We start from the raw sequence: 57671 nt of genomic DNA, 5'->3' as shown, positions 1-57671 counted from the left end.
GGACGACCCCCAAACAAGCTAGCCAGAGAATATTATTCACCAAAGGAATATACATTTGCCCTTTTGTCTGGGAAGGATATTGGATTTTCAAATGCGGCAGCAAATTCAGGCTGATTGCTTCCGAGACGAGCGTATACGAGCCGGTAATGAGCGCTTGCGAAGCGATGATAGCAGCCATCGTACTCAAGAGAACCGCGAAAAGACGCAACCAGCTCGGCATCATTTCAAAAAATGGGTTGAAGTCCTCTATGTGGAGAAGTGCGGCATTTGAATTTGCATGCATCAGCCATGCACCTTGGCCTAAATAGTTCAGCAAGAGTGTTATTTTTACAAAGGGCCAGCTGCCGTAAATGTTCTTCCTGCCGACATGCCCCATGTCCGAGTACAATGCTTCTGCCCCTGTTGTAGCCAGGAAGACGCTTCCCAAGATCATAAAGCCGGCATTATTCTGTTCGCTGAACAGCAAATTTATGCCCCGCATGGGGTTAAATGCCAATAACACAATCGGATTACTGAACACTTGCCACAATCCCAGTAAGCCGATAAAACTAAACCATAGCGCCATGATGGGTCCAAAAGCTTTTCCTATTGCTTTGGTTCCGAGACGTTGGATAATGAACAAGGCTGAAATAATCGTCAGCGTTATCGCCAATATTGCCCCTTGGCCTTCACCTAAAAGCCCGTCGAAAACCGGGATGCTCCGCAGCCCTTCGACAGCCGACGTAACCGTAACTGCAGGCGTTAAGATGCCATCGGCCAACAAGGCAGCCCCCCCTATCATAGCTGGAATAATCAGCCATTTTGCGCGTCTATGGACAAGAGCATAGAGTGAAAAGATCCCGCCCTCGCCATGGTTATCGGCCTGCATGGCAACCATCACATATTTGATCGTGGTCAGCAGGGTGACCGTCCATATCACTAATGACAACGCTCCGATGATAAAGGAGTCCGACAATGATGCCAGTCCGCCGTTCCCTGCGACGATCGCTTTCATGACGTAGAGTGGCGATGTTCCTATATCCCCGTAAACGACACCCAACGCCACGAAAATCGCAGCCATGCTCAGAGGAATCTGCGGATGTTTTTCCTTTTGCGTTTCCAATTTTTTCTCCTCCAATGTAGGTATGAATTATCTCTTTCATTTGTAAAAACACCTAATTATAATCCATTTTTCAAAACAGTCAATAGCCTGCATAGGCACAAGATTTTATTCCTTACACACTTGCCATAAAGTGTTCATTTGCCCTGAAGTTGTACAGGATTAGTTTTCAAACAGCAAAAAGGATGCCGGCTCTCATTGGAAGCGCTCATTTTCTTCCATAACCGCGGCAATATCCAGCAGCCAATCCTCTTTGCCTTTGGGAGCCGTGAATTGCACGCCGATCGGCAGCCCTGCCGCTGTCAGATACACCGGCAGGCTGATGGCAGGCTGCCCGGTCAAGTTAGCCTGTTGCGTAAAGGGGGTCACTCCTAGGCTCTCTTCAAACATCTTCCAGACGATTTCTTTCCTTTCCTCAGCAGTTGCGCTGTCGGATCTGCGCATCCGCTCTCTCAGTTCCTCGCTTTGGAATGCATGATTAATCCGAGGTGCAGCATCCGCGGTGGTCGGCTGCAGCAATAGATCATAGCTATCATGGAATCTGTCCATTTCAGCTGCCGCCTGGTCCCACAGGCCCAGCGCCAACGAATAATCTCCGCCGGAAACCGTCTTGCCGTATTGGTAGATGGCCCAGGATACCAGTTCCATATCGTCGACCGTCAAATCCCTCCCCTGGCCTTTGGCCATGCCCCTCAACATGGCATCCGTTTCGGCCCCGTTCATCGCATAATAGGCTTCCATCAAGTGGATGCCATCAATATCCGGTGTCTTTTCTTCCACCTGGTAACCAAGCGATTCCAAGCAGGATACCGTCTGCATCACGGCCCGCTTCGCGTCTTCGCTGACGACGGATTTCACCGGTGATTCCAGCGAATAGGCGATCCGGAATTTGCGTCGATTGCCGGTATTCAGATTCCGGAAATAGCTGCCGGAAAACAATGGCGTCTGAAAAGGCGCTGCTGCTTGGACTGTCTGCAAGGCATCCAGCATCAGTGCGGTATCCCGGACCGTCTTCGTCAGGGCGAAACTGATGGATGCTCCTTGCCAACCGCGGTAAGAACCCGGCCCCACCGGTGTCCTCCCGCGTGTCGGCTTCAATCCCACCAATCCGGTGAATGACGCCGGAATCCGGATCGAACCGCCGCCGTCACTCGCTGTCGCAATGGCTACCATATCGGAAGCGACGGCAGCCGCCGCTCCGCCACTGGATCCGCCCGGCGAATGGTCTTTGTCGAACGGATTTCTGGCCGGGCCATGGATTGCGGCATCCGTAATGTTCTTGAATCCGAATTCGGGCGTATTGGTCTGGCCGATGACGATGAATCCGGCTCTTTCGACGGCCTCGATGAAGTGGCTGGTGCGGGGGGCGATATGATTCTTCAGCAGCCGCGAGCCCGAAGTAGCCGGTTCTCCCGCTAAATCTTGCCCCAGATCCTTTATCAGGATCGGCACCCCTCCGAATAAAGTGTCCCGATAGTCTCTCGTTTTGGCTTCCGCCAACGCTTTTTCTCTGCGTGTGTGCACGACGGCATTGTACAGGGGATTTACTTTTTCTATTTTTCGGAAAGCATCAACAATCAATTCCTCTGAGGATGCCTTTTTTTCTTTCAACAGCCCTGCATAGTAAAGCGCATCCTTTTGGCGATCCATAAAAATCCTCCTCTTCTTGTTTGTTACTTCTATTGTAGATTCGACAACAAAAAAAGGCAACGAACAGCTATCTGTTCGTCCCCTTTTGAATTTTTTTATTGCTTATGATTAGTTAAATACGCGGAAACGGGCTTCGTCATCCATGTATCCTTTTTCCCCTGCGGCTCCTTCGATAGAACCGAATGGCATTTGACCGCGCAATTTCCAGCTTTCAGGCAAATGCCATTCCGCTGCTACAGCTGCATCGATCAATGGATTTTGACACTCCCACGGCTAAAGCCGCAAGTCCCACACCTTACGGTGTCAGGATGGGATTCTTGAATACCTTAGCGAACGCAGGCCATTTCTGTTTTGTTCAAGCTTCAAGTTTAGGGTGTGCCATCACCCCTCCCAAGGCAGGTCTCTTAGACCCTTGGGCACCCAAACTGTTATCATCTGGGTTAGATTGTTCTGGCGATGTTCAGGGCGCCGACCCTGTCGCGGTGGGAATGATACCCGCAGCCGCAGTTATAGTTCCGGTCTTTCACTTTGTTGCGCTCCCCGCACGTTGGGCAGGTTTGGGACGTGTATTCGGGATTGATGTAGACTACCTTTATCCCGAGTTCGCGTGCCTTGTATTCGATGAAGGAAGACAGTTCGTGGAAGGTCCAGCTATGCAGGTTCGCTTTGTTTTTTCCTCTTAGCCTTGAGGTCCGACGGATGCCGGAAAGCTTTTCCAGATGGATGGTACCGCAGCCGTTTTCAGCCGCGAACGTGATGATCTGTCTGGAAAGCTTGTGATTGATGTCCCGCATGATTCTGGATTCCTTGTCATTGATATTCCTGATTGCGGTGAGCTTTTTCTTTTTACCCAAGTCGCGACGAAGTTGTTTATATTTCCTCCGCAGGCATTTGTTTTGTCGGCCGTTGCCAAAGAATTGGGTCTTCCCGCTGGAGGCGACTACGCCGACAGCCGGGCAAAGGATGCCCAAATCCACGCCTAGAATCCCTTCGCCGACAAATCCCTCCGATTGACATATTCTTAATTCGAAATAAAGTCATTATATCAGCTTATTTTTAATAAGTAAACAACCCGCTTAAAATTTATTTTTTTGATGACAGCCTGAAAGGAATGTAGTAAAATCCTTCTATTGCCTTTTTTAGCGGTCCTTGCAAGATGAGTGCTATAATGATGGAAAGTGCTGCTCATCATAGCTTGCGCGGATGGGATTGCCATTGGAATAAGGCTGACTATTTCATAACAAGATGGGAAGATGCAATCATGAACGAACGATATAAAGATTTACTAATGGCGGAACAAGGTGCGCGTCTCAGCATGGTGGTGTACATCATCCTCTCGTTTGCAAAGCTGTTTATCGGTAACACCTTCGGCTCTGCCTCCCTTAGCGCAGATGGATTGAATAACTTCACGGATGTGATCTCTTCCGTCGCCATATTGATCGGCCTGCGCATAGCCCGCCGTCCGGCCGACGAAGATCACCCTTATGGACACTGGAAAGCGGAAACGATCGCCAGTCTCTCGACATCTTTCATCATGTTGGTTGTCGGCTTGCAAGTCCTGTTTTCCAGCGCTTCCAAATTGACGGCCGGCGAAACGGCTGCTCCGGATGTGGTGACCGGGGTGACCGCCTTCTTTGCGGGCATCATCATGATGGCTGTTTACGTCTATAATAATCGGCTTGCGAACCGCATCAACAGCAGCGGCCTATCTGCTGGGGCAAAAGATAATCTGAGCGATGCTTTGACCAGTTTTGCCGCAGCCATCGCCATTTTCGGTTCCATCATCGGAGTCTATTGGCTGGATGGCGTCATGGCTGTCATCGTGGGGATCATCATCATCAAAACAGCAATCGACATTTTCCGCGAAAGCGCCTTTTCGCTATCCGATGGTTTTGAAACGCACAACCTGGCGGAATATCGCGAGGCCATTTTATCCATTCCGGATGTGGAACAAGTTGCGACAATCATGGCGCGCAGCTACGGTGCGAACGTTTATGTGGATGTCACTATCTTATTGGATGCTTCCTTGACGGTTTTGCGCAGCCATGAAATTACGGAAGCAGTCGAAGAGAAACTGCGGGCTGATTTCAATATTTTTGAAACGGATGTCCATGTGGAACCTTTGGACCACTGATATTCATAGGATTAAAGGAAATTAGATGTTATAATAGCAGACGGAATTGCAAGGATCATTTTTGATGGGAACGTATAGCTCATCAAAACGTTCTCTTTCTGTCTGTTATATTTTTTTGAAAAATTTTTTTATTAGGAGCACTTACTATGGAAAAAGAAAAACATTACGGCCTATTTACCGCAGTATCCATGATTGTCGGAATCTGCATCGGATCGGGTATATTCTTTAAAGCGGATGATATTTTGGGGGCAACCGGCGGGAATGTTGTTTTGGGTATCCTGGTCTTTTGTATCGGAGCTTTCAGCATCATCTTCGGAAGCATCACCCTGACTGAGTTAGCCAGCCGAACGGAAAAGACCGGCGGGGTTGTCGCCTACTACGAGGAATTCATTTCACCAAAAGCCGCGAGTGCTTTTGGTTGGTTCCAACTGTTTATTTACTTCCCGACGATTGTAGCTATCGTCAGTTGGGTTTCCGGTATTTATACTTGCATGCTTTTTGGGATTCCAAACACCCTGGAAACGCAAGTGCTCATCGGAACGCTCTATCTCTGCTTTTTCTTTTTGCTGAATTACTTTTCATTGAAGTCGGGCGGCTATTTCCAAAATATCGCCACCATCATGAAGCTGATCCCTTTGATCGGGATTGCCATCGTCGGCATTTTTTGGAGAGAGCCCGCTCCGGTTGTACCGGCAGAATTGGCCGTACCCATAACGAATGTCGGTTGGGGTTGGTTGGCTGCCTTGGCTCCGATGGCCTTCTCCTATGACGGTTGGATCATCGCGACGAGCATTACGCATGAGGTGAAAAACCCGAAACGGACGATGCCGCTGGCTTTGACCATTGGGCCGTTATTGGTTTTAGCTATTTACTTGGCCTACTTTACCGGTCTCGTTTCCATCGTCGGTCCCGAGTATATCCTCGCTATGGGCGATGCGACGACTACAACAGTGGGTACCGCTTTGCTGGGGCCACGTGGCGGCAGCATTATCCTGTCCTTCGTCTTGGTCGCCATTTTAGGCGTGGTCAACGGGGTTACCTTAGGAATCCTGCGTTTGCCGCAAGCATTGGCTGAGAAGAACATGTTGCCGAATAGCGATGCAATCAAAAAAATCGATGCTAAGAGCCAACTATCGCCTGCCTCTGCTAAATTTGCCTTTGCCGTGTCCATTTTTTGGATGGCAGCCCATTACTTCACACAGAAGTCGGGCATCCTTGCCGGTGGCGACATCAGCGAGATTGCGATTGTATTCAGTTATTTGTGCTATGTCGTGCTTTACCTGAAAGTCATCCGTATGAAAAACGAAGGAACGATCACCAATCCCTTCCTTGGATGGATCGCTCCGGTCTTCGGAATCATGGGATCGGCAATCATTTTGGTCGGCGGGATTATATCCAACCCGACTTATGTTCCGATTTTCATCGTGATTTGTCTGTTGGTTTGCTTAATCGGCTACAAATACTACGAGAAAAAAATAGCAGCTTAATGAAAATACCCCGGTTTATCAGAATTTCCTTCTGGTAAACCGGGGTATTTTTCCTATCTATGCAAGTCTCTATTCGCCCTGCTGTGCCGTCTCCGAAACAACATTTGGACCCTTAAATACGAAAACAAAAACGAGCCATGCAGCCAACGTCGAACCGGCTGCAAACAAGGTCGGAAGATTCATGTTGATGGTGGTTAAAAAGGCCGCCAAAATGGGAGGAAGCGCCTGCGCCAGACTGACGATGGACTGATTGATGCCGAGAATTTCGCCTTGCGAGGAACGGTCGGACATACTGGATACAATCGCCGTGCTGTTCGGTTGCGTCAATCCCTGGAAAATCGCAATGAAGGGGATGATTACGTAAATCCAGCCGGCTTGATCAGGAAGCAGCAGGAAGGGAAAGGTAGCCGCCAACAGGATACTTGAAACCGACAGGATTTTCATCGGTGAAAATCTTTTTGACAGCGGCCGTAAAAAGGCGCCCTGTGCCACTGCAATCCAAATACCCATGTAGGCGAATAAATCGCCGATTTGAGATTGATTGAACTGGAATTTCCCTACCAGAAAGACTTGGAAAAACTGCGTGAAAAAATTGAAGCCAACAGTCAGCAAAAAGATGACTGCGAATATGGTTCGCATTTTTTTGATTTCAAAAGCTTTGCGGATGTTCTTGATTCCTGCCAGCGGATCAATGCGTCCGGTTTTTTTATTTTTCAATGTCTCAGGGAACCGTTTAAGGACCATCAGGATATTGATTGCGGTCAACACTGCGGCAAACCAAAAGGGTGTTGCAAAATCGAACCAACTCAAAATGGATGGGTCAGATAATTTCCCGCCTAGGTAGGGTCCGATGACAAAGCCCAAGCCAAAAGCCATACCGATCAAGCCAAAGTTTTTGGCTCTGTTGGAGTCATCGCTGATATCGGCAATGGCAGACTGAGCAATCGAAATATTTCCGCCCGTGAAGCCATCGATTGCACGGCCGATGAACAATAGCCAGATGTTTTGCGTCAGAATCCCGATTGCAATCAACAGATAACCCCCTAACGTCCCTAACAAGGAAGCGAGGAGAATTTTTCTGCGCCCCATACGGTCAGCGAAAGCACCCAGCATCGGCGCGCCAAAAAACTGCATGAGCGGATAAGAAGCAATCAAAAAGCCGTAGATGATGGTTCGCAGCGAAAAGTCGTAGTCTATCGGCAGTAAGCCCGCCATAGGGTTGAGAATGACCGCCGGTAAAATCGGGATGATGATGCCCAGACCTAAAAGATCAATAAAAACAGTAAAAAATATGGGCAGTATGGGCTTCACTTTATCATTTTTCATAAAAACAGCTCCTAACACGAATTCGTGTAACATTACACAGTTATGTGTACTTTCTTTTTGTTATTTTTTATTGTAAACTAATAAAGAAATAAAATCAAGTATAACGAAAGGTGATTGTGATGGAAAATCCTGCAAAATCACGGACAATGAAAAGACGCGATAAGACCCACCATGATATCCTCGCCGTTGCGGCTGAACTCATCTGTGCAAAAGGATCGCTTAGTGTCAGTCTGGAGGAAATCTCATCGCAGGCGGATGTTGCACGAAAAACGGTATACAATCATTTTGAGAATAAAGAAGCGCTCATCAATGAATTGTTCACACCCCTCTGTAATCATGCAAGAGCCTACCTTAACCGCTTTGATCAGGAACAAGCACTCACTCTCGATCACATATGGGACTATTGCCTGGAACTGTGGGAACAAGAGGATTATCACGCCATGATACTCTATCAAGTAAGTCCAGAAGACTACCCAAATCTCTCCGTAATCAAGGATAGCTTCATTTTTATGTTCAAAAAATTGATGGAACGCATTCCGGAATGCAGCAGCCGGTCAGATGAGGAACTCACACAAGTGGCAAATTGCATCTACCTAACCTATTTACCGCTCCTTCAAGTTCTTGAAGAACGAAAAAACTACAAAAAAGCGTTCCGACTGGCAATGACAGGATTGGTCCAAGGAGTTTTATTGACCGACTAAAGATTCTCGTAGTAATCATTTCGAGAAACAAAGAGAGTGAGACAAAAAGCGTTCAGAACCGAATCACTCGAGCGTCTGTTTTTGGAATACGGTTACGATTAATTGTCAGGCAATAAAAGAGAGGCTAGGACATTATTGTCCCAGCCTCTCTTTTATTATGATTAGTTTTTGAATGAATGGATCGGTGCCGGACTGCGTCCGCCACGATTGATGAAGTCAGCAGAGCTTTCCTTGTGGACCGGCATTACAGGAGCGCGTCCCAGTAATCCACCAAATTCAACGAAGTCGCCTACTTCACAGCCGATTGCTGGAATCACGCGCACCGCAGTTGTTTTGTGGTTTTGAACCCCGATTGCAGCTTCGTCAGCGATCATGGCAGCGATTGTCGTTGCAGGAGTATCACCAGGGATGGCGATCATGTCCAACCCTACAGAACAGATGGCAGTCATCGCCAATAACATGTCCAGACTGATTTGGTTTGCTGCCGCAGCATCAATCATACGGTGGTCTTCCGATACAGGAATGAACGAACCCGAAAGTCCGCCGACATGGCTACATGCCATTACGCCACCTTTTTTGACTGCATCATTCAAAACGGCCAAAGCAGCGACTGTTCCGTGCGTACCGACCACACCCAAACCGAATTCTTCAAGGATTTCACCTACCGAGTCACCGATTGCAGGTGTCGGAGCCAAAGCCAAGTCGACGATGCCGAATGGCACGCCCAATTTTTGGGAAGCGATGTTCCCGACCAATTGACCCATGCGGGTAATCTGGAAGGCGGCTTTCTTGATTGTATCGGCAACGATATCCATCGGTTCGCCTTTCACTTTTTCCAAAGCACGTTTGACGACACCAGGGCCTGAAATACCGACGTGGATTTCACAATCAGCTTCTTCCACCCCATGATAAGCGCCTGCCATAAATGGATTATCGCCTACTGAGTTTGCGAATACTACTAATTTCGCACAACCGAATCCATGTTGTTCAGCTGTTTTTTCAGCCGTTGCAAGCACGATTTCACCCATCAATTTCACAGCGTCCATATTGATGCCGGCTTTTGTGGAGCCGATATTGACGGAACTGCAGACTTTTTCCGTCACTGCCAAAGCTTCCGGAATGGATTCGATCAGGATTTTATCGCCCTTGTTGTAGCCCTTTTCGACCAATGCAGAGAATCCGCCGATGAAGTCGACGCCGACTTCTTTTGCGGCTGCATCCAATGTCTTGGCATATTCCACGTAGTCTGTATCATCGCTTGCGCCTGCAATCAATGCAATCGGCGTCACGGAAATACGTTTGTTGGTAATCGGAACACCGTAAGTGTCTTCGATTTCCTGCGCAACTTTCACCAAATTTTTCGCTTTGGTCGTGATTTTGTTGTAGATTCGTTCACGCGCCTTCGCACCATCGCTATCGATGCAGTCCAACAAAGAAATACCCATTGTGATGGTACGGATATCCAAATTGTCCTCTTCGAACATTCGAATGGTATCTAAAATATTATCTGTTCTTAACATTCAAATGCCCCCTCCTAGATGCGATGCATTGCATGGAAAGTATCTTCCGCTTGCAGACGAATCACTAATCCTTGTTCTTCTTCCACTTTCTTCATTGCCGTTTTTACTTCTTTGACAGAGTTTTTTTCTTCATTTAACTCAACCATCAGGATCATGGTGAAATATTCATCCATGATTGTTTGGGAGATGTCCAAAATATTTACTCCTAAACGAGCCAGTTCTGCGGATACACTCGCTACAATTCCAGTGTGGTCTTTACCTGTTACGGTCATGATTGCTCTCATCTTTTTCGCCCCTGCTTCTCTAGTATTTTTATCGTGTCAATTATACCATCTTTTTTAAGTATGAAAATCATATTAGAAATTTATGTTTCCTATTCTATCATATAAAAAAAGAATGACTACTACTTTTTGTGAAATTTATAAAATGCAAACGCTGACTTTAAAAAAATGCGGTCTGAATTTCCGTAGAACCGAAAATTCTGCATGTGAAGCATTTAATCTATCGTTTTTTTTGAATAATTGTTACACTGGACATAAGACATTCATAAAAAACAAGGGGGTTTTCTCATGCAATTGATTCACTTTTCAGAAGACGGAAATAGCCGTATCGGCGTTAAAACAGATCGTGGTATCCTGGACTTGGCAAAGACCGCAAAAGCTTTATCACTGCCTTGCCCTGCCTATATAGACGAACTGGTGAAGGACAAAGAGAAGCTGGCACAAGTGTCGGCCATCTTGGAACAAGCCGATGAACGGACGGATGCATCCTTCTACGTTTCGCCGGAAGATATTACTTTCCTGCCTGTCCTATCCCATCCCGGAAAAATTATTTGTGTCGGCAAGAACTACAAAGCCCATGTAGCCGAAACAAAATCGGAAATCCCCAAAGAACCGGTTATTTTCAGTAAATTCAAGAATGCATTGGCTGCGCATAAGGAACCGATCCCTATTCCGCCCAACGCATCCAAGGTGGATTACGAAGCGGAGCTTGTTGTCGTCATCGGCGCCACCGTTTCCCAAGCGGAACCCGCAGACGCTCTAAAGTATGTAGCAGGCTATACGGTCGGAAATGATGTCTCCGCCCGCGATTGGCAACACCTTTCCAGCCAATGGCTACTGGGGAAAACCGCGGACAAATTTGCGCCGATCGGTCCCATCTTCACAACTGCCGATGAAGTGGATCCAAGTAATCTGGACATCTCCTTGAAGTTGAACGGTGAAGTGCGTCAAAACAGCAACACCAAACATTTTATCTTTGATATCCCCACCATCATTTCCTATGTCTCCAAGCACTTCACCCTGGAGGCCGGCGATATCATCTTCACTGGCACACCGGATGGCGTCATCCTGGGCCACCCAAAAGAAGATCAGGTTTGGTTGAAGGCCGGCGATACGACGGAAATAACGATCGAAGGCTTGGGTACATTGATCAACACATTCAAATAATAGCAAATAAAGGGGTTCGGACAAAAATCCGACCCCCTTCATCATTTCCTAACAATTAATCGTAAACGTGTTCCAAAAAGTAGACCCGACGTCACTTCACGAATAATGCTCAATTGGTCCGCGACCATCCTCCGCTTATTCGCTCCAGTGATTCGGGTCTAAACGCTTTCTGTCACGCTCTCTTTTTTATTCCTAAAATCAATCCTTTGCTTTCACTACTCGTATCCGACCGCAAGCAATTGGAAATGCATCATCTCCATCGCCTGCAACAAAGCCTCCGCCGTATCGAGGGAAGTCAAGCAAGGAATGTTATTGTCCGCCGCTTCCCGTCGGATCAAATACCCCTCTGTCTCATTCGTCTTGCCTGCCGTCATCATGTTGATGACCAAATCGATTTTCCCGTCACGGATGGATTCCAGGGTGTTTTTCCGTTCCGCAACTCCGTTTTGAAGGATCGTTACAGGCAAACCTCTATCCTGCAGGTATTCCCCGGTCCCTTTGGTCGCAACCAGATGATAGCCGACAGCGATCAGACGTTTCGCTAAAGGAAGGACTTCCTGCTTGTCCTTATCCGCGATCGTCAATAAAACCGTCCCATATTCCGGGATGCGCATATTGGTCGCACGGAACGCTTTGTAAAGAGCCTTCGGCAGGCTGACATCCTTCCCGATGATTTCACCGGTCGATTTCATTTCAGGTCCCAACACAGTGTCCACGTCCTTCAGCTTATTGAAGCTGAAGACCGGCATCTTCACGTAGACGCCATCTTTCGGTGCTACCAAGCCCGTTTTGTAGCCTGAATCCTTCAATTTGATGCCCAGGATGCCTTGCATCGCCAAGTTTGCCATCGGGATGCCGGTCACTTTGCTCAGGAACGGAATCGTCCGGCTGGCGCGCGGGTTCACCTCGATGATGTACACTACGCCTTCACTGATGACGAATTGGATGTTCACCAAACCGATGGTGTTGAGCCCTTTGGCCACCCGGATGGTGTAATCCTCGATCGTTTTGATCAATTCCGGCGACAGGTTTTGCGGCGGATAGACGGCGATGGAGTCGCCGGAATGGACGCCCGCCCGTTCGATGTGTTCCATGATGCCGGGGATCAGGACCGTTTCGCCGTCACAGATGGCATCCACTTCCAGCTCTTCCCCGATCAGATAATGGTCGACCAGGACGGGACGTTCCGGGCTTGCCACTACTGCTTCGCGCATATATTTTTCAAGGTCTGCTTGGTTGTAGACGATCTGCATCGCCCGGCCGCCCAACACATAGGAAGGACGGACCAAGACCGGATAGCCGATTTCATTGGCGTTCGCCACGGCTTCTTCCACGTTTACGGCTGTTTTGCCGGGCGCCTGCGGAATGCCCAAGTCGCGCAACAATTGTTCGAACAATTTCCGGTCTTCCGCGCGGTCCAGATCTTCCAGGCTGGTACCCAGGATTTTCACGCCGTACTTCACCAATTTATCGGCCAGGTTGATGGCGGTCTGTCCGCCGAATTGCACGACGACACCCAGCGGCTGTTCCAAGTCGATGATGGCCATGACATCCTCTTCGGTCAATGGCTCAAAGTACAGTTTATCGGAAATGGAGAAGTCGGTCGAAACGGTTTCCGGGTTGTTATTGATGATGATGGCTTCGTAGCCGGCTTCCTGGATCGCCCACACGGCATGGACAGTCGCATAGTCGAACTCCACCCCTTGTCCGATACGGATCGGACCGGAACCCAGAACGATCACTTTTTCGCGGTCGCTTGCGAAGGATTCCTGTTCCATTTCGTAGGTGCTGTAGAAGTACGGCGTCGAAGATTCGAATTCGCCCGCACACGTGTCCACCATTTTGTAGACCGGCACGATGCCGTTCGCTTTCCGCAAAGCGTAGATCTCTTCTGAAGCCACGCCCCAATACTCGGCGATGACTTCGTCGCTGAATCCATATTTCTTGGCCTCGCGCAATACTTCCAGGTTTTGGGCGTTTGCTTTCAAAAGCTGCTCCAATTCCAGAATATGTTTAAATTTATATAGGAAGAAATAGTCGATTTCGCTCCACTCGTGGATCGTTTCCGGGGTCACGCCCTGACGCAGCGCTTCGCCAAGATAGAAGAGGCGTTCATCGCAGGCAACGCGGATGTTCTGTTCGATTTCCTCCAGCGTCACCGTTTTGCTTCTTTCTTTCGGCAAAGCCAGATGGTTCACGCCGTATTCCAAAGAACGGATCGCTTTCAACATGGATTCTTCGAAGGTCCGGCCGATTGCCATCACTTCGCCGGTTGCTTTCATCTGTGTTCCTAGGCTGCGGTCGCCTTTTTCGAATTTATCGAACGGGAAACGCGGAATTTTCGTCACGATGTAGTCCAAGGCGGGCTCGAAGGCCGCATAGGAAGTGCCGGTAACCGGGTTCTTCATTTCGTCCAGCGTCAAGCCGACAGCGATTTTTGCCGCCATTTTCGCGATCGGGTACCCGGTCGCTTTACTTGCCAAAGCCGAGGAACGGCTGACGCGCGGGTTGACCTCGATGATGTAGTAGTCGAAGGAATACGGATCCAGCGCCAGCTGCACATTACAGCCGCCTTCGATTTTCAAGGCGCGGATGATCTGCAGGGATACATCACGCAACAGCTGGTATTCTTTGTCGGACAAGGTCTGGGAAGGCGCCACCACGACGGAGTCGCCGGTATGCACGCCGACCGGGTCGATGTTTTCCATGTTACAGACCACGATGGCATTGTCGTTACTGTCGCGCATCACTTCGTATTCGATTTCCTTGAAGCCGGCAATCGATTTTTCCAGCAGACATTGGGTTACAGGCGAGTAACGCAAGCCGTTCGCGACAGTTTCACGCAACTCTTCTTCATCGTGGCAGATGCCGCCGCCGGTGCCGCCCATCGTAAACGCCGGACGAACGATCAGCGGGTAGCCGATTTCTTTTGCGAATTTCAGTGCTTCTGCAACAGTGTGGATGATGTCGCTTTCCGGAACCGGTTGGTTCAGTTCAGCCATCAATTGTCTGAACAGATCCCGGTCTTCCGCTTGTTGGATGGATGTCAGTTTCGTGCCCAGCAATTCGACGTTGTATTCTTCCAGAACACCAGCCTCGTCCAATTCGACCGCCATGTTCAGCCCCGTCTGGCCGCCCAATGTCGGCAACAGGGCATCCGGACGTTCTTTGCGGATGATATTGGTTATGAACTCCACTGTGAGGGGTTCCATGTATACACTATCCGCAATTTCCGTATCCGTCATGATTGTGGCCGGATTGGAATTGACCAAAATGACCCTGTAGCCTTCTTCTCTCAAGGCTAGGCATGCTTGCGTACCCGCATAGTCGAATTCTGCGGCTTGCCCGATGATGATGGGCCCGGAGCCTATCACTAAAATTGTATGAATGTCTGTACGTTTCGGCATGATTTACCTCCCCTTATTATTTTAAAGCGTCCCTAATACTTCATCCAAAACCGCAACGGCTTGGTCTATTTCTGCAGTGGTTACATTCAACGGAGGCAAGAAACGAAGAACGGTGTCATGTGTGCAATTGATGATGACCCCTTTTTCCATGCATTTCGCAACGATATCGCTGCCCTTCATGGTCAACTCCATCCCAAGCAACAAGCCTTTTCCGCGTACTTCCGTGATAAACGAATATTTCTCTTGCATCGCCAATAGCTTGCCTTGGAAATAGGCGCTCATTTCATTGACGTTTGCGAGGATGTTTTCCTCTTCGATGGCTTGGATGGTAGCCACAGCCGCGGCACAGACCAATGGATTTCCGCCAAAAGTGGAACCGTGGTCGCCCGGGTTGAAATGGGAAGCGACAAAATCTTTTGCCATCAAAGCTCCAATCGGTACGCCATTTCCCAAAGCTTTCGCCAACGTCATGACATCCGGTTCTACGCCGTATGCTTCATAGGCGAAGAGCGTACCGGTGCGACCCATCCCTGTCTGAACTTCATCAAACATCAGCAGGATATCCTTCTCGTCGCATAGCGCACGCACCTGTTGCAGATAAGCGGCATCGCCTGGATAAACGCCGCCTTCCCCTTGGATCGGCTCCAGCAAAATGGCGCAGGTCTTCTCTGAAACCTGTTCAACCAACGCCTGGAAATCATTGAAAGGGACATAGTGGAAGCCTTTCAGGAATGGATCGAAATGCTTGTGGAACTGTTTTTGGCCGGTTGCGGTCAAGGTTGCCACCGTCCGCCCATGGAACGAATTGGTTGCGGTGATGATTTCATAGCAGCCTTCCCCATGCACTTCACGGCCGTATTTGCGCGCTAACTTGATGGCCCCTTCGTTTGCTTCCGCTCCGCTGTTGCCGAAAAAGACTTTGTCCAAAGCCGAGCGCGTGACGAGCAGTTCCGCCAATTGCACTTGCGGTTCGATCCAATACATGTTCGAACAGTGGACCAATTTTGCTGCCTGCTCCGCTATCGCCGCCGTTACTTTCGGATGATTGTGTCCCAACGCGTTTACCGCAATACCCGCCAAAAAGTCCAGATATTTTTTGCCGTCCGCATCGGTCAAATAGCTGCCGTTCCCCTCCGTCATGCAGATGGATCCGCGGTTAAAGGTGTTCATCAAGTAGGCTTGCCCTTTTTCTTTTATCGTTTGATTCGTCATTATCTATTCCTCCTTATTCCCCTGCTCGATCATCGTGCCGATTCCTTCATCGAAAAAAACTTCCAATAAAATTGAATGTTTCAACCGCCCATCAATGATGTGCGCATTGGCTACGCCGCCCTTTAAAGCATCCAGGCAACAATCCACTTTCGGGACCATACCGCCGGAGATGATGCCGGCGGCCTTCAATTCTTCGGCTTCCGTCAACGTCATGCGCGATATCAGGGAATCCTTGTCGTGGTAATCGCGGAAAATGCCTTCCACGTCGGTCAACAACATGAATTTGTCCGCATGCATCGCTTTGGCGATAGCACCCGCTACGTAGTCGGCATTGATGTTGTAGCTCATGCCGTCCGCTCCCATACCGATGGAGGAGATGACTGGAATATAGCCGCCGTAGATAAGCGAATCCAGCATTTCCTTATTCACGCTCTCGACTTCTCCGACATACCCGATATCGATTATTTCGCCGTCTTTTTCCAAATATTTTTTGCGTGCTCGGATCAAATTCCCGTCTTTTCCTGACAGACCGATGCCCTTGCCGCCGAGTTGATTCAGCGTTCCGACGATGTCCTTGTTCACTTTCCCTGCCAACACCATCTCTACGATTTCCATGGTTTCCAGATCCGTCACCCGCAACCCCTGTTCAAAGTGGCTCTTCACGTTCAGCTTTTTCAACATGTCATTGATGGCAGGACCGCCGCCATGGACCAATATCGGATGCATCCCCACTGATTTCATCATCAAGATATCCTGCATCACAGCCTCTTTGAGCTCTTCATTGATCATGGCATTGCCGCCGTATTTGATGACGATGATTTTGTCCCGAAAGCGATTGACATAGGGCAGTGCTTCCACCAACAATTGTGCTTTTTCGCTATTGCTCTTCTTCATTGTCATTGGGCTTAGCTCCTATAATCCGCATTTATTTTTACATAGTCGTATGAAAAATCACAGGTCCAAGTGCTGACGGTCTCCGCACCGAGATGCAGATCGACAAGAATCTCGATTTCCGTCGCTTTCAGTATCTTTTTCGCAAGGCCTTCATCAAATACCATGCCCATGCCATCCTGGCAGACTTGGATTTTCCCGTTTTCGCTGGAGAAAGTGATATCCACTACATCCGCATCGAAATATTCCGATTCCGCATAACCTGCCGCAGTGATGACACGCCCCCAGTTTGCATCTTCCCCGAACATCGCCGTTTTCACTAAGCTGGAAGTCGCGATGCTCTTGCCGATGGAAACGGCATCGGCTTTGGTCTTGGCACCTGTGACGATGACCTCCACAAATTTGGTCGCCCCTTCGCCGTCCTGAACAATCAGCTTGGCCAGTTTCGCGCAAATCGAAAGGATCGCCGCTTCCACTTCCGCATAACCTGCATCGGCAGGTCCGGCAATCAGCTCGTTGCCCAATTTCCCGGTTGCCGCAACGAAGACGGTATCGTTCGTGCTTGTGTCGCCATCCACCGTCGAATGGTTGAAGGTGTTTTCGGCAGCCTTCAACAGCATGTCATGCAAAGCCGCTTGGCTGATCGCCACATCGGTCGTGATATAGCCCAACATCGTGCCCAAGTTAGGGTGGATCATCCCGGAGCCTTTGATCATCCCGCCGATTGTCGCGGTTTTTCCGGCAACGTCGAAAGTGAAGCTGACTTCTTTTGCGACCGTATCGGTTGTCATGATCGCTTTGCTGGCGGCGGCACCGCCATTCTCAGAAATTTCAGGGACGATTGCTTCAATCCCCTTCCTCATGGTATCCATGTTCATGAAGACGCCGATGACCCCTGTCGAAGATACCAGTATTTCTTCCGGCTGGACTTTCAAGGCTTCCGCCAATAACTGAACCGTCTCAGCAACATCCGCCTTCCCCTGTTTTCCGGTGCAGGCATTCGCGTTTCCGCTGTTGATCAGTATCGCTTTGAACTGCTCCTGTTGCTGCAATAATTGTTGGTCATATTGAACCGGCGCAGCCTTCACCTTGTTTTTTGTGAACACACCGGCAACGGTTGCCCCCTCAGGAAAAACCAACAGAGCCAAATCTTTCTTATGTTTTTTGAAACCGGCGTGAATCCCTGCTGCCTGTACGCCTGCTGCAGCTGTCACTCCGCTTTTGTGTAATTTTTTCGTCATTTTAATCATTTCCTCCTCGGTTCGTCTGATGTTACGGGAAAAGCCCAATGGTGTTCAATCCTGTTGTCTCATCCAGACCGAACAGGAGATTCATATTTTGTACCGCTTGGCCGGCAGCGCCCTTCATCAAGTTATCGATGACGGATACGATGATCACTTTGCCGGTGCGCGGGTCAACGGTCACGCCGATTTGGCAAACGTTCGTGCCCCTTACCGATTTCGTCATCGGCCACATGCCAGCAGGAAGAACCTGCACAAAGGTTTCAGCGGCATAAGCCTCTTCAAAGATGGCATGGATGGCTTCGGCGGAGTGGCCACCGGTTACGTCCGCGTAAATCGTGCTCAGAATACCGCGGCTCATCGGCACCAAATGCGGTGTGAATTGGATCAGCGTTTCCGTCCCCGACATCTCCGTCAAAAGCTGTTCGATTTCGGGAGTGTGGCGGTGGTGCGCAACTCCGTAAGCCTTGAAGCTGCTCTCCACTTCCGTGAAGAGATTGTCCACTTTTTCGCTGCGGCCGGCTCCGGATGTCCCCGACTTGGAATCGCAGATAACGGAACCCGGAACCACCAGACCCTTTTTCATCAACGGCATCAGCCCCAACAGGATGCTGGTCACAAAACAACCCGGGTTTGCGATGATGTCCGCATCCTTGATCGCCTCGCGGTTCCATTCCGGCAACCCGTAAACAGCTTCCTCGAGCAGTCCCGGTTCCGTATGCGCGACCTTGTACCATTCTTCATAGACGGCTGTGTCCTTCAAACGGAAATCCGCCCCCAGATCGATGACCTTCTTGCCTTTTTCTTTCGCTTTTTTCGCAATCGGCAAGGCGTGCCCGTGCGGCAAGGCCACAAAAATCACGTCACTGTCCGCTGTCACTTGCTCCAAATCCATTTCCTCACATGTATGATCGATGGATCCGTACAGATGCGGAAACACCTCTTGTATTTTTTGACCGGCATAGGTCCGGGACGTCAGATGATCCAAGACCACATCCTTACGCAATCCCAATAATCGGACTAATTCCACCCCCGTGTAACCTGTTGCTCCAATGATACTGACATGAATCATCATTTCCATCCCCCTTTTCTGTGTATAAAAAAAGAGCCTTCGTTCCCATACCAAATCAAAGATTTGATACAGGGACGAAAGCTCGCGGTGCCACCCTTATTTTCCGGTATGCGGACATACCGGACTCAAGTATTGCTACTTTTGCTGTAACGGGGCAACCGGACTAAACTTTATGTGTATCATTCAGCTTATCAACTCAAAGTTCCTTTTCATCCACTGCATTCGACCTTGCTTCCACCGCCCAAGGCTCGCTTTACTATACAAATAGACTACTCTTCTTATCAAAGTCTTTACATATTTATTTTAGGCATAATATTCCCATTAAATTTATCATCTGCTTTTCATTTTGTCAATCATACTTTTGGAATAAATAAATTTCCCAACGTTGCGGCCATGATTGCCTTGATGGAATGCATGCGATTTTCGGCCTGCTCGAACTGACGGCCATGCTTGCTGCGGAAAGCACCATCCGTCACTTCCATTTCGGATAACCCGAAAGTTTCGGCGATTTCTTTCCCGGTTTGCGTTTCGGTATCGTGGAAAGCCGGCAGACAATGCAACAAAATGACATCCTCATTGCCCGTCTTTTTGATCATTTCCATGTTGATTTGGTAAGGGAGCAACTGCTCGATCCGTTCGGCGAATTTATCCTCTTCCCCCATCGATACCCACACATCGGTATACAGGATATCGGCATCTTTTACGCCTTCAGCCACATCGGCCGTGACCGCGATGACGCTGCCGCTCTTTTCGGCGAATTTCCCGGCCATTTCAACCAATTCCTTTGCAGGGAACAAGGCTTCCGGAGCGCAGATGGTGACGTTCACCCCTAGAATCGCTCCGGTAACCAACAGGCTGTTGGCGACGTTGTTGCGTCCGTCCCCGACATAGACCAATTTCAATCCAGCCAATGTGCCGAAGTTTTCCTTGATGGTCAAAAAGTCGGCGATCATCTGAGTCGGATGCCATTCATCAGTCAAGCCGTTCCACACCGGTACGCCTGAGAACTTCGCCAAATTTTCAACCGTTTTTTGGCTGAAGCCGCGGAATTCAATGCCGTCAAACATGCTGCCCAATACTTTGGCGGTGTCTTCAACGGATTCTTTTTTGCCCAGTTGGATATCACTTTTGCCAAGATATTCCGGATGGGCTCCCAAGTCGATGGATGCGACCGTGAAAGCCGCTCTTGTACGCGTGGAAGCTTTTTCGAACAACAGACAGATATTTTTCCCTTCCAAATAGCGATGCGGGATATTCCGTTTCTTCAGATCCTTTAAATGGGCTGAAAAATCGATCAAATATTCCAGTTCTTCCCGAGTAAAATCTTTTTCCGCCAGTAAACTTCTTCCTTGAAATACTTGTGCCAAATGATTTCAGCTCCTTTAGTCGTATTTATCTTTAAATGAAATTCTTTCAGTATCTATTGTGATTGCAATGTTACATTTATTTATTCGAAATCATTTTATACCCAATCCTAATGAATTACAAACTTTATTTTAATCAATTGCTCATACATGATGCGGAAAATCCGTTTTTCAGCCGAGCCGATCGTCTCCTCCCGGCCAACCGACATCGAAAACGATAAGCCAATATCCTTGCAAAGCACTTCCCCATACAGACGGCCCGGCTTAAGGAAACATTGATAACCCTTTGAAATAAAGAGCGATCCAAGGGATGACCCTCCGGGATATTCCGAATCACTTCTGGCAGCAATGCAACAAAGTGATATCCGTTCCGTCTTTATTCATCGAATACTATGCGGAAAAATGTTTGTTGTTGACAATAGCTCGAATTGGGATTATTCTATGTTTAACTTAATTGAATAGTCTTCAGGGACGGGTGAAAATCCCTACCGGTGGTAAAGCCCACGAGCCGTAATGGCAGATTCGGATAATTTCCGAAGCCGACAGTTAGAGTCTGGATGAAAGAAGACAACCAACATTTTATGAAACTGAAAGTATTCTTTTTGGCATACAAAAAGGAACTCTTCCATAGATGAAAATGAGCGTCAATCCCTGGGTGTAATGTATACCCAGGGATTTTTTGCTTTCATTTTAGTGAACTTTTCTTTTCGCGCCCTGAAGACTAAATGCTTCAGGGCTTTTCTTATTTTTTAAAGAAAGAGGGGAAATAAAAGGTGAGCGAACAGGATATAGCCTACATGAAGTTGGCGTTGGAGTTGGCGGAAAAAGGACGCGGTGCGGTTGCACCAAATCCGATGGTCGGTGCTGTCATCGTAAAGGATGGCCGGATCATCGGTTCCGGATACCATGAAAAATTCGGGGAAGGACACGCCGAAGTGAATGCCTTCCGATCCGCAACAGAAGATGTGGCGGGGGCTACCATCTATGTGACATTGGAGCCCTGTTCCCACTACGGCAAAACGCCTCCCTGCGCGGACAAGATCATTGAGAAAAAAATAGCCCGCGTCGTCGTCGCAGCCTTGGATCCCAATCCCTTGGTTTCGGGGCGCGGCGTCAAAAAAATCCGGGATGCCGGCATCGAGGTCGTGACCGGCGTGTTGGCGGATGAAAGCATCCGTTTAAATGAAGTCTTTATGAAATACATCGTCAAAAAAGAGCCGTTTGTCATCATGAAAGTGGCCATGTCCTTGGACGGCAAAATCGCGACCCGAACCGGTGAATCAAAATGGATCACCGGTGAATCCGCCAGAGAACAGGTGCATCGCTTACGGAGCGCCCTTTCCGGCATCATGGTCGGTGTGCAGACCGTCATCGCGGATGACCCCCAGCTGACGGCGCGCATTCCAAACGGAAAAAATCCAGTCCGCATCATCGTCGACAGCACCTTGCGCATCCCATTGGACGCCAATATCCTGAAGAATCAGGACCTGGCCAAAACAATCATCGGGACGACAGCGAAAGCTGACCGCGAAAAAGCTGCCCTTTTGGAACAAGCCGGCATCGAGCTGGTGACCGTTCCCGAAAAAGACGGCACAACGGACCTGAGTGCCCTGATGAAAATTTTGGGCGAACGCGGCATCGACAGCATCCTGTTGGAAGGCGGAGCGACGCTGAACTACGCTGCGCTTGATGCAGGCATCGTCGATAAAGTGCAAATCTATATCGCACCGAAACTGATCGGCGGGAGCACCTCAAAAACACCGGTCGGCGGAAAAGGGATCGACAATCTGAACGAGGCTTTTAAAGTGAAAGGATTGACAGCAACCCTAGTGGGAGAAGATGTCCTGCTTGAAGGGTATATCGCAAAAGATGAATAATTGAGGAAGCAGAGAGGAGGACCCCATGTTTACAGGAATCATTGAAGAAGTCGGCACATTGAAAGGCATCCAGCACGGCCAAAACTCTTCTGTAGTGACCGTGCGAGGGAAAAAAGTCTTGGTGGACACAAAAATCGGTGACAGCATCTCCACAAACGGTGTCTGTCTGACCGTCACAAAATTGCACAAAGATTCCTTTGATGCAGATGTCATGCCGGAAACACTCAACCGTTCCAATCTGGGTGACCTGAAAAGCGGCGGCCGAGTGAATTTGGAACGCGCCCTGCAATTGAGCACACGCTTGGGTGGACACATCGTCAGTGGACACATCGACGGCACCGGCAAAATAAAAGAATACCGAAAAGACGACAACGCCGTCTGGATAACCATTTCCGCCGGCCCTGACTTGCTGCGGTACATCATCGAAAAAGGCTCCATCGCCATCGATGGCGTCAGCTTGACCGTCGCAACCGTCGACAGCCAGTCATTCCAAGTGTCCATCATTCCGCATACCGGCGCCGAAACCATCCTTTTGGAAAAGAAATTGGGCGACACGGTCAATCTGGAATGCGACATCATCGGAAAGTATGTCGAAAAACTGCTCGGCTTGAATACGCAAAAACAAACCAAAGAAAGCAATCTATCCGAAGCCTTTTTAAAGGAAAATGGCTTCTTCTAAACGAAAGAGGAGGGACAAAAAATGTTCAACACACCTGAAGAGATAATCGCAGACATAAAAGCGGGTAAAATAATTGTCCTGCTCGATGATCAAGACCGCGAAAATGAAGGCGACCTGGTCTGTGCGGCGGAATTCGCCACACCAGAAAACATCAACTTCATGGCGATTTACGCCAAAGGCCTGATCTGCATGCCGATGGACCGCACCTTGACCGAAAAGTTGGTATTGACCCCGATGGTCGATCGCAATACGGATAACCACGGAACAGCCTTCACGGTCGCCATTGACCATGTTGATACGACAACCGGCATCTCAGCCTTCGAACGCTCCTTGACCGTTCTGAAGGCAGTGGCAGACGATGCAAAACCTGAGGATTTCCGCAGACCGGGACATATCTTCCCGCTTAAAGCAGTGGATCACGGCGTCCTCGTCCGCAATGGCCATACCGAAGCAACCGTCGATTTGGCCCGCTTGGCTGGCTTGAAACCGGCCGGCCTGTGTTGCGAAATCATGGCGGATGACGGAACCATGATGCGCACGCCGGAATTGATCGCCTTTGCCAAAACGCACGATCTGAAAATCGGCACTATTGCAGATTTGATCAGCTACCGTAAAGAAACAGAAACGCTGTACAAGCGCGATGGGAAAGCCAAACTGCCTACCAAATATGGCGATTTCGACATCTACACCTATGTGAGCACCATCGAAGATGAACATCATGTCGCTTTGGTCATGGGCGACGTGACGACGAGCGAGCCTGTTTTGGTCCGTATCCATTCCGAGTGCCTTACCGGGGATGTCTTCGGGTCGAAACGTTGTGACTGCGGCCAACAATTGGACGCCGCCATGAAACAGATCGCAGCAGAAGGCCGCGGCGTTTTGGTTTATCTTCGCCAAGAAGGCCGCGGCATCGGCTTGGTCAATAAAATCCATGCCTATGAATTGCAGGACCAAGGCTACGACACGGTTGAAGCCAATCTGATGCTGGGCTTCCCGAACGATCTGCGTGAATACTACATGGCGGATGAGATGCTGCAGGATTTGGGTGTAAAGGAGATCCGTCTGTTGACGAATAACCCTTTAAAAATCGAAGGACTGAAAAAGCACGGCATAAAGATCACCGAACGGATCCCAATCCAACTGGAAATTTTTGATGAAACCCAACGCTACATGAAAACAAAGAAACAAAAGATGGGCCATTACTTAGATTTATAAAAAATAAAACAATATCAGGAGGAAAAAAAATGAACATCATCGAAGGACAATTAATTGCACAAGACTTAAAAATCGGTATCGTGGTAGCCAGGTTCAACGAATTCATCGGCTCAAAATTGGTGGGCGGAGCCTTGGACGGCTTGAAACGTCACGGCGTTCCGGAAGAGGATATCGACTTGGCTTGGGTTCCCGGCGCGTACGAAATTCCATTGGTAGCCCAAAAAATGGCGGCTTCCGGAAAATACGATGCCGTCATCACCTTGGGCGCAGTCATCAAAGGAGCCACTTCCCACTACGATTACGTCTGTTCCGAAGTTTCCAAAGGAGTAGCTGCCGCATCCATGAACACCGGCGTTCCTGTCATCTTCGGCGTATTGACGACCGACACCATCGAACAAGCCATCGAACGTGCCGGCACAAAAGCAGGCAACAAAGGCTATGACTGTGCCGTATCCGCAATCGAAATGGCAAACCTGTTGAAGGCGCTCTAAGGTACTGCCCATGACTATCCCAACATTTGAAGGGATCCATACGGTCATCCTGGACTATGATGGCACAATCCATGACAGCACCCGGAACTACATCGCCGCCTTTAAAAAGGCCTATGCCTACCTTGTTGGAGTCGACCAAGCCGCCCCCAGGGAATGGGAAGATGCAGAAATCACCAAGTGGCTGGGCTACAGCAGCAAAGCAATGTGGGAAAATTTCATGCCCGATTTGGCTGGCGAATACCAGTCCACCGCATCAAAGATGATTGGACAAACATTACTTGAAAGGGCCCAGAATGGCCAGGCGGTTCTCTATGAAGGTGCCTTGGAAACACTGCAGGCACTGAAAGAAAAAGGCTATCACTTGGTCTTTCTCAGCAACTGCAGCCATGTCTACATGGAAGCTCATCGGGAAAGCTTCGGGTTGGACCGCTATTTCGATAAGATGTACTGCACGGAAGATTTCGGATTCATACCCAAATATGAAATCTTCGAGGCGATTCAGGCCGATTTTCCCGGCGGCTACCTCGTCGTCGGCGACCGCTTCCAGGATATCGAAGTCGCCGAGCATCATCCCGTCCATACGGTTGGATGCCTCTATGGCTTCGGTTTCCCGGAGGAGTTGGCATCAGCGGATGCGCTGATAGAAGATATCCGCGAACTGAATGATTTACTTTAACAACGAGAAAGCGGGCCCCGACAATCATTTCTGATTATCGGGGCCCGCTTTCCGTGCATGATAAACTGCCGGATGGTATGATATGCATATATAACAACTGATACGGAAGCATTCCTGAAAGACAAAGGAGAGATCACCATGAGAAATCTGGATAAAGAAATCGCCATCATCCGCAAATTCAAGGCGGAACACCCCAACAAAGAATACAAACTGTATATCGAAACAAGCGATGATTTTGACTTCCACGATGAGAACGAAAGCGAAGACTACATCGCCGTCATCATCGCTGAATTGGAAACAGAGACCCCTGCCGAAAACCCCATGATGGAAGATAAACCCGCCTACACTTGGGATGCTGAATATGTCATCTACATCGACAAACCGACTGTAGCCGATCGCGAGCTGATCACCAAACTGTACTATGACGAATTGCTGCAGTATGTTTAGCGGAACTGGCCAAGTACAGCAATTGAGATGCATCTGACATTTTGAAAAATCGAGAAAGTGAGACAAAAAGCGTTTAGACCCGAATCACTGGAGCGAATAAGCGGAGGAAGGTCACGGACCATCTGAGCATTATTCGCGAAGTGACGTCGGGTCTGCTTTTTGGAACACGTTTATAATTTATTAAGATATAAGAGGTTAGGACTTTTGTCCCAGCCTCTTTCCGTCAGTTGCCGGACTTTTCTTTGCCCTTTTCATCCCTTGGATAATCATCCGGAACAGCTTCCGATTCCTTCTCCCGTTCTTCGCTTTTGTCTGTCGACTCCAGCTTTTTTGGGGCTTTTTTGCCGGCGCGGACGACCTTTTCCGCCAACAGCCTGATTAACCTATCCAGTTCCATATGGATTCCCCCTTATTTGGATTGCCCTGTCTCTTTTTTTCATCATAACATAAGGAGCAGCAATCTGAAACGAATCACTCCGCAGCAATTAAGACTTAGTTCCGGTGGAAAAATAGTCCGCGCCCGTTTGCGGCTGGGGGTCCTCTCCGCTAATTCCAAGAGCCCGCGCGTCAGGATTTCCCCGTGAACGAGTAGACAGTGACAAGAAGATAATATATAGTGGGCTTTATGCAAAGCAAAGGATGATGTGGCATATAACGAAGAAATGCTGAGGATATTTTTAGGTATCAAATGGAAATATATTCTTACGCATAAAAGAGGGGTGCAAATGATTAGTTTATTGTTAGTGCGTAAAATTGTACAACTGTTTTTCATCATGATTTTGGGTTATGTAATGGTTAAGCTGAAAGTTGTAAAAACAGAGGAAAGTGTAGTCTTATCCAAACTATCCCTCTATCTTATTATGCCTTCAGTCATACTCAGCGCCTTTCAGGTCAACTTCAAGCAGGAAATACGAGAAGGCTTGTTATTGGCCTTTGTTGCGGCTGTTATCATCCATATACTGCTGCTCATAATTGGGCACGTCTCAGGTAGGTTATTCAACTTTGAGGAAATAGACATTGCGTCGATCATCTATTCCAATGCGGGCAATTTGATCATCCCCATCGTAACAGCCGTTCTGGGGAGCGAATGGGTTATCTATTCCACCGCGTTTGTTTCCGTACAATTGATTTTTCTGTGGACGCATTGCAAATTGATGTTCTCAAAAGAAAAGAAACCCAATGTCCGAAAAATTATTTTGAATATAAACATGATCGCCATTCTTTTGGGGATCACGTCCATGCTGTCAGGGATCAGACTGCCGGCCATGCTCAATGAAACTTTGAGTTCAGTTGGCTCTATGATTGGACCGATGGGGATGCTGATCACAGGCATGATCGTTGCCGGAATGGATATGAAGAAAATATTCACAAGCAAAAAGGTTTATGTAATCACCTTCTTCAGGATGATCCTTTGTCCCGCCATCATTCTGCTGTTGCTGAAACTCAGCCATGCTGGTAGTTTAGTTGATAACGGCATGGAAATATTGCTGATTACCTTCTTAGCGACTGTAACTCCCGCGGCATCTACCGTTACGCAATTCGCACAGGTACATAACAAAGATGCGGAGTATGCTGGCGCAATCAATATCATGACCACACTGGTATGTATCGTAACCATGCCCATATTCGTTATCTTGTATTATTTATGAAACAAAAAAATCCTTAGAAATAGTGAAGAAAATTACTTCATCACTGTTTCTAAGGATTTCTGTTTAAAGAAGTATGGGTTATGGGGGGCTCGAACCCTCGACCCGCTGATTAAGAGTCAGCTGCTCTGCCAACTGAGCTAATAACCCATATCACGTATTGCTAACGTAACAAATGTTATTTTACTCTCCTTTTCAACAAATTGCAAGAACTTCACGAAAAAAAATAGGCCTACTTTTGGATATTTTTTCCAAAAGAGGCCTATTTTTTCTTATTTCCGTATGAATCGTACTTTTAAATGCCGAGACTCATCCCTTGCTGCATTTTATCGCACTATCTTTAGATGGTTGCCCATACGTTTTCCAACACGTTTGTTTGGTTGCGGTCTGGTCCCACTGAGAAAGTGGAGATGCGGACGCCAACCGTTTCTTGAACGCGACGGACATAGTTGCGTGCATTTTCAGGAAGTTCTTCCAATGTACGGCAGCCAGTGATGTCTTCGCTCCAGCCTGGCAACTCTTCATAGACAGGCGTACATTGAGCCAATTCCTTCAAGCTTGCTGGGTAATGGTAGATCAATTCGCCTTCAGCATTTTTGTAGGCAGTACAGATTTTCACTGTTTCCAAGCCGCTAAGAACATCGATTGAGTTCAAGCATAGGTTTGTGATGCCTGAAACGCGTTTTGAATGACGCATAACAACTGCATCAAACCAGCCGATACGACGCGGTCTGCCGGTAGTTGTGCCGTATTCGCGGCCGACTTCACGGATCTGGCTTCCGACTTCATCAAACAATTCAGTCGGGAATGGGCCATCGCCGACACGGGAAGTGTAAGCTTTACATACACCGACAACCTTGTCGATCTTGGTAGGACCCACACCGCTACCGATGGTTACCCCACCAGCAACAGGATTGGAAGAAGTAACGAATGGATAAGTACCTTGGTCGATATCCAACATAACCCCTTGCGCGCCTTCGAATAGGACACGTTTGCCTGCATCCAATACATCGTTCAGGATAACGGATGTATCGCAAACATATTTTTTGAGTTCTTGACCGTATTGGTAGTATTCTTCAAAGATGTCTTCGAATTTGATTTCTACAGAATCGAACATTTTTGTAAACTGACGGTTCTTTTCTTCTAAATTCACTTTCAGACGTTCTTCAAAAATTTCTTTGTCCAATAAATCAGCAATTCTTATCCCTACACGTGCTGCTTTGTCCATGTAAGCTGGTCCGATACCTTTGATGGTCGTCCCGATTTTGTTGTCGCCTTTTGAATCTTCTTGCAGTTGATCCAATTGGATATGGTAAGGCAAAATGACGTGTGCGCGATCTGAAATACGTAGATTGTCTGTATTAATGCCGTGATCTTTCAAATAGGCCAATTCTTTGATCAATGATTTTGGATTCACGACTACGCCATTCCCAATGACGCTGATTTTTTCTGGATAAAAAATACCGGATGGAATTAAGTGCAATTTGTATGTAACGCCGTCAAACTGGATTGTATGGCCTGCGTTGTCTCCGCCTTGATATCTAGCGATTACTTCTGCATTTTCACTCAGGAAATCTGTAATCTTTCCTTTACCTTCGTCTCCCCATTGAGTTCCAACAACTACTACTGAAGTCATTCTTTACTCCACCTCATCTTCTTTAGTCATAACACTATGCTAGTTTACCAATATTATCATTCTCTTTCAATAAAGAATCCGAGAAAAACAAGTCACTTATGAACAATTTGTTGTTCTCCATCAATTAATCTCCGGAATATAGCTCATGGAAGAGAATTTATTGAATTCTTTTTTGAATAAAAGCTTTACCGTCCCGCGGGCACCACTTCTGTTCTTTTCGATGATGACTTCGACGACATTGTTCTCCATTTCATCATTTTCAGATTCCTCGCCGCCTTCCCGTTCGTAATAATCCTCACGGTAAAGGAAAGCAACGATATCCGCATCTTGCTCGATCGATCCAGACTCACGGATATCACTCAAAACCGGGCGTTTATCCTGTCTCTGTTCCACTCCCCGTGATAACTGGGACAAAGCGATGACCGGCACTTTTAATTCTTTTGCCAATTTTTTCAACTGACGGGAAATATCCGAAACTTCTTGTTGGCGGCTTTCCCGGTTGTTCCCCTCGATCAGTTGCAGATAGTCGATGACGATCAAGCCTAACTCTCCCTGCTCCTGCTTCAATCGGCGGCTTTTCGCTCTGATTTCAGCGATACGGATACCCGGCGTATCATCGATGAAGATTTTTGATTGACCCAATGTACCCATCGCCATGATCAAGTTGGACCATTCTTCCTCGGACAGTTGCCCCGTCCGCAAATGGCTGGCATCAATATTTCCCTCCGCGCACAGCATCCGGTTGACAAGCGACTCCGCACCCATTTCCAAACTGAAGATGGCCACTACCTGATCGGCTTTCGTTGCAACATTTTGGGCGATGTTCAAGGCAAACGCTGTCTTCCCGACGGCTGGACGCGCCGCCAGAATGATCAGTTCTTCCTTTTGCAGTCCCGCAGTCATTTTATCCAATGCGATATAGCCTGTCGGCACCCCGGTGACATCGTCGCTCTGTTGAGCCAAAGATTCGATGTTCTGCAACGAGGCGGAAACGACATCGGAGATACGGATAAATCCCGAACGGTTTCTTCGTTCCGATACCTGCAGGATGTGCTGCTCCGCGCTGTCCAGAATAACCGCCAGTTCATCGCCCTCTTCAAAACCCTGTTTAACGATTTCGGTAGCGGAACGGATCAGATTACGCAAAATGGATTTTTCTTCCACTATCTTAGCGTAATATTCCACGTTTGCGGAAGTCGGAACGGCAATCGCCAAATCCGTCAAATATTCCATGCCTCCAGCATTTTCAAGCTGGTTCTTGCGTTCCAATTCATTGGCAACCGTTACGACGTCTATGGCCTCATTACGACTGTTTAATAGTAAAATCGCATCAAAAATAATCTGATGATTCTTTCGATAAAAATCAGATGTTTCCAAATATTCTAAAACATTCACTACCGTATCAGGATCCAAAAAAATGGAACCCAGTACGGATTGTTCAGCTTCCATACTATGAGGCGGTGTGCGATCTTGAAGTGTTTCTTCCATTTCCTTCTTCACCCTTTTTAGGTCTTATTCTTGGAATGAACAGGGCATGATAATCCAAATTCATTCTTTAGCTTCTATATTGTACTCTAAATAAGCTTCTTTTACAATTGCAAACTCCGAACAAACGTTCCCTCTTTTTGATGTTATCACTCTTAAAAATATACATAAAAAAAGAGATGCAGGATGCATCTCTTTTTTGATGTTATCACTCTTAAAAATATACATAAAAAAAGAGATGCAGGATGCATCTCTGAGAATCTTTGCCGATGGATTACGCTTCAGTGACTTGAACCGTTAAGGTAGCTGTCACCTCAGGGTGCAATTTTACCGACATCTTGGTGAAGCCGAGTGTACGGACTGGATTTTCCAATTCGATTTTTCTTTTATCAAGCTTCACATTATGCTGTTTATACAATGCTTCCGCAACCTGTTTGCTTGTGATCGAACCGAACAAGCGACCGTCATCACCTGATTTTGCTGTCAATTTGATAACCGACTCGTCTTTTTCTAAAAATGCTTTCAATTCTTGGGCTGCTGCCAATTCTTCAGCACTTTTCTTGTCTTCTGCCTTCTTTTGTCCTTTTAAAGCTGAAATACTTGCATTGGTAGCTTCTTCAGCCTTACGATTTTTAATCAGGAAAGTTGCGTAGCCATCTGCTATATCCTTTACTTCCCCTTTTTTACCTTTGCCTTTAACATCTTCTAAAAAAATAACTTTCATTCGTTATTCTCCTTCCTTAACCTTATTAGGATTGATTACTTCTTTCAACATACCCACTACTTCTTTCACAGTGGCATTCTCAATTTGCGTTGCCGCATTCGATAAATGTCCCCCGCCGCCCAGTTTCTCCATGACCGTCTGTACATTATACTGCCCTAAGCTCCTGGCGCTGATGCCGATCCTGCCATCTTGACGTTTCGTAACCACAAAGGAAGCATCAACACTTTCCATGGATAACATCGTATCCGCTGTCTGAGCCGCAACGACGGTATTGTACACTTTATCATCTTCACCAGATACGATGGCCAAGTTCCCATTGACGAACTCCATCGATGACAATAAATGGCTCCTTAAAAGATACGTATCCAGATCTTCTTTTAATGACTTCTGAATCAACACCGTGTCTGCCCCATTTGATTGGAGGTAGCTTGCAGCATCAAACGTGCGGGAACCTGTCCGCAAGCTAAAATTGCGGGTATCAACGATGATGCCTGCCAACATCGCCGTTGCTTCAATTTTGTTGATGGCATCAACATCATTTGATTGATATTCAAATAATTCCGTGATGAGTTCCGATGTGGAGGATGCATAGGGTTCCATATAAACCAGCACAGGATTATCCGGGAATTCCTGGCCACGTCTGTGGTGATCCAAAACAACAATTTTTTTAGACAATTTCAATAGTGCAGGAGCTGCCGTCATTGATGGACGATGGACATCAACCATCACAATTAAAGTTTGCGGCGAAACGAGTTCCCGCGCCTGATCTGGCGAAATGATGCGTTTGGCAATCAATGGATCTTTGTCAATCTCTTGCATAATCCGGTTGACATCATTCGAAAATTGCTGCGGATCTAAAACGATCCAAGCTTCTCTATTATTCATTTGCGAAATTTTTCGGATACCCAAACACGAACCGACAACGTCCATATCCGGGAAACTGTGACCCATTATGATGACTTTATCAGAATGGATAATCAATTCTTCGAGAGCCTGACTGATCATCCTTGCCCTGATTCGTGTCCGTTTTTCCATCGGATTCGTTTTCCCGCCATAAAAACGTGCATCTTCATTTTCTGCCCTGACGACCACTTGATCTCCGCCACGCGCCAACGCCAATTCAAGATTCGATTGTGCCAGCTTAGCAACCTGCTTAAAATTGGTCTGTTCAAAGGTTTTCTCATATGAGAATCCCATGCTCAAGGTTAAAGGGAAATTCTGTTTGTAGGTTCGTTCTCGTATTTGATTGATGATGTCAAAATTATTTTCTTCTATTTTCTTTAGCGACCTCTTATTAGTGATCGCAATGAATCGGTCATCATCAACACGTTTAAGAAAAACATTATTCAAGTTCGCCCAGTTCGTTAGCTGGTTAGTCAAATAGTTATTCACATTTGATTTTTTACGATCATTCATGGATTGCACCGCTTCATCGTAATTATCGACGATGATATTACCAAAAACAAATTTTTCATCTTTATACTTTTCTTCGATCTTGGCATATTCTGTGATATCCATTAAATAGACTACGCCGATATCATCTTGAATGATCATTTCAAAATAATGATCGCCCCACTTCACACGCCGCATCTCATTATCTTGAGATTGATGGAAAAGTTGATAGAGTTCTGCATCTATAACTTTTATTTTTCTTCCTAGAATATCTCTTTTACCAAAGTACTTCATTAAATAAGGATTCATCCACTGGACTTCTTCTTCTTTATTATACAGAAGAATACCAATGGGCATTTTAATCATAGCCTCTTGTTCACCTTTTTTTATTCGATAAGATAAGTCAGATATATATTGGTTTGTCTCATCTATCAGGTAGTCCGATGAATAACTGATAAACCAAACAACACCAATACATAATAGCGTTATTCCTATTCCAATTTTCCAATCTGCTATGAATGTTAGGATGACGATCAACAGCAGTAAAACTAAAATAATCAGGGCCGGAACTTTAATCTTGTCAGCTTTTATGAAGTGAGGAAGATTGTTAAACTTTTCCTTGGTTTTCATGATAGCTCCTTTACTGAACCTACATTTTTCACTCATATATTTTAACACACATAAAAAATAATAGCTATAATCCCACGTCCTGTCTGCTTTTCTAATGTTTCCCACAGAAAATGTTCCACGTGAAACATTTTCTGTGGGCTGTTGGCTCTACACGGAAAAAAGTAGGCATGGATGATCCGAAATGACCGTATATCCATTTTTTGACTTCGTAAATACATATTATTATATTCTGAACAGATTTCCTCTGAATAAACTGTGTTTAAAACCATATAATGTTCCACGTGGAACATTATATGGTTTTAAACAACATTCTACCTGCATTTCCGGAAAAATATAAAGAGAAAGAGGGATTTCTTGTGAATTTGGAAATTCAATGCTTAAAAAGATTTTCAATATCAATTATAGGGCACCCTTCTCCTTGTTAAACGAATTCGAAATACAGGGATCTAAAGATACAAGACTCTTATGTATCATTTTCAAATAATTTTAAAATATGTGCATTTTCCTATTTAGTAGACTTACTAATTGCTTTCTCTTCTTATTTTCCTAAATAGATTGCTGATCCTCACACTGGCGTCGGCCTGAATGTTCCACGTGGAACATTCAGGTCCATGTTTACCACACCCTTGTCTATCCCTCTCTTAGGATCAGGATCATAAGAGATGATTTGCTTCTACTATAGGCAGAACTGGATTAGAACGCTCTATCTTTTCTAAAATCCCTTCAAAAATAATTTTCATACACCTTTCTATCTCCGTATTTAATAATCAATCTGGTATCTCTACACCAGGTTGATTATTAAATACGGATTTACATATCGTATGCACATATATGAACGTAATTTTTTTAGAGCCAATTGCTAAGGACCCTCCTCATCTCATTCTTTTGTTGCAATCTATCCTAACCAATTTTATAGATTCGAGATCAATTCAAACAATCACTCCAAAATCGCGTAAATCCAAAACCCATCATTCGCACTTATTTTATCCATTTTTGAGATTACTTACGCTAAGTCTTTCTGTTCTACTTTTTATCTATCTCATACACTTTTATTAATATTTTCGAATAATCTATATACAGAATCACCTATTCTTAATTTCATTGATTTGATCACTTTTAGGCAAGAATTTTCATATTCCCATTAACAGATCCTCTGCTGTTTTTGGATGCTAGTCCGCCTATTTCACTTTTTATTTGTTGTGGATAAGTTTTATATTTATTCTTTATTCTATTTATCCACATTTTCAAATTTGCTTGTTGATAACTTTTCAAATAACCCCAAATTCCTTTGGTGTATCAATCTTTTATCTTAATATTTGTCTGTTGATAACCTACAGCATTTTATCCTTATTTTCTTAACCTTTATCTCCTGATATGTTATGCACACCCTGTGGATAACATCAATAGGTATAAAACCTTAAAAACAAAATCAAACTTTTGTTTATTTATCCTTTCTTAGGAAAAGGTTCGTCTTATTGACTGATTATTGCTACATTTTTTTGAAAAAACGCAGCAAATGCTTTTAAAAACCTCGATTTGGAAAAATATACTTGTTCAACAATGAGCATGTTGCGTTTTTGTGGAAAAGTATCGAAACTTTCTTCCGTTATTGAAAAGATCAGTTAATGCCTAGTCATTTTTAAACTGAAATTCAAACCTTATGCCTTATGATGGATGCTCCAATAAATAATCGGCGTAACTAGTCCCTAGCAGCGATAATCTGGTTATTTACTTCCATTGCTGGTAATCAATAGTTATGCACCTGTTCATAACTATTTAATGCAACTGCGAACTGTATATAATAAAACATACACAGAAGCGATGTTAGCCTTCATTCCATGATGAATAGGATCATTAGCCGAAGGCTTTAGAAACACGTATAGGTCAAAAAATTACATCCTACGCCGGAAAAAGAGCAGAAAATAAGGCAGTTCATCGGTATCTACCCGGCAGTGTTCTCCAACCACTACCTCGCCAGGAACGCTACCAACGGTTCAAGGAAAGCCGTCTCGAAAAGAAAGATCCTTCCTTGTCCGCCTATGATTTCGACAAATACATAAACCACGAGGTTAAAACGCTGGAGGAATATGACTGAATCAACTAACGTGGGTCGAAGGCAGGCGGTTAATTGTCATACCGAAGCGACATACAAAGGCTTCTTTAAGTTTAAGGGTTTCGATAAGTAGCCCAAATTCAAAAAGAAAGCCCATCAAGACGATAAAGCTGTACTTCCCAAAGAAAAACACAGAGGATTGGACTGGGGAACGGCACCGCATCAAGATCAAAACGTTTGGTTGGGTATACGTATCAAGGAAAAAGGCTATATTTCAATTAAGAGCACATCGTCAAAAGTGGGATGGTCAGCCAAAAGGCGGGGTACTTTGCATGAAGCTTTTGCGCTACATTGTCGGAGCCAATCGGCATCGATTCTGGGTGCGGCTGAAAAATATCGCCGTCTGCAACAACCATATTTCGTCAAGGAAAACATCAACAAAATGGTTGCCGAGGTGCGAGGACAAAATCCACATTCCATCCCCCTCGAAGATCTGAACGTATCCAGTACGCTGAATAATCATCATCTGTCAAAGGCAAGGTGTTTACCCACCAGTATTTCTATGATTTCCGCAACAAAACTGACGGGCAAATGCAAAGCTAACGAAATCGAGTTGCGGGTTGTAGTGGGGGTTGTGGAGTGTTGATAATCCGTCCAGCGAGTTATGTCATGCGTGCGGAAAAATAAAGCAAGACTTGAGAAAATTTCCGATCGGATATAATACCACTGCGATTGCGGCAGGTACCACGAAGATAGCGAGGGCAATGCCAGTTTGAACTTATGGCATGTAATCACATAAGAGTCAGCCCATTGATAAAATGGCCCTTGTACATGTACCGATGGATTATAGCCGGGAATTTACGCTTGTGGGAATGCCAGACCAACATTAGTAGCGGGGAACGGGAGTACGGAGAAATAAAAAAGCTTAGTAGGAATTTTTGTGCATTTTGAGTAGTGTAGAATGGAATGCTTCCTATCATTATTGAGTGGATTCCACACACAATAATGGATATTGAAAAAATCAAGATAGGGTGGGATTGTGTTTCTTTCTATTTCCTTGAATCGGCTTTGGCAGCTTGTTTAGCTGGAACAATAACGTTAGTGGAAACAAGATTCGCTTTGGGTAGATAATTAAAAATGTTCCACGTGGAACATTTTTAATTATCGTTTTTTTGGGAAGAATTCTGGCGTAACACGAATAAAATGCACGTTCATAAAGACCCTTTGAGAGCTTTTTATCCGGATTGATATATTTTCATATCAAAGATAAAAAAATCCCTTACATCGGCTCAAATGGGCATATTTTATAATTCAGGAAGGAATCCGGAAGATAAAATAATAGCAAACCTATTTTTCAGGTTGATATCTACGAGCACAGGGATCATTGCATTCTTTTTTTACTGGACTGCAATGATTACACTTGTTCCGCTGATCTGACGGTGCTGAAGAAAGAAGAGGGAAGAGGCAACTGTCTGGCTAAAAGGAAGCCCGATGGGGCATCGTTCCACAATCGTCATTACGAAACCTAAGCGATTCCTGCGGCCATTTCTACAAGAATCCGAACAGCACTCTACGGTTCAAACGCTAAAGAAATTCTGTACAATCTTCTAACCAAGCAAATCAATGAGAATATTGCTATTGTGGTGAACAGGCTAGAATTGCCCAATCTTAGGATGATATTCTTTGCCAAGAGCAGGGGAGTAGATGGAGCAGTTTTGAACGATGTTGATATATAAAACGAACTTTGCATAGCCAAGAAACAAGCCAGATCTGCTCATGCTACGGACACAAGAACAAAGACTTTAAAAATATCCCTGTCAGGTCCGGAAAGGAGCTTTTCCTGAATGATGGTCCAACACCGAAAGGGATATTAACGTAAACCTTAAAACCGAATCCATAAGGCCTTCTAACTGTAAAAACTACAGGGAGAGTCCTAGGAAAGAATAATGCGCCTTTATTCGTAGGAGTTCAAAATCAATGGAATCATCACTAGCAAGACGAAAGCATTGTTGTGTATGTGAGACAACGCATTTCATCAGAATTTACGACTGCGAGGAAGGTTACACCAAACCAAAAGTAGGGACGACAAATGGAGCACGGGAAAAACAGGAAGCAAGCCGAAGTTATAGTTTGTTTGGCAACGGATGCTAACGGGGTGATTACAAGAATAATTGAGGGCGATGACTTAGTGAGGAATTGAAAAACTGAAGGGAAGGGGGAGGGAGTGCGAAGAAAAAAAGGATGACATGCAAAAAAAAAAAGAGCTCCTCCGAAGAGTTGCTCTTTGATTATTATTCTGCTACTGTAAATGGCATTAATGCCATGATACGAGAACGTTTGATAGAGATTGTCAAAGTTCTTTGATGTTTAGCACAAGTACCTGTTACACGACGAGGTAAAATTTTACCTTTTTCAGATACATAGCGTTTCAATAAATCAGTTTCTTTGTAATCTACATGATCGATATGATTTGCACAGAAGTAACAAACTTTTTTACGTTTGCGTCCGCCTCTGCTATTACGTTGGATAGCCATGTTCAAATTCCTCCTTTTCCTAAACTAACCATTCATTCCTGAGAATTAGAATGGTAGATCATCATCTGAAATGTCAATTGATTCACCATTTGATAAAAATGGATCAGCATTTGAATTAAAATCAGAAAAACCGCTTTGTTTCGGAGCAGAGTATTGATTATTAACTTGTCCGCGATTTTGGTTAGATTCGAAAGAATTACTTGATCCAAAGTTTGCACTTGAACCAGATGTATTTGTGTTAGTTTCTCTCGGTCTTTGATCTGTAGCGTTTTTAGATTCCAACAACGTGAAATTATCAGCTACAACTTCAGTAACGTATACACGCTGACCTTGTTGATTTTCATAATTTCTTGTTTGGATTCTTCCTTCGATACCGACCAATGAACCTTTACGAGTGAAATTCGCAAAATTCTCTGCAGCCTTTCTCCAAATAACACAGTTGATAAAATCAGCTTCTCTTTCACCTGCTTGGTTTGTAAACTGTCTGTTTACTGCAAGAGAGAAAGTTCCTACTGCTGTGCCGCTGGATGTATAACGCAAATCGACATCCTTTGTCAGTCTACCCACTAAAACGACATTATTAATCATTCATCTTACTCCTTTCAAAATGTTTCACGTGGAACATTTTACTTTGTTTCTTGTTTAACGACGATATGACGGATGATATCGCTATTGATTTTAGCTAAACGATCGAATTCGTTGATCGCTACAGCGTCTGAAGCAGCAATTTTCACGATATGGTAGATACCTTCACGAAAATCTTTGATTTCATAAGCTAAGCGGCGTTTCGACCAGTCTTTAGATTCAATAACTTCAGCGCCATTATCTGTTAAAATTGCATCGAAACGTGCGATTAATTCTGCTTTTGCATCTTCTTCGATGTTAGGACGGATAATGTAATTGATTTCATAGTTACTCATTTTGACTGTCACCTCCTTGTGGACTTTGGCTCTTACTTTTGCAAGAGCAAGGAGAGTATCTTTTCAGATTACTCACGTCTAAACATTGTACCATTATTATTTTTTCTTTTCAATGACTTTTAAAGAAATAGAGGATTATATTTTTATGAGAAATTAGGAAGACCTCCTGGGTAGGAGCGATAGCCTTCCTCACAGTGGACACTCTTACCTTTGGCCAACAGTCCTTGCTGCCAAATTATCGCATATGCAAAAGGCCCAGGACTATTTGTCCCGGACCTGCATCAGCTATTGTTTTATTCTTCGGATCCGGAATCTTCCTCGTCCACTAATTCATCTGCCAGATTTTGCATTTTTTCAGCGATTTCTGCACTTCCCAGTGAAGTAGGTGATTCTGTATTTAAATCTACTTCAGATGCGATAGCGGCCTCATTTTCGCCGGATAAGGTGCCTTCAGCTTGTTCAGAGACAAAAATTTCTTCCTCATCCTCTTCGCGTTCCACTTTTGCCATGGTTGACACAATAGCCTCGCCGTCCAATTTCATCAAGCGTACGCCCAAAGTGGCACGTCCGGTTTGGGAAACGGCAGCAGCGTGGAAACGGATCATGACCCCTTTGTCCGTGATGATCATGATGTCTTCATCGCCGGTTACGGTCGTCAATCCTACCAAATTACCATTTTTCGGAGTTATGTTGGCAGTCTTGACCCCTTTACCGCCACGGCCCTTGATGGCATATTCATCGGCTGCGGTCCGTTTGCCGTAGCCATTTTCGGTGATGATAAGGACTTCAGAATCGTGTTTTAATACGTCCATACCGACCACGAAGTCGCCCTCACGTAATTTGACACCACGGACGCCGGTAGCGGTTCTACCCATATCGCGGACATCCTTTTCATCAAAACTTACAGAATAGCCGAAATGTGTGCCGATAATGATGTTTTGGTTGCCGTCAGTCATGGCTACTTTGATCAATTCATCCTCGTCCTTCAGGTTGATCGCACGCAAGCCATTTTGACGGATGTTCTGGAATTCCGTAGCAGATGTCCGTTTAACGGTACCCATACGTGTCGTGAAGAATAGGTAGTCCCCATCTTGCGGGCCGCCCTTGACATTGATGATGGCTTGGATCTTTTCGTTTGCATCCAGATTCAACAAATTGATGATCGGCAAACCTTTTGCTTGGCGACCGTATTCAGGGACTTCATAGCCTTTTGTTTTGTATACTTTCCCTTGGTTGGAGAAGTATAGCAACATATCATGCGTCGATGCGGAAATGAGCGTTTCGATGAAGTCGTCATCATGGATACCCATGCCTTGGACGCCTCGTCCACCGCGTTTTTGGGCTCTGAATTCGCTGTTCGGCAAACGTTTGATATAGCCGTTATGCGTCAAAGTGACAACGATATCCTCTTCTTCGATCAAATCTTCATCTTCAAGGGAAAGAACTTCCCCGACCAATAACTCTGTACGGCGTTTGTCCCCATATTTTTCTTGGATTTCCAGCAATTCCGTATAGATGATGTCAAAGACACGTGTTGCGCTGGCTAAAATATCGGCCAAGTCGGCGATAAGCGCCATCAAGTCATTGTATTCGCCCTCGATTTTGTCGCGTTCCAAACCGGTCAGACGGACCAGACGCATATCCAAAATGGCCTGCGCCTGTTTATCGGAAAGACCATAGTTTTCCATGAAAATTTGTTTGGCCGTATCCCCATTTTTGGAGCCGCGCAGAATAGCGACGATTTCATCGATATGGTCCAAAGCGATCTTCAAGCCGGCCAAGATATGCGCACGGGCTTCCGCTTTCTGTTTGTCATAAGCTGTTCTTCTGCGGATGACTTCTTCCTGGTGTTCTAGGTAATATTCCAGCATCGGTTTGAGACCGAGAACTTTCGGGATGCCTTTAACGATCGCCAACATATTGAATCCGAAGGAGGATTGCAATGGCGTCATTTTGTATAGGTTGTTCAAAATGACGCTGGCACTGACATCCTTGCGGACATCGATGACGACACGCATGCCGTCGCGGTCAGACTCATCCGCCAAGTCGGTGATGCCTTCGATCCGTTTATCACGGGCCAGTTCAGCAATCCGTTCGACCAATTTCGCTTTGTTGACCATATATGGCAATTCAGAAATGATGATGCGTTCTTTGCCATTTTTCAGGATTTCGACTTCTACACGTCCGCGGACGATGATGGAACCTTTACCCGTTTCATAGGCTTTTCTGATGCCTGATTTGCCCATGACGATACCGCCTGTAGGGAAATCGGGACCCGGAACAGCTTCCATTAATTCAGCAGTCGTTGCATCCGGATTATTCATCAAGATATGTAAGGCGGAAATGACCTCTGTCAGATTATGTGGCGGGATATTTGTCGCCATCCCAACGGCGATACCGGAAGCCCCATTCACCAAAAGGTTAGGGAAGCGTGCCGGCAATACATCCGGTTCGCTTTCGGAACCGTCATAGTTGTCGTGGTAATCGATGGTATCCTTGTTGATGTCGCGCAGCATTTCTAAAGCGATTTTTGACATCCTCGCTTCGGTGTACCGCATTGCTGCGGCACTGTCTCCGTCGATGGACCCAAAGTTTCCGTGTCCGTCAACCAATGGGTAGCGATAACTGAAATCCTGGGACATCCGGACCATCGATTCATAGATCGCACTGTCACCGTGGGGATGGTATTTACCCATGACGTCCCCGACGATACGTGCGGATTTTTTATGCGCTTTATCGGGCGTAACACCCAATTCGCTCATCCCGTACAGAATACGGCGATGAACCGGCTTAAGTCCGTCACGGACGTCAGGCAAAGCTCTGGCTACGATAACGCTCATGGCATATTCCAAGAAGGAAGTTTGCATCTCGTGGCTCAATTCTATTTGCTCCATGGCTTGATCATTTATTTTTTCAATTTCATCAGACATTTATTCTCCAACCCCCTTTTAGATATCCAAGTTTTTAACGTAAACGGCATTTTCCTCGATGAAGTTTCTTCGTGGCTCAACATGATCCCCCATCAACATGTTCAATGTCGCGTCCGCTTCGATGGCATCAGCGACGGTCACTTGCAGGAAGTGACGGTTTTCAGGGTTCATGGTTGTATCCCATAGCTGCTCCGCATCCATTTCCCCTAGCCCTTTATAACGTTGGATGCTTGGTTTTGGCGATGTAGGGATGGTTGCCAAGTATTCTTCCAACTCTTGGTCCGTATCCAGGTATTTCTCCTTTTTCCCCTGCTTCACTTGGTACAAAGGCGGTTGTGCGATATACACGTAGCCGGCTTCCACCAAAGGGCGCATATGGCGATAGAAAAGGGTCAGCAGCAAGGTACGGATATGCGCTCCGTCGACATCAGCATCGGTCATGATAACCAATTTATGATAACGGGCTTTAGAAACATCAAAGTCGCCGCCGAAACCTGTTCCCATTGCCGTAAACAGCGATCGGATCTCTTCGTTGGCGAGGATTTTATCGATGGAAGCTTTCTCAACGTTCAAAATCTTACCGCGGATCGGAAGGATTGCTTGGAAGAAACGGGAACGGCCTTGTTTTGCGGAACCGCCGGCTGAATCCCCTTCGACGATGAAAATTTCCGATTCTACTGGATTTTTGCTCGAGCAGTCAGCCAATTTACCGGGCAGATTACTGATTTCCAATCCGCTCTTCTTGCGCGTCACTTCACGGGCACGTTTGGCAGCTAAACGGGCACGGGCTGCCAGCATCCCTTTTTCAACAATCTGACGGGCCACCTGCGGGTTTTCCATCAGGAATTTATCGAAGAAGGTTGAGAAAAGGCGATCGGTGATCGTACGCGCTTCTGAATTTCCAAGCTTTGTCTTCGTTTGTCCCTCGAATTGCGGATCAGGATGCTTGATCGACAGGACCAGGGTCAATCCTTCGCGGACATCTTCACCGGTCAGATTCTCTTCGTTTTCCTTAATGATTTTGTTGCGCTTCGCATAGTCATTGATGACCCGCGTCAGGGCAGTCTTCGCACCGGATTCATGCGTTCCGCCTTCATAGGTATGGATATTGTTGGCGAAACTCAATAGGTTTGTATGGTAGCCATCCGTATATTGCATCGCAACTTCGACTTGGATATCATCCTGTTCGCCCTCGATGTAGATAGGCTCTTCGAAAAGCACTTTTTTGTTGCGGTTCAAGAATTCGACATAGCTCTTGATTCCGCCTTCGTAATAATAGTCTTGTTCGACCGGTTCTTCCGGACGGTTGTCTCGGATGGAGATGTTCAAGCCTTTGTTCAAGAAAGCCAATTCCCTTACGCGGACGGCCAGTTTTTCAAACTCAAAGACGGTCGTTTCCTTGAAAATTTCCGGATCGGGCAGGAAGCGAACCTCGGTACCATGTTTATCCGTATCTCCCGTGATGGTCAAATCGGAGGTGATGTCCCCGCGTACGAACGTTTGTGTATAAATTTTATTGTCTTTATAGACGTTTACGGTTAATTCAGAAGATAAGGCATTTACGACGGAAGCACCAACACCATGGAGACCACCTGAAACTTTGTAGCCTCCACCGCCGAATTTACCGCCGGCATGCAGAACGGTGAAGACCGTTTCTACAGCGGGGCGTCCGGTATTCACTTGGATATCGACGGGAATCCCACGGCCATTATCGATTACGGTGATGCTATTGTCTTTTTCAATTATTATTTCAATTTTCGTCGCGAAGCCGGCTAATGCTTCGTCAATCGAGTTGTCTACGATTTCCCACACTAAATGATGCAGACCGGCGCCGCTTGTGGAACCGATGTACATGCCAGGGCGTTTGCGGACAGCTTCCAAGCCTTCCAGTACTTGGATCTGGCTGGCATCATACTCTTTTGCTAGTTCGGCTTTGTTCTTTTCAATTTCTGCCATTCTTTACACACCTTCCATTTCTACTTCACCTTGTTTGATATGGTAGATAGTTGGTTCATCTATCTTGTTTTTCTTGATGCCATCCAGGCTTGTGGTCGTCAAAAAAGTCTGGACCTTTTTTTCGATTGCCTTTAATAAGTGTGTCTGACGTTCGTCATCCAGTTCGGATAACACATCGTCCAATAAGAGGATCGGATATTCCCCTAAAATTTCATTCATGCATTCGATTTCAGCCAGCTTTAAGCTCAGGACGGTCGTCCGTTGTTGTCCTTGCGATCCATAATTCTGGACGTTCTTGCCGTTCACGTGGAACACCAAATCATCGCGGTGCGGACCGAAAAGGGTGACCGCCTGATCTTTTTCGCGTCTTTTCCCTTGCTTGAATTCATTCATCAGCTTCAGGAAGATGCTGTCCTTGTCCATCTCATCCGTGCACTCCGTGTTCGATTTATAGGCAATCGTCAGCGTTTCCCGTTCCAAGGAAATTTCTTTGTGCAGCGGTTGTGCCCAGGCTTCCAATTTTTTTACGAACTGCAGACGGTAGACCAACAGGCCGGCTCCTAAAATAGCCAGCTGTTCCGTCAACACATCCAAATACACTTCATCTTTCGCCTTCCCGGTGACCAACTGCTTCAAATAAAGATTGCGTTGCTTTAGAATCCGCTGATACTGCACCAAATCGTGCAAATAAACAGGATTCATCTGTCCCAATTCCATATCGAGGAATTTTCTGCGGTTAGCGGGGGCGCCTTTCACCAGATTCAAATCGTCCGGAGCAAACAGTACAACGTTCAAATGGCCGATATACTGGCTCAATTTTTTCTGCTCTAAATGGTTAACTTTCGCTATTTTCCCTTTTTTGGAAAAAATGATTTCTAATGGAAAGGTCGATGTTTTTTTCTCAATCTTCCCAGTGATCCGGGCAGAATCTTCCTGCCAACGGATCATTTCCTTTTCGTTGGAGGTACGCGGACTTCTGGCGAAGGCCAGAGCGTATATCGCTTCCATCAGATTTGTCTTTCCTTGCGCATTCTCGCCAAGGAAAACATTGATGCCATCCGAAAAAGGAACGGAAAGAGAGGAATAATTCCGAAAATTTTGCAGAGTCAATTCTTTTAGGATCATGCTTCGGACTCACTGATGTCGTGGTCGTCCTCTTTCGTGTCCGATTTTGTTGATTGGATGAAGAAAGTACCTTCACCGGGGATTTCGACCATCGCGCCGGGATATAATTTCCGTCCTCTGCGGTCTTCTTTTTCATTATCTACGTATACTACATACTCCGATAGGAACCACTTGGCCATGCCACCGCTGGAGATCAGATTAGCATGTTTCAAAAATTGACCTAAAGTAATAAATTCAGCATCAATATGTACAATATTTTTCAAGAAATTCACCTATTTTCCAATAAAATAAGCGTGGAAAACAAAATCCACGCAACAATACCATTTCATAGTGTCATTATACTCTTTTTATTGCTGAATTTCAAATTTCCCTAAAAAAAATGCCTTTTACTGGATTTTTCCATAAAACAATAGAAATACACTAGACAGGCTCTAAAGCGGTCATAGGCTTTTAAAATGAAATATTCATTTCTGAAAGTTATTTTCTGACCGATGTGATAAAGCGGGCGGTCAAACTTTCTTCTTATGTGAAAAAAGAGCCTTTTCAGATAATGACTCATCCCTTTACATTTCAGCGGCGAAAAAAATAGGCAGGGAAGCGACTGTCAGCCGCTTCCCTGCCTATTAAAATTCTCAGTATGTTCTTACAGGTGTAATCAATTGGATGAAGGAATTGTCGTTCTCATCTTCACGGTCAGCCGGTACAACGATGAAAGGGCGGACAGCAGACGTGAAATTGATCTGCACGTCCTGTTGACCGAAGGTGCGCAAAGCGTCTTTCATGTAATCCGGATTAAAGGAGATGACCAAAGGATCGCCGCTCGCAGATTCATAAGATAATTCTTCTTCAACATTTCCTACTTCTGGAGAATTGCCGGACAATTCCACTTTTTCAGCATTGATCGATAATTTGACGACGTTATTTTTGCCTTCGTGTGAAAGCAAAGAAGCGCGGTCCGTCGCTTGCAGCAGATCATAGGCATTCAATACGATCTTTGTCGTAGCGACAGTTGGAATCAAACGATTTGTATCAGGATAGTATCCTTCCAACAAACGCGAATAGAAATAAACATTTTCGGCTTTGAAGAGCACTTGATTCTCCGTGATCATCATTTCGATGGAATCTTGATTTTCAACGATACGGGATAATTCAACCAAACTCTTGCCTGGAATGATCACGTTATAGCTTTTATCCATTTGGGACTCAGGTGCTGCAATGGATATGATGCGTTGACTTAAACGGTGGCTATCGGTAGCGACAGCCGTCAATTTCCCATTGTTTATGGTCATATTCACACCGGTCAGGATAGGGCGGCTTTCTTGTGTCGACGTCGCAATAACGGTATGTTGGATCACTTGTTTAAATAACATGGTTGGCAGAGTGATCACTTCGTTTGAATCAATCACAGGGAAATTAGGGTAGTTATTGACGTCAATCCCATTGATTGTGAAGGAGGCATTGGCAGAAGTGATATTGGTCTGGAACTGCTCCTTTACCTCGATCGTAATTTTTTCATCCGCCAGTTTTTTGACGATTTCATTGAAGAAACGGGCTGGTAAAACAATTCCGCCTTTTGTATGGATTTCTAATTGGTTGCTTTCTTCAGAAACAGGGATCAGCGTTTCGATGGATATATCTGAATCGCTCCCGCTTAAGGTTATCCCATTTTCGTCTGCAGTAATTTTTACCCCTGTCAAAATAGGAATCGTCGTTCGGCTTGAAATAGCTCTTTGTACATCAGATAAGTGCTTTATCAATACTTGACGATTAATTGAAAATTTCATAATAAGGGACCTCCGATAGTTATTGATATGAAGTAAATAATAATAGTAATAGTAGTAGGGCCTGTTCATTCTGTGGATAAGTGAAAGAAGCCGACAGAGACAATAGTTTTCCACCTGTGGATATCTTGTTGATAAAACCCGGGTTATTTCTTCGATTATCCACAAGCCATCAATCAGCGCTTTTCGAGACTGTTCTTGATGGTCTCCAGCTCACGCTGCAAATCACTGTCTTTCTTCAGGGAAAGGGAAATTTTCTCGTAGGCATGGATGACCGTTGTATGATCTTTCCCTCCGAATTCAGCACCGATTTTCGGCAAAGAGTTGTCCGTCATTTCTCTGGAGAGATACATCGCGATTTGTCTTGGAACGACAATGCCCTTTGTGCGTTTTTTGCCTTTCAATTCCTCCACCGTCACATGATAGTACTTGCCTACCGCTTGTTGGATGGCATAGATCGACAATGCTTTCGGTTTTTCGGATGGCATGATGCTCTTCAAGGCATCGGCAGCCAAGCTGGTTGTAATATCGGTTCCTTGAATCGCGGAATAGGCCTGCACCCGGACAAGTGCGCCCTCCAGTTCGCGGATGTTGGAATCGATCTGGCCGGCAATGTAGCTGAGCGTATCGTCCGGGATTTCCAGACGTTCACTGTTGGCTTTCTTGCGTAAAATGGCGATGCGCGTCTCCAGATCCGGTGGGGTGATATCGACCGATAATCCCCATGCAAAGCGGGAGACGAGACGTTCCTGCAGCTTCGGAATTTCATTCGGCAGGCGATCGCTCGTCAGGACAATCTGTTTCCGTTCGTCATACAAGGCGTTGAAGGTATGGAAAAACTCTTCCTGTGTCCCTTCTTTATCCGCAAAAAACTGGATATCGTCGACCAACAGCAGATCGACGCTGCGGTATTCATTCCGGAATTGTTCCTGGGTGCGGTTTTGGATCGAATTGATGAAGTCGTTCGCAAATGTTTCACTGCTGACATATTTGACTCTTGCTGTCGGGCGCAGTTGAAGCATTTGGTGACCGATTGCATGCATCAGATGGGTCTTGCCTAAACCGACTCCTCCATAGAAGAAGAGCGGATTGTAGATTGTGCCAGGTTCTTCCGCAACGACAAGGGCCGCAGCATGCGCCATTTGATTTCCTTTTCCAATAACAAAGGTATCAAAGGTGTATTTGCTGTTTAACTGGGCATCCTTGAATAAGCGATTGTTTCTGTTGCGTTGGACGGTCGGTTTTGCTATATCAGGCATTTCTTCGTTCTTGATCATAAAGATTGGAGTCAGCTCTTTCCCGCTGAACTCATAAATCCCTTCGACGATTTTGGTCACCAAGTTATTTTGCCAGTAATCTTTATGTAAAGAAGAAGGAACCTCGATAATGATGTTCGTATCGGTCAAGCGGACTGGGACCGCGCTGTCTATCCAGGTATCATAGCTGACTTTGGATAATGATTCTTGAAATTTTTCTTGCAGATAACGCCATAATGAATAGATGTCATCCAAGTGGGACACCTCCTTTTAGTGAGTCCTAACCATTTTAGCACTATATCAAAAAGTTTTCCACAACTGTTTTACTCTGTGCATAAAACAATTAACCGGTGGATAAAAAGTTATCAACAGGCTGGAAACGCTTGTGGATAATAAAGGACGCCTTGCAAGTTATTCACGTCTTTTTGTGGATAAATCAAACGAAAGAAACGCATTGTTACAGACTTTGAAACAGTTATCAACAAACGGAACGAGAGAAGTGGACAAAATGATGCACAGAATGTTCAATTGTGGATAAACGATGAATAAGGTGTGCTTAACGAGAGGGGGCGAAAAACTTATACCGGGCAGTGTGAATAATTTTTAGGGGCTGTGGATAAACTTTTTTAAAGGAAAAACGATTTTTTTCAAGAAAAGTGTTTCAACTTTTAAAGTTTTGTGCTATTATATCTCAGTGAGTTCAATGAAATGAACCAATTTTACTTGACATGTCACATTTGATTTCTTATAATGTCTAAGACTGTCTTAACAGATGAAAATAATCCATTAGAAAGATAGTTTTCCAGGAGGTGTAACGATAAATGAAAAGAACATACCAACCAAAAAAACGTCACCGTCAATCAGTTCATGGTTTTCGTCAACGTATGAGTACAAAAAACGGCCGTAGAGTTTTAGCAAGAAGACGCGCCAAAGGCAGAAAAGTTTTATCTGCATAGATCACTGACCGTCTCAGTGGTCTTTTTTTTTAAAGTATTCCATAGATACCGAAATATTTTTCTTGAATGGAGACTATGACAAAATAAGTCCGAGCGGAAACACGGTACCGTAAACGAAGGAAAATCCATTTTTTGGATGGGTTTTATTTGTTTGAAGTAGCGTTGTGGCTGTTAGTTCTGCATTTTGGAATTCAAAAACGGAGAGAGACATTTTTCTGTTTTTCTCCATTTAAGGAAGATTTTTTTGTATGCAGGGCAGATTTGAGGGAAGAACATGAAAAAATCTTTTCGGGTTAAGAAAGAAAAAGAGTTTCAGAAAGTATTTCATAACGGCGTATCCAAAGCGAACCGCCAGTTCATTGTCTATGTGCTGGATAAACAGGAACAACCGCATTTTCGCGTGGGGCTTTCTGTAGGCAAAAAAGTGGGCAATGCGGTGATGCGAAACGCTGTGAAGCGTAAAATTCGCCAAGCGTTAACAGAATTGAAGCCGGAGCTGAAACAGGATGTTGACTTCATCATCATTGCGCGCAAACCTGCTGCAGAGATGTCGACTGCTGAAGTAAAGAAAAGTCTGATTCACGTCCTGAAACTTTCTAACCTGTTGATCAAAAAATAATTGAATATTAATGTTTCCTATTGAGGAGGAGTACCTTTGTCAAAGCGTAAGCGATTACTTTTTACAGTCAGCTTGTTTGCTGTTATGATTGTGTTATCAGCTTGTGGAACGGAACCCATCACTTCCAACAGTACCGGAACGTGGGACCACTATGTTGTTTATAATTTTTCCCGTCTCATCATTTGGTTTTCTGAATTATTCTTCAATAATTTCGGGTTAGGCATTATCGCATTTACGCTTGTCATTCGCGTTGTTTTATTGCCGCTCAACCACTTCCAGACAAAGAGCACGAAAAAAATGGCGGCTGTCCAGCCCCAAATAAAAGAATTGCAGGCAAAATACGCATCGAAAGATCGCGAAACGCAAGAAATGCTGCAAATGAAGACTTCAAAATTGTATCAAGCCAACGATGTGAATCCTTATATGGGATGCTTACCGGCTGTTGTACAAATGCCTGTTTTGATGGCATTGTATCAATCCATCAGCAGAACGGAAATTTTGAAGACCGGATCGTTCCTATGGATGAACCTGGGTGAGCGTGACCAATTCTTCATCTTACCGGTAGTGGCAGCCATCTTGACGTATGCGACAAGCAAATTGACGATGATGTCCCAACCGGATGGAAATCCGGCAATGAAATCGATGACCTATACGATGCCCGTGATGATCCTGATGATGGGTATCAACTTCCCGAGCGCATTATCCCTGTATTGGGTGGCAAGCAACGCCTTCTCGGTGGGCCAAACGTTATTGTTGAATAACCCATTCAAGGCAAACAAAGAACGCCAAGCAGCGGAAGCGCAAAGAAAAGCGCGCGAAAAAGCTTTGCAAAAAGCGCAAAATCCTAAGAAAAAAAGAAAATAATCGTTAGACTTTGATGTAGGAAAGGATGACATATTATTATGGATAAAGTTATTTCAAAAGACACAACCGTCGACAAAGCGATCCGTAAAGGGTTGGACATGCTGGGCATCGAAAATCATGAGGCGGATATCGTCGTCGTCTCTGAAGGTAAAAAAGGACTATTCGGTTTCGGCCAAAAAGAGGCTGTAGTGGAAATAACCCGTAAAGAAATAATGGACTTTGAGGAAGCCGGAGATATCCAGCTAGCCGAAAACGAGGAAAAAGTCGAACACATTGAAGAGGATTTGGAAGAGGATTATCCAGAAACCGCTAAAGAAATCCTTGCCGAAAAACATAAAGCCGAAGTGGTGATGATTGCAGCCGAGGATGATGAAGAAGACTATGAGGATGAGTTTGGTGAAGAGGGCGGACTTGAAGAAGCAATCGCCCACGTCATTGCCTATTTAACAGACATCTCTGAAGTGTATGGTGCTCCGGCAATCGTTACCGTTGAGGAGAAGAATAGGTCGCTTATCTTCCATATGGACAGTAAGAAACCCGGTTTGTTGATCGGAAAATACGGAAAAATCGTCAATGCCCTACAAATTTTAGCGCAAGCGATGGTCCAACGTTATGTCCGTCATCGTATTTCGGTGGTCGTGAATGTGGGAGACTACCGTGAACGCAGAGCTTCCGTTTTGGAAAGCATTGCCGATCGTACAGCAGATCGCGTCATCCGCACGAAACAACCGGTTTTCTTAGAACCGCTTCCTGCGTTTGAGAGGAAACAAATTCACGCGCGTTTAAGCCAAAATAAACAAATCACAACCCATTCAGAAGGCAAAGAACCACATCGTTATCTGGTGGTTGAAATAGCCGAGTAAGAACGGTTCCTATTTAACAGACAGAGGGTAGGCTGGCAATCATTTTCAGGATTGTCAACCTACGCTTTTTTTCTTGCAAAAAAGCAGCCTCATCCTGAATAAGTTCGCATATTCGCTTGCTTTGTTCTAAAATTGATTCAGAGAGAATCGAAAAGAGGGGTCAGCGTGGAATCTTTTAAAGCTTTGATGGCGAACGCAGTGAACGAAGAAGTGGAAACAGCAATCAAAATGATTCAAAAAGAGGACTTGCCTGCAGGCGATGTCTTGATTGAGGTGCATTATTCCAGCGTGAATTTTAAGGATGGGTTGGCGGCGACGAATGCGAAAAGCGGGGTCATCCGCAACTATCCATTGATTTTGGGGATTGATCTAAGCGGCGTTGTGGTCGAATCGGATTCAGCGAAATTCAGTCCTGGAGATGAAGTCATCGTGACCGGATATGGTTTAGGGGTGAGTCATTTTGGCGGCTACAGTCAGTACGCGCGCGTACCGGGAGAATGGGTGGTGCCTTTGCCGGATGGCCTGACGTTGAAAGAAGCGATGATCATCGGGACTGCCGGTTATACGGCTGCGGAGTCGGTAGCTGCATTGGAAAAACAGGGTTTGACGCCGGCAGCTGGTAACGTTTTGGTGATGGGTGCCACCGGTGGGGTTGGAGGGATGGCCGTTGCGATGCTGCATAAACTCGGCTACTCCGTTGCGGCGGCCTCAAGGAAAAAGGCGGAATATTCCGCCTATCTGATGGACTTGGGTGCCGCTGCGGTGATCCATCCGGATGAGGTCGGATTGGAAAAGAAACGGCCGTTGGCGAAACAACGGTGGGCTGCGGTGATCGATCCGGTCGGCGGTGCGATGGTACCTGAACTATTGGCTCAAGTACAATACGGCGGTTCGGTTGCTTTATGCGGAAATGCCGGCGGGGTGAAGTTTGAAGCGACTGTTCTGCCCTTCATTTTGCGCGGCATCAACCTTCTGGGCATCGATTCGGTCAATCAGCCTTTCGAGGAACGACTGCAACTTTGGCAGCGGATGGCGACGGATATGAAACCTGAACGGCTGGAAGAATTGATTGATCAAGAGGTGGCTCTGGAAAATTTGCCGGGCGCATTTGAAAAAATCATGGCGGGAAAAATGAGAGGCAGAACGCTTGTACACGTGAAAGAAGCTTAGGCAACTGTCTGGATATGCTGCGCGGGACAAAATCCTTTAGGGGATTTTGGTTCGTGCAGTTTTTTTGTTCTCGCTTAGGCAACAGCCCTAATTATTTTTTGCGTATCCTAAGCGAGAAAGATTGAAAAATGCAGGTATTTTCTATACTTATATAGATAATTATAGAAGCGTGCAAGGAAAGCGTTTGCGATGGAAGTAGGTCCGCGTTAGAATGAGTTTACAAGGTGATATGTATATACAAGTTTCGAAGGGGGGAAAAGAATATGGCAGATTTCAGCAAGGACGCCAAGGATTTGCTGCAGTACATCGGAGGACCCGATAATATTTTAGCAGTCAGCCATTGTGCCACTCGGATGCGTTTTGTATTGAGGGATCCTGCTGCGGCGGATATCAAGAAAATCGAAGGGATTCCAGCGGTAAAAGGAACCTTTACGCAAGCAGGGCAATTTCAGGTAATCATCGGCAACGAAGTCCCTCAATTCTATAGCGAATTCACAAAGGTTTCCGGCAAAGAGGGCGTTTCAAAGGATGAAGCGAAAACGGCAGCCAAACAGAACCAGAATGTTGTGCAACGGGTGATGTCGGTATTGGCCGAAATATTCACCCCGCTGATTCCGGCAATTGTGGTAGGCGGTCTTATACTGGGTTTCCGCAATGTGTTGGAAGGGATCCAATTTGCGAACGGCACAATCGTTTCGAACTCACAGTTCTGGACAGGTGTAAATGATTTCTTGTGGCTGATCGGGGAAGCCATCTTCCATTTCTTGCCGGTGGGGATCACTTGGAGCGTCACGAAGAAGATGGGCACCACCCAAATTCTGGGTATCGTTTTAGGGCTCACACTGGTTTCGCCGCAATTATTGAACGCATACGCTGTCGCAGGTGCCTCTGAAATTCCCTTCTGGGACTTCGGTTTCTTCCAAATCGATAAAATCGGCTATCAAGCACAGGTCATTCCGGCGATGTTGGCCGGCTTTACATTGGCCTACCTTGAAATTTGGCTGCGCAAATGGATTCCGCAAGCGATATCGATGATTTTTGTGCCGTTCTTCGCTTTGGTGCCGACCGTTCTGATCGCCCACACCGTCTTGGGGCCGATCGGCTGGCAGATCGGCCAATGGGTTTCCAATATCGTCTATGCCGGTTTGACAGGGAACTTCAGATGGATCTTCGGCCTCTTCTTTGGGGCGCTCTATTCCCCGCTTGTCATCACCGGGCTGCATCATATGAGCAATGCCATCGACCTGCAGTTGATTGCCGACTTCGGCGGGCCGAACCTTTGGCCGATGATCGCTTTGTCTAACATCGCCCAAGGTTCGGCCGTATTGGCGATCATCTTCCTGCACAGAGGCGATGAGAGGGAGGAGCAGGTTTCCATCCCTGCCATGATTTCTTGTTACTTGGGCGTCACGGAACCGGCCATGTTCGGGATCAACATCAAATATGTCTACCCGTTCGTGGCTGCCATGATCGGATCGGGTCTTGCCGGTTTGGTCTCGACGACAGCCAATATTATGGCGAATTCGATCGGTGTCGGCGGTATCCCAGGATTCCTATCCATCCAAACGGATTCCATGTTCATGTTCTTCATCTGCATGATCATCGCTATCGTCGTGCCGTTCGTATTGACGGTTGCATTCGAAAAGAAAGGCCTGTTTGCACCGAAGGCGGATGAAGTGACGGAAACGCCGGTCATCGAAACCGCAAAATAAAAAAAGAATGACGAGAGGGACAACGGCTGCGTTTCAGCTTCTGCCCCTTTTCTGGAAAACATATAGGAGGCCATAACGATGGAACACTTTCAGAACAAAGTAATTTATCAACTTTATCCCAAGTCATTTAAAGATTCCGACGGGGACGGCATCGGCGACCTGCAGGGCATCATCAGCCAAGTCCCTTATCTGGCGGAATTGGGGGTCGATATGATCTGGATGAATCCCATTTTTGTCTCCCCTCAAAAAGACAACGGCTACGACATAACCGATTACTGCGCCATCGATCCCGTTTTCGGGACGATGGATGATTTTGAGGAATTGATCCGAACGCTTAAAAAGGAACAGATAGAAGTCATGTTTGATATGGTATTCAACCATACATCGACAACGCACGAGTGGTTCCAGAAGGCGCTGCTGGGCGACAAAGAATACGAGGATTTTTATATCATCCGGGAACAGAAAGCGGACGGCGGGCTGCCCACCGACTGGGAGTCGAAATTCGGCGGGGAGGCGTGGGCTCCTTTCGGGGATACCGGGAAATACTATCTGCATCTGTTTGATGAAAGCCAGGCGGACCTCAATTGGCGCAATCCGAGGGTAAGGGATGAACTGCAAAAGGTGGTCAATTTTTGGCTGGCTAAGGGCATAAAGGGATTCCGCTTCGACGTGTTGAACCTCATCGGCAAAGATGAGCTATTGCTGGACAGCGGGGGCAGCAATGAAAAGAGCATCTATACGGACCGCCCGATCGTGCATGAGTACATCCGGGAATTGAATGAAGCGTCATTCGGTAAAGCGGACAATATCGTGACGGTCGGTGAAATGTCCTCCACGACCGTCGAGAACGGTATCCTGTATTCCAATCCTGAAAGGAAAGAGTTGTCGATGATATTCAATTTTCACCACCTGAAGGTCGATTATAAGGACGGTGAGAAATGGTCGAATCCCCCATTTGACTTCCTGGAACTCAAACGTATCCTGAGTGAATGGCAGACGGGGATGTCCATTGGAAACGGCTGGAATGCCTTGTTCTGGAACAACCATGATCAGCCTAGAGCCAACAGCCGTTTCGGGGATACGACTAATTACCCTTATGAAACGGCCACGATGCTGGCTCAGACCATCCATCTGTTGCGGGGAACGCCATATGTCTACCAAGGGGAGGAAATCGGCATGACCAATCCCGATTTTATCGATATCAGCGACTATGTCGATATTGAAACGCACAATGCCTATCAGGAAATGAGGCTCGCTGGCCTATCCCATCAAACGGCGATGGAAATCACCAAGCAAAAATCCCGCGACAACAGTCGAACGCCGATGCAATGGGACGGCAGCCCGAATGCCGGATTCACCACCGGAAAACCATGGTTGAAGGTATCCGATAATTATCCGACCATCAATGTCGAAAAGGAATTGGCCGACGGGAAAATATTTCGTTACTATCAAAAATTGATCCAGTTGCGAAAAGAGAATGCGATCATCTCCGAGGGTTCCTATGAAGGCGTTTTGTTGGATGATGCGGAAGTTTACGCTTATTTCCGTGAAAACGAAGAGGAAAAGGTGCTCGTGTTGAACCACTTCTATCCTGGTGAACATACGCTGGCAATCCCGGAAGAATGGACAGAGGCAACAAGCGAATGCTGGATCGGGAATTATGAACAAAGACCGTTATCCGCTTCCTTCACCCTTCACGCATACGAAACCGTGGCCTACAGAATGAAAAAATAGAACAATTTGAGAATGAGACAAAAAGCGTTCAGACCCGAATCACTGGAGCGAATAAGCGGAGGATAGCCGCAGACTATCTGAGCGTTATTCGTGAAGTGAAGTCGGGTCTGCTTTTTGGAACACGTTTATGAGCCGGGAATGGCTTCCTCAGCTCTTTTTGTCCAATAGCCACAAGGGTGTTTGCGCTTTCTCGGAATATGAACAAAAGGATGATTATGATATAATGAGGCCATAAAAGACAGAAGGTGGGAGTAAAATGAAAAAGATAACCTCAATCATCACGATATCTTTGCTGTTTTCCCTGTTGGCTTCATGTAGGGGGGGAGCGACAAATGATTCAGCAGAGTCGTCCGCTTCATCAGCCAGCATCAGTTCCTCATCAGCGATGGGTTCATCCGATAGCAGTTCCGCTTCAGCTTCCAGTTCAGACCAAGAAACCGTCCTTACGGTGGGAGATTTTTATCCGTTCACCGCATCTGTCTATTCCAGTTATTTAGGGGACGGCAATGAATATGCTTCCTTTAAGGTTTATCCGCAATACATCGAGGGTAACCGCATGCAGATCACTTCAAATAATGGCGGCACGCAGATTGTAACGGTTTTGGAGAATGCGGACGGTGAGCTGAAGGAAGTGTTCAGCCGGCCGGAAACCTATTTCCGTGAAAATATGCTTGGAAAAACGGCATCAGGTGAAGCAGCGAATCAATTGAACATCTTATTGAAGGAACCCTTGGCAGTCGGGAATAGCTGGACCAATCCGAACGGTACTACTTCTGCAATAACGAATACGGCGGCTAAGGTCGAAACACCTCTGGGCACGTTTGCAGCACTGGAAGTCACGACAACCTACGAAACTTCGAAAACCATGAATTATTATGTGAAGGACTTGGGTTTGGTGAAGCGGGTGTCCGACCTGGGCGACGGCATGGTCGTTTCTTCCAGCTTGGAGACGAGGACGGAAAATATTCCAGAAACGCAGATGCTGCGGGTATACTATCCGGATTCTAATGTGATGGGATTGGATGCGACGAGTGTTGAATTGGCCTATGCGACAAATCAAATCACCCGGGACGTCTTAGCTGCAGCCCTTAAGAATGTGGCTGCAGCGCCTGGCGGACACGTCATCGGCCCGAACGTCACCATCAATAGCCTAGCGTTAAGCGATGACGGACGTGTCCATGTCGATTTTTCGCAGGAATTCGTTTCGGAAATGAACGCGGGCAGTTCAGCAGAATCCTTGATTTTGCAAGGGGTCGTGAATACAATCGGGGAATACTACGGCGTCCAGGAAGTCTACCTCACGGTAGCGGGGAAACCTTATGAATCGGGGCATATCCTGATGGGGGAAGGGCAATATTTTACGGTCGACTATTCCGATGTAAATCAATAAAAGGGAAGTATTTGCTAAATGAATAAAGAGGCTGGGACATAACTAGCTGAAATGAATTAAAAAAGGTTCCAATCACCGAATTTTGGTGGTTGGAACCTTTTTTCGAGGGCCAAGGTGCAGATTCCCTCCCAAGGAGGGCTGTCTGAACAGCGTATTTCCTCATGTTCACTGCCATAAGCGCAAATCCCAAGTCATTGCGCACCTTCTCCTTTCCTCTGACCGAGAATCGAGTGAAGCACAAATTAGCCTTCAAGAATCCGAACACTGGTTCTACATCGATCTTCCGTTTTCCGTAGATCGCGCCAGTCTTTTCATCCGAAAGCAAATCTTTAATTATTTTTTTCTGTTGTTCCCACTT

The 57671-nt window shown here is 46.0% G+C and carries 47 protein-coding genes, 1 tRNA gene, 1 pseudogene, 1 riboswitch and 1 other annotated feature (1 of these 51 running past the window's edge); of the genes and pseudogenes, 20 read left to right on the top strand and 29 right to left on the bottom strand.

The genetic code is table 11. The annotated features are described in order from the left end of the window. From BM101_RS07065 to BM101_RS07050, 4 genes and pseudogenes are all read right to left on the bottom strand, one after another. A protein-coding gene (locus BM101_RS07065) for a KUP/HAK/KT family potassium transporter (protein WP_087034101.1) crosses the window boundary here: on the bottom strand, window positions 1–1060 show its 5' portion. It extends 899 nt beyond the left edge of the window; 1060 of the gene's 1959 nt are visible here — the first part of the coding sequence; the start codon lies at window positions 1058–1060; its stop codon lies beyond the left edge, outside the window. Window positions 1061–1294: 234 nt separating this feature from the next. Next, window positions 1295–2749, bottom strand: a complete 1455-nt coding sequence (locus BM101_RS07060) for an amidase (RefSeq protein WP_087034049.1) — start codon at window positions 2747–2749, stop codon at window positions 1295–1297. A gap of 108 nt (window positions 2750–2857) precedes the next feature. Continuing rightward, a pseudogene (locus BM101_RS07055) lies at window positions 2858–3007 on the bottom strand (nitroreductase family protein); the annotation flags it as partial. Between the two features lie 182 nt (window positions 3008–3189). Then, window positions 3190–3735, bottom strand: a complete 546-nt coding sequence (locus BM101_RS07050; RefSeq protein ID WP_256212158.1) for an RNA-guided endonuclease InsQ/TnpB family protein — start codon at window positions 3733–3735, stop codon at window positions 3190–3192. 275 nt (window positions 3736–4010) lie between these two features. On the opposite strand from BM101_RS07050, the gene BM101_RS07045 reads away from it, so the two are divergent. Both BM101_RS07045 and BM101_RS07040 read left to right on the top strand, forming a co-directional pair. Further along, complete coding sequence (locus BM101_RS07045) at window positions 4011–4883, top strand: cation diffusion facilitator family transporter (protein ID WP_177194427.1); 873 nt, start codon at window positions 4011–4013, stop codon at window positions 4881–4883. A 146-nt stretch (window positions 4884–5029) separates the two neighbouring features. Further along, entirely contained in the window at window positions 5030–6370 is a 1341-nt protein-coding gene (locus BM101_RS07040) for an APC family permease (protein WP_087034047.1), read from the top strand. 69 nt (window positions 6371–6439) lie between these two features. On the opposite strand, the gene BM101_RS07035 is transcribed toward BM101_RS07040, so the two are convergent. After that, entirely contained in the window at window positions 6440–7696 is a 1257-nt protein-coding gene (locus tag BM101_RS07035) for an MFS transporter (protein WP_177194426.1), read from the bottom strand. 119 nt (window positions 7697–7815) lie between these two features. On the opposite strand from BM101_RS07035, the gene BM101_RS07030 reads away from it, so the two are divergent. Then, window positions 7816–8397, top strand: coding sequence for a TetR/AcrR family transcriptional regulator (locus BM101_RS07030; RefSeq protein ID WP_087034045.1), 582 nt, complete (start codon window positions 7816–7818; stop codon window positions 8395–8397). A gap of 161 nt (window positions 8398–8558) precedes the next feature. Here BM101_RS07030 and BM101_RS07025 read toward each other — a convergent pair whose 3' ends face one another. Further along, window positions 8559–9917, bottom strand: a complete 1359-nt coding sequence (locus tag BM101_RS07025; RefSeq protein WP_087034044.1) for a PFL family protein — start codon at window positions 9915–9917, stop codon at window positions 8559–8561. A gap of 14 nt (window positions 9918–9931) precedes the next feature. Beyond that, a complete protein-coding gene (locus BM101_RS07020) occupies window positions 9932–10201 on the bottom strand; it encodes an ACT domain-containing protein (protein ID WP_087034043.1) in 270 nt (89 codons plus the stop codon). A gap of 285 nt (window positions 10202–10486) precedes the next feature. Here BM101_RS07020 and BM101_RS07015 point away from each other — a divergent pair, with 285 nt between their 5' ends. Continuing rightward, a complete protein-coding gene (locus BM101_RS07015; RefSeq protein WP_087034042.1) occupies window positions 10487–11365 on the top strand; it encodes a fumarylacetoacetate hydrolase family protein in 879 nt (292 codons plus the stop codon). A 215-nt stretch (window positions 11366–11580) separates the two neighbouring features. On the opposite strand, the gene carB is transcribed toward BM101_RS07015, so the two are convergent. The 6 genes from carB to argF all read right to left on the bottom strand — a co-directional run bounded on the left by carB (window position 11581) and on the right by argF (window position 20555). Beyond that, window positions 11581–14772: a carbamoyl-phosphate synthase large subunit gene (gene carB / locus BM101_RS07010; protein WP_087034041.1), complete on the bottom strand. Its 3192-nt coding sequence runs from the start codon at window positions 14770–14772 to the stop codon at window positions 11581–11583. 21 nt (window positions 14773–14793) lie between these two features. After that, on the bottom strand, window positions 14794–15984 hold the full coding sequence (locus BM101_RS07005) for an acetylornithine transaminase (RefSeq protein WP_087034040.1): 1191 nt from the start codon (window positions 15982–15984) through the stop codon (window positions 14794–14796). A gap of 3 nt (window positions 15985–15987) precedes the next feature. Next, window positions 15988–16884: an acetylglutamate kinase gene (gene argB / locus BM101_RS07000; protein WP_218149897.1), complete on the bottom strand. Its 897-nt coding sequence runs from the start codon at window positions 16882–16884 to the stop codon at window positions 15988–15990. 5 nt (window positions 16885–16889) lie between these two features. Then, window positions 16890–18116 carry a bifunctional glutamate N-acetyltransferase/amino-acid acetyltransferase ArgJ gene (gene argJ, locus BM101_RS06995; protein ID WP_218149896.1) on the bottom strand — a complete coding sequence of 409 codons (1227 nt, stop codon included), beginning with the start codon at window positions 18114–18116 and terminating at the stop codon, window positions 16890–16892. A 31-nt stretch (window positions 18117–18147) separates the two neighbouring features. Continuing rightward, window positions 18148–19188, bottom strand: a complete 1041-nt coding sequence (gene argC / locus BM101_RS06990; RefSeq protein WP_087034098.1) for an N-acetyl-gamma-glutamyl-phosphate reductase — start codon at window positions 19186–19188, stop codon at window positions 18148–18150. A gap of 67 nt (window positions 19189–19255) precedes the next feature. Continuing rightward, window positions 19256–19482 (bottom strand) — a binding site (T-box leader). A 59-nt stretch (window positions 19483–19541) separates the two neighbouring features. Then, the gene (argF, locus tag BM101_RS06985) at window positions 19542–20555 is read right to left on the bottom strand and encodes an ornithine carbamoyltransferase (RefSeq protein WP_087034038.1); all 1014 of its coding nucleotides are present in this window, start codon (window positions 20553–20555) and stop codon (window positions 19542–19544) included. A 454-nt stretch (window positions 20556–21009) separates the two neighbouring features. Then, window positions 21010–21125: riboswitch (FMN riboswitch) on the top strand. Between the two features lie 200 nt (window positions 21126–21325). On the opposite strand from argF, the gene ribD reads away from it, so the two are divergent. The 6 genes from ribD (at window position 21326) to BM101_RS06955 (ending at window position 25937) form a co-directional block, all read left to right on the top strand. Further along, complete coding sequence (ribD, locus tag BM101_RS06980) at window positions 21326–22429, top strand: bifunctional diaminohydroxyphosphoribosylaminopyrimidine deaminase/5-amino-6-(5-phosphoribosylamino)uracil reductase RibD (RefSeq protein ID WP_087034037.1); 1104 nt, start codon at window positions 21326–21328, stop codon at window positions 22427–22429. Window positions 22430–22454: 25 nt separating this feature from the next. Further along, window positions 22455–23108: a riboflavin synthase gene (locus BM101_RS06975; RefSeq protein WP_087034036.1), complete on the top strand. Its 654-nt coding sequence runs from the start codon at window positions 22455–22457 to the stop codon at window positions 23106–23108. A gap of 21 nt (window positions 23109–23129) precedes the next feature. Continuing rightward, the gene (locus tag BM101_RS06970) at window positions 23130–24323 is read left to right on the top strand and encodes a bifunctional 3,4-dihydroxy-2-butanone-4-phosphate synthase/GTP cyclohydrolase II (RefSeq protein WP_087034035.1); all 1194 of its coding nucleotides are present in this window, start codon (window positions 23130–23132) and stop codon (window positions 24321–24323) included. Window positions 24324–24352: 29 nt separating this feature from the next. Beyond that, the gene (ribH, locus tag BM101_RS06965) at window positions 24353–24814 is read left to right on the top strand and encodes a 6,7-dimethyl-8-ribityllumazine synthase (RefSeq protein ID WP_087034034.1); all 462 of its coding nucleotides are present in this window, start codon (window positions 24353–24355) and stop codon (window positions 24812–24814) included. Between the two features lie 10 nt (window positions 24815–24824). Then, window positions 24825–25490 carry an HAD family hydrolase gene (locus BM101_RS06960; RefSeq protein ID WP_087034033.1) on the top strand — a complete coding sequence of 222 codons (666 nt, stop codon included), beginning with the start codon at window positions 24825–24827 and terminating at the stop codon, window positions 25488–25490. A gap of 138 nt (window positions 25491–25628) precedes the next feature. Next, on the top strand, window positions 25629–25937 hold the full coding sequence (locus tag BM101_RS06955; RefSeq protein WP_087034032.1) for a hypothetical protein: 309 nt from the start codon (window positions 25629–25631) through the stop codon (window positions 25935–25937). A gap of 223 nt (window positions 25938–26160) precedes the next feature. On the opposite strand, the gene BM101_RS14090 is transcribed toward BM101_RS06955, so the two are convergent. Next, the gene (locus tag BM101_RS14090) at window positions 26161–26334 is read right to left on the bottom strand and encodes a hypothetical protein (RefSeq protein WP_177194424.1); all 174 of its coding nucleotides are present in this window, start codon (window positions 26332–26334) and stop codon (window positions 26161–26163) included. Window positions 26335–26662: 328 nt separating this feature from the next. Between BM101_RS14090 and BM101_RS06950 the strand changes: the two genes are divergently transcribed. Further along, entirely contained in the window at window positions 26663–27586 is a 924-nt protein-coding gene (locus tag BM101_RS06950; RefSeq protein ID WP_087034031.1) for an AEC family transporter, read from the top strand. Window positions 27587–27660: 74 nt separating this feature from the next. Here the strand turns inward: BM101_RS06950 and BM101_RS06945 are convergent. From BM101_RS06945 to BM101_RS06925, 5 genes are all read right to left on the bottom strand, one after another. Further along, window positions 27661–27733 (bottom strand) — tRNA-Lys (locus BM101_RS06945). Window positions 27734–27923: 190 nt separating this feature from the next. Continuing rightward, window positions 27924–29219, bottom strand: a complete 1296-nt coding sequence (locus BM101_RS06940; RefSeq protein ID WP_087034030.1) for an adenylosuccinate synthase — start codon at window positions 29217–29219, stop codon at window positions 27924–27926. A 120-nt stretch (window positions 29220–29339) separates the two neighbouring features. Then, entirely contained in the window at window positions 29340–30707 is a 1368-nt protein-coding gene (dnaB, locus tag BM101_RS06935; protein WP_087034029.1) for a replicative DNA helicase, read from the bottom strand. 271 nt (window positions 30708–30978) lie between these two features. Continuing rightward, window positions 30979–31428, bottom strand: a complete 450-nt coding sequence (gene rplI / locus BM101_RS06930) for a 50S ribosomal protein L9 (RefSeq protein WP_087034028.1) — start codon at window positions 31426–31428, stop codon at window positions 30979–30981. A gap of 3 nt (window positions 31429–31431) precedes the next feature. Next, window positions 31432–33450 carry a DHH family phosphoesterase gene (locus BM101_RS06925; protein WP_087034027.1) on the bottom strand — a complete coding sequence of 673 codons (2019 nt, stop codon included), beginning with the start codon at window positions 33448–33450 and terminating at the stop codon, window positions 31432–31434. A 2252-nt stretch (window positions 33451–35702) separates the two neighbouring features. Between BM101_RS06925 and BM101_RS06920 the strand changes: the two genes are divergently transcribed. Next, window positions 35703–36149, top strand: coding sequence for a hypothetical protein (locus BM101_RS06920; protein WP_087034026.1), 447 nt, complete (start codon window positions 35703–35705; stop codon window positions 36147–36149). 1645 nt (window positions 36150–37794) lie between these two features. On the opposite strand, the gene rpsR is transcribed toward BM101_RS06920, so the two are convergent. The 9 genes from rpsR to dnaA form a co-directional block, all read right to left on the bottom strand. Further along, window positions 37795–38037, bottom strand: coding sequence for a 30S ribosomal protein S18 (rpsR, locus tag BM101_RS06915; RefSeq protein WP_087034025.1), 243 nt, complete (start codon window positions 38035–38037; stop codon window positions 37795–37797). A gap of 45 nt (window positions 38038–38082) precedes the next feature. Next, window positions 38083–38625 (bottom strand): single-stranded DNA-binding protein, encoded by a 543-nt coding sequence (gene ssb / locus BM101_RS06910; RefSeq protein ID WP_087034024.1) that lies wholly within the window; start codon window positions 38623–38625, stop codon window positions 38083–38085. Between the two features lie 38 nt (window positions 38626–38663). Continuing rightward, window positions 38664–38957: a 30S ribosomal protein S6 gene (gene rpsF, locus BM101_RS06905; protein ID WP_087034023.1), complete on the bottom strand. Its 294-nt coding sequence runs from the start codon at window positions 38955–38957 to the stop codon at window positions 38664–38666. 293 nt (window positions 38958–39250) lie between these two features. Next, window positions 39251–41887 carry a DNA gyrase subunit A gene (gene gyrA, locus BM101_RS06900; protein ID WP_087034022.1) on the bottom strand — a complete coding sequence of 879 codons (2637 nt, stop codon included), beginning with the start codon at window positions 41885–41887 and terminating at the stop codon, window positions 39251–39253. A gap of 18 nt (window positions 41888–41905) precedes the next feature. Beyond that, entirely contained in the window at window positions 41906–43843 is a 1938-nt protein-coding gene (gyrB, locus tag BM101_RS06895) for a DNA topoisomerase (ATP-hydrolyzing) subunit B (protein WP_087034021.1), read from the bottom strand. Window positions 43844–43846: 3 nt separating this feature from the next. Next, window positions 43847–44968 carry a DNA replication/repair protein RecF gene (recF, locus tag BM101_RS06890; RefSeq protein WP_087034020.1) on the bottom strand — a complete coding sequence of 374 codons (1122 nt, stop codon included), beginning with the start codon at window positions 44966–44968 and terminating at the stop codon, window positions 43847–43849. Next, window positions 44965–45231: a S4 domain-containing protein YaaA gene (yaaA, locus tag BM101_RS06885; RefSeq protein WP_087034097.1), complete on the bottom strand. Its 267-nt coding sequence runs from the start codon at window positions 45229–45231 to the stop codon at window positions 44965–44967. The genes recF and yaaA overlap by 4 nt, the downstream gene beginning before the upstream one ends. Before the next feature lie 369 nt (window positions 45232–45600). Continuing rightward, the gene (gene dnaN, locus BM101_RS06880; protein ID WP_087034019.1) at window positions 45601–46752 is read right to left on the bottom strand and encodes a DNA polymerase III subunit beta; all 1152 of its coding nucleotides are present in this window, start codon (window positions 46750–46752) and stop codon (window positions 45601–45603) included. Between the two features lie 173 nt (window positions 46753–46925). Continuing rightward, window positions 46926–48260: a chromosomal replication initiator protein DnaA gene (dnaA, locus tag BM101_RS06875; RefSeq protein ID WP_087034018.1), complete on the bottom strand. Its 1335-nt coding sequence runs from the start codon at window positions 48258–48260 to the stop codon at window positions 46926–46928. A gap of 566 nt (window positions 48261–48826) precedes the next feature. Between dnaA and rpmH the strand changes: the two genes are divergently transcribed. The 8 genes from rpmH (at window position 48827) to BM101_RS06835 (ending at window position 57313) form a co-directional block, all read left to right on the top strand. Next, entirely contained in the window at window positions 48827–48961 is a 135-nt protein-coding gene (gene rpmH, locus BM101_RS06870; RefSeq protein ID WP_087034017.1) for a 50S ribosomal protein L34, read from the top strand. Window positions 48962–49235: 274 nt separating this feature from the next. Further along, on the top strand, window positions 49236–49580 hold the full coding sequence (rnpA, locus tag BM101_RS06865) for a ribonuclease P protein component (RefSeq protein ID WP_087034016.1): 345 nt from the start codon (window positions 49236–49238) through the stop codon (window positions 49578–49580). A gap of 36 nt (window positions 49581–49616) precedes the next feature. Further along, the gene (gene yidC / locus BM101_RS06860) at window positions 49617–50444 is read left to right on the top strand and encodes a membrane protein insertase YidC (protein WP_087034015.1); all 828 of its coding nucleotides are present in this window, start codon (window positions 49617–49619) and stop codon (window positions 50442–50444) included. 38 nt (window positions 50445–50482) lie between these two features. Next, the gene (gene jag / locus BM101_RS06855; RefSeq protein ID WP_087034014.1) at window positions 50483–51307 is read left to right on the top strand and encodes an RNA-binding cell elongation regulator Jag/EloR; all 825 of its coding nucleotides are present in this window, start codon (window positions 50483–50485) and stop codon (window positions 51305–51307) included. Between the two features lie 165 nt (window positions 51308–51472). Beyond that, the gene (locus BM101_RS06850; protein ID WP_425445260.1) at window positions 51473–52477 is read left to right on the top strand and encodes an oxidoreductase; all 1005 of its coding nucleotides are present in this window, start codon (window positions 51473–51475) and stop codon (window positions 52475–52477) included. A gap of 263 nt (window positions 52478–52740) precedes the next feature. Next, entirely contained in the window at window positions 52741–54189 is a 1449-nt protein-coding gene (treP, locus tag BM101_RS06845) for a PTS system trehalose-specific EIIBC component (protein WP_087034013.1), read from the top strand. Window positions 54190–54267: 78 nt separating this feature from the next. Next, a complete protein-coding gene (gene treC / locus BM101_RS06840; RefSeq protein WP_087034012.1) occupies window positions 54268–55923 on the top strand; it encodes an alpha,alpha-phosphotrehalase in 1656 nt (551 codons plus the stop codon). 256 nt (window positions 55924–56179) lie between these two features. After that, the gene (locus BM101_RS06835) at window positions 56180–57313 is read left to right on the top strand and encodes a GerMN domain-containing protein (RefSeq protein WP_087034011.1); all 1134 of its coding nucleotides are present in this window, start codon (window positions 56180–56182) and stop codon (window positions 57311–57313) included. Here BM101_RS06835 and BM101_RS14365 read toward each other — a convergent pair. Beyond that, on the bottom strand, window positions 57282–57671 hold a 390-nt coding region (locus BM101_RS14365), incomplete at its 5' end, for a transposase (protein ID WP_256212151.1). The genes BM101_RS06835 and BM101_RS14365 overlap by 32 nt on opposite strands.

Source organism: Trichococcus palustris (assembly GCF_900114465.1).
Taxonomy (GTDB): domain Bacteria; phylum Bacillota; class Bacilli; order Lactobacillales; family Aerococcaceae; genus Trichococcus; species Trichococcus palustris.
The sequence above is the reverse complement of the archived record's forward strand: the minus strand, read 5'-3'. Positions and strand labels throughout refer to the sequence as shown.

Bases quoted from the DNA above. Each gene is read 5' to 3' on its own strand.
- BM101_RS06835 (WP_087034011.1), top strand. From the start codon at position 56,180: ATGAAAAAGATAACCTCAATCATCACGATATCTTTGCTGTTTTCCCTG.
- BM101_RS06925 (WP_087034027.1), bottom strand. From the start codon at position 33,450: ATGAAAACCAAGGAAAAGTTTAACAATCTTCCTCACTTCATAAAAGCT.
- treC (WP_087034012.1), top strand. From the start codon at position 54,268: ATGGAACACTTTCAGAACAAAGTAATTTATCAACTTTATCCCAAGTCA.
- argJ (WP_218149896.1), bottom strand. From the start codon at position 18,116: ATGACGAAAAAATTACACAAAAGCGGAGTGACAGCTGCAGCAGGCGTA.
- BM101_RS07060 (WP_087034049.1), bottom strand. From the start codon at position 2,749: ATGGATCGCCAAAAGGATGCGCTTTACTATGCAGGGCTGTTGAAAGAA.
- BM101_RS07030 (WP_087034045.1), top strand. From the start codon at position 7,816: ATGGAAAATCCTGCAAAATCACGGACAATGAAAAGACGCGATAAGACC.
- BM101_RS07005 (WP_087034040.1), bottom strand. From the start codon at position 15,984: ATGACGAATCAAACGATAAAAGAAAAAGGGCAAGCCTACTTGATGAAC.
- ribH (WP_087034034.1), top strand. From the start codon at position 24,353: ATGAACATCATCGAAGGACAATTAATTGCACAAGACTTAAAAATCGGT.
- BM101_RS06960 (WP_087034033.1), top strand. From the start codon at position 24,825: ATGACTATCCCAACATTTGAAGGGATCCATACGGTCATCCTGGACTAT.
- BM101_RS06970 (WP_087034035.1), top strand. From the start codon at position 23,130: ATGTTCAACACACCTGAAGAGATAATCGCAGACATAAAAGCGGGTAAA.
- dnaN (WP_087034019.1), bottom strand. From the start codon at position 46,752: ATGAAATTTTCAATTAATCGTCAAGTATTGATAAAGCACTTATCTGAT.
- BM101_RS07025 (WP_087034044.1), bottom strand. From the start codon at position 9,917: ATGTTAAGAACAGATAATATTTTAGATACCATTCGAATGTTCGAAGAG.
- rpsF (WP_087034023.1), bottom strand. From the start codon at position 38,957: ATGAGTAACTATGAAATCAATTACATTATCCGTCCTAACATCGAAGAA.
- BM101_RS14090 (WP_177194424.1), bottom strand. From the start codon at position 26,334: ATGGAACTGGATAGGTTAATCAGGCTGTTGGCGGAAAAGGTCGTCCGC.
- gyrA (WP_087034022.1), bottom strand. From the start codon at position 41,887: ATGTCTGATGAAATTGAAAAAATAAATGATCAAGCCATGGAGCAAATA.
- rpmH (WP_087034017.1), top strand. From the start codon at position 48,827: ATGAAAAGAACATACCAACCAAAAAAACGTCACCGTCAATCAGTTCAT.
- rnpA (WP_087034016.1), top strand. From the start codon at position 49,236: ATGAAAAAATCTTTTCGGGTTAAGAAAGAAAAAGAGTTTCAGAAAGTA.
- BM101_RS07035 (WP_177194426.1), bottom strand. From the start codon at position 7,696: ATGAAAAATGATAAAGTGAAGCCCATACTGCCCATATTTTTTACTGTT.
- BM101_RS07040 (WP_087034047.1), top strand. From the start codon at position 5,030: ATGGAAAAAGAAAAACATTACGGCCTATTTACCGCAGTATCCATGATT.
- BM101_RS06940 (WP_087034030.1), bottom strand. From the start codon at position 29,219: ATGACTTCAGTAGTAGTTGTTGGAACTCAATGGGGAGACGAAGGTAAA.
- recF (WP_087034020.1), bottom strand. From the start codon at position 44,968: ATGATCCTAAAAGAATTGACTCTGCAAAATTTTCGGAATTATTCCTCT.
- argC (WP_087034098.1), bottom strand. From the start codon at position 19,188: ATGATTCATGTCAGTATCATTGGAGCAACAGGTTACACGGGGGTGGAA.
- dnaB (WP_087034029.1), bottom strand. From the start codon at position 30,707: ATGGAAGAAACACTTCAAGATCGCACACCGCCTCATAGTATGGAAGCT.
- argB (WP_218149897.1), bottom strand. From the start codon at position 16,884: ATGACAATGAAGAAGAGCAATAGCGAAAAAGCACAATTGTTGGTGGAA.
- BM101_RS06950 (WP_087034031.1), top strand. From the start codon at position 26,663: ATGATTAGTTTATTGTTAGTGCGTAAAATTGTACAACTGTTTTTCATC.
- carB (WP_087034041.1), bottom strand. From the start codon at position 14,772: ATGCCGAAACGTACAGACATTCATACAATTTTAGTGATAGGCTCCGGG.
- BM101_RS06955 (WP_087034032.1), top strand. From the start codon at position 25,629: ATGAGAAATCTGGATAAAGAAATCGCCATCATCCGCAAATTCAAGGCG.
- ssb (WP_087034024.1), bottom strand. From the start codon at position 38,625: ATGATTAATAATGTCGTTTTAGTGGGTAGACTGACAAAGGATGTCGAT.
- BM101_RS07045 (WP_177194427.1), top strand. From the start codon at position 4,011: ATGAACGAACGATATAAAGATTTACTAATGGCGGAACAAGGTGCGCGT.
- BM101_RS06975 (WP_087034036.1), top strand. From the start codon at position 22,455: ATGTTTACAGGAATCATTGAAGAAGTCGGCACATTGAAAGGCATCCAG.
- treP (WP_087034013.1), top strand. From the start codon at position 52,741: ATGGCAGATTTCAGCAAGGACGCCAAGGATTTGCTGCAGTACATCGGA.
- jag (WP_087034014.1), top strand. From the start codon at position 50,483: ATGGATAAAGTTATTTCAAAAGACACAACCGTCGACAAAGCGATCCGT.
- BM101_RS07020 (WP_087034043.1), bottom strand. From the start codon at position 10,201: ATGAGAGCAATCATGACCGTAACAGGTAAAGACCACACTGGAATTGTA.
- gyrB (WP_087034021.1), bottom strand. From the start codon at position 43,843: ATGGCAGAAATTGAAAAGAACAAAGCCGAACTAGCAAAAGAGTATGAT.
- BM101_RS07015 (WP_087034042.1), top strand. From the start codon at position 10,487: ATGCAATTGATTCACTTTTCAGAAGACGGAAATAGCCGTATCGGCGTT.
- rplI (WP_087034028.1), bottom strand. From the start codon at position 31,428: ATGAAAGTTATTTTTTTAGAAGATGTTAAAGGCAAAGGTAAAAAAGGG.
- rpsR (WP_087034025.1), bottom strand. From the start codon at position 38,037: ATGGCTATCCAACGTAATAGCAGAGGCGGACGCAAACGTAAAAAAGTT.